At 35.3% G+C, this 57,671-nt stretch carries 47 protein-coding genes (1 of these 47 running past the window's edge); 25 read left to right on the plus strand and 22 right to left on the minus strand.

Features of this window, described 5'->3' with window-relative positions:
* Positions 1-82: 82 nt before the first annotated feature.
* The 5 genes from CQ046_RS19820 (at position 83) to CQ046_RS19845 (ending at position 7,845) form a co-directional block, all read left to right on the plus strand.
* Positions 83-1,510, plus strand: a complete 1,428-nt coding sequence (locus CQ046_RS19820; protein WP_228407000.1) for a peptidoglycan DD-metalloendopeptidase family protein — start codon at positions 83-85, stop codon at positions 1,508-1,510.
* Entirely contained in the window at positions 1,491-2,585 is a 1,095-nt protein-coding gene (locus tag CQ046_RS19825; protein WP_105703926.1) for a hypothetical protein, read from the plus strand. Before CQ046_RS19820 ends, CQ046_RS19825 begins: the two co-directional genes overlap by 20 nt.
* 8 nt (positions 2,586-2,593) lie before the next feature.
* Positions 2,594-2,950, plus strand: coding sequence for a hypothetical protein (locus CQ046_RS19830; RefSeq protein ID WP_123906656.1), 357 nt, complete (start codon positions 2,594-2,596; stop codon positions 2,948-2,950).
* 638 nt (positions 2,951-3,588) lie between these two features.
* Entirely contained in the window at positions 3,589-4,968 is a 1,380-nt protein-coding gene (gene pyrF / locus CQ046_RS19840) for an orotidine-5'-phosphate decarboxylase (RefSeq protein WP_105703929.1), read from the plus strand.
* 54 nt (positions 4,969-5,022) lie between these two features.
* Entirely contained in the window at positions 5,023-7,845 is a 2,823-nt protein-coding gene (locus CQ046_RS19845; RefSeq protein WP_228407001.1) for an aminopeptidase, read from the plus strand.
* Positions 7,846-7,908: 63 nt separating this feature from the next.
* Here the strand turns inward: CQ046_RS19845 and CQ046_RS19850 are convergent, their stop codons facing one another.
* Together CQ046_RS19850 and CQ046_RS19855 are read right to left on the minus strand one after the other, a co-directional pair.
* Complete coding sequence (locus tag CQ046_RS19850; protein ID WP_105703931.1) at positions 7,909-8,718, minus strand: T9SS type A sorting domain-containing protein; 810 nt, start codon at positions 8,716-8,718, stop codon at positions 7,909-7,911.
* Positions 8,719-8,878: 160 nt separating this feature from the next.
* Complete coding sequence (locus CQ046_RS19855; protein ID WP_228407002.1) at positions 8,879-9,748, minus strand: T9SS type A sorting domain-containing protein; 870 nt, start codon at positions 9,746-9,748, stop codon at positions 8,879-8,881.
* A gap of 151 nt (positions 9,749-9,899) precedes the next feature.
* Between CQ046_RS19855 and CQ046_RS19860 the strand changes: the two genes are divergently transcribed.
* On the plus strand, positions 9,900-13,127 hold the full coding sequence (locus CQ046_RS19860; RefSeq protein ID WP_105703932.1) for a hypothetical protein: 3,228 nt from the start codon (positions 9,900-9,902) through the stop codon (positions 13,125-13,127).
* A 75-nt stretch (positions 13,128-13,202) separates the two neighbouring features.
* On the opposite strand, the gene CQ046_RS19865 is transcribed toward CQ046_RS19860, so the two are convergent.
* Positions 13,203-15,170, minus strand: coding sequence for a T9SS type A sorting domain-containing protein (locus tag CQ046_RS19865; protein WP_105703933.1), 1,968 nt, complete (start codon positions 15,168-15,170; stop codon positions 13,203-13,205).
* Between the two features lie 198 nt (positions 15,171-15,368).
* Here CQ046_RS19865 and dusB point away from each other — a divergent pair, with 198 nt between their 5' ends.
* Entirely contained in the window at positions 15,369-16,364 is a 996-nt protein-coding gene (gene dusB / locus CQ046_RS19870) for a tRNA dihydrouridine synthase DusB (protein ID WP_105703934.1), read from the plus strand.
* 51 nt (positions 16,365-16,415) lie between these two features.
* Here dusB and deoC read toward each other — a convergent pair whose 3' ends face one another.
* From deoC to CQ046_RS19895, 5 genes are all read right to left on the minus strand, one after another.
* On the minus strand, positions 16,416-17,159 hold the full coding sequence (deoC, locus tag CQ046_RS19875) for a deoxyribose-phosphate aldolase (RefSeq protein WP_105703935.1): 744 nt from the start codon (positions 17,157-17,159) through the stop codon (positions 16,416-16,418).
* A 4-nt stretch (positions 17,160-17,163) separates the two neighbouring features.
* On the minus strand, positions 17,164-17,634 hold the full coding sequence (locus CQ046_RS19880) for an Lrp/AsnC ligand binding domain-containing protein (RefSeq protein WP_047379047.1): 471 nt from the start codon (positions 17,632-17,634) through the stop codon (positions 17,164-17,166).
* A gap of 28 nt (positions 17,635-17,662) precedes the next feature.
* On the minus strand, positions 17,663-18,598 hold the full coding sequence (locus CQ046_RS19885) for an endonuclease/exonuclease/phosphatase family protein (protein ID WP_105703936.1): 936 nt from the start codon (positions 18,596-18,598) through the stop codon (positions 17,663-17,665).
* Positions 18,599-18,958: 360 nt separating this feature from the next.
* Positions 18,959-19,630 carry a tRNA (guanosine(37)-N1)-methyltransferase TrmD gene (gene trmD, locus CQ046_RS19890; RefSeq protein ID WP_105703937.1) on the minus strand — a complete coding sequence of 224 codons (672 nt, stop codon included), beginning with the start codon at positions 19,628-19,630 and terminating at the stop codon, positions 18,959-18,961.
* Positions 19,627-20,889 (minus strand): NAD(P)/FAD-dependent oxidoreductase, encoded by a 1,263-nt coding sequence (locus CQ046_RS19895; RefSeq protein ID WP_105703938.1) that lies wholly within the window; start codon positions 20,887-20,889, stop codon positions 19,627-19,629. Before CQ046_RS19895 ends, trmD begins: the two co-directional genes overlap by 4 nt.
* Positions 20,890-20,955: 66 nt before the next feature.
* Here CQ046_RS19895 and CQ046_RS19900 point away from each other — a divergent pair, with 66 nt between their 5' ends.
* Positions 20,956-21,819 (plus strand): glycoside hydrolase family 25 protein, encoded by an 864-nt coding sequence (locus tag CQ046_RS19900; protein ID WP_105703939.1) that lies wholly within the window; start codon positions 20,956-20,958, stop codon positions 21,817-21,819.
* Positions 21,820-21,893: 74 nt separating this feature from the next.
* Here the strand turns inward: CQ046_RS19900 and CQ046_RS19905 are convergent, their stop codons facing one another.
* Positions 21,894-22,406 (minus strand): 5' nucleotidase, NT5C type, encoded by a 513-nt coding sequence (locus tag CQ046_RS19905; RefSeq protein WP_105703940.1) that lies wholly within the window; start codon positions 22,404-22,406, stop codon positions 21,894-21,896.
* A 207-nt stretch (positions 22,407-22,613) separates the two neighbouring features.
* On the opposite strand from CQ046_RS19905, the gene CQ046_RS19910 reads away from it, so the two are divergent.
* Positions 22,614-24,506 (plus strand): ABC-F family ATP-binding cassette domain-containing protein, encoded by a 1,893-nt coding sequence (locus CQ046_RS19910; RefSeq protein ID WP_105703941.1) that lies wholly within the window; start codon positions 22,614-22,616, stop codon positions 24,504-24,506.
* A 157-nt stretch (positions 24,507-24,663) separates the two neighbouring features.
* Here the strand turns inward: CQ046_RS19910 and CQ046_RS19915 are convergent, their stop codons facing one another.
* Entirely contained in the window at positions 24,664-25,719 is a 1,056-nt protein-coding gene (locus tag CQ046_RS19915; RefSeq protein ID WP_105703973.1) for a Gfo/Idh/MocA family oxidoreductase, read from the minus strand.
* Positions 25,720-25,898: 179 nt separating this feature from the next.
* Here CQ046_RS19915 and CQ046_RS19920 point away from each other — a divergent pair, with 179 nt between their 5' ends.
* The 3 genes from CQ046_RS19920 to CQ046_RS19930 all read left to right on the plus strand — a co-directional run bounded on the left by CQ046_RS19920 (position 25,899) and on the right by CQ046_RS19930 (position 29,562).
* Positions 25,899-28,091 carry a TonB-dependent siderophore receptor gene (locus CQ046_RS19920; RefSeq protein ID WP_105703942.1) on the plus strand — a complete coding sequence of 731 codons (2,193 nt, stop codon included), beginning with the start codon at positions 25,899-25,901 and terminating at the stop codon, positions 28,089-28,091.
* Between the two features lie 95 nt (positions 28,092-28,186).
* Entirely contained in the window at positions 28,187-28,702 is a 516-nt protein-coding gene (locus CQ046_RS19925; RefSeq protein ID WP_105703943.1) for a hypothetical protein, read from the plus strand.
* Between the two features lie 269 nt (positions 28,703-28,971).
* Complete coding sequence (locus CQ046_RS19930) at positions 28,972-29,562, plus strand: hypothetical protein (RefSeq protein ID WP_105703944.1); 591 nt, start codon at positions 28,972-28,974, stop codon at positions 29,560-29,562.
* 96 nt (positions 29,563-29,658) lie between these two features.
* On the opposite strand, the gene CQ046_RS19935 is transcribed toward CQ046_RS19930, so the two are convergent.
* Complete coding sequence (locus tag CQ046_RS19935) at positions 29,659-30,294, minus strand: peroxiredoxin (protein ID WP_105703945.1); 636 nt, start codon at positions 30,292-30,294, stop codon at positions 29,659-29,661.
* 95 nt (positions 30,295-30,389) lie between these two features.
* Between CQ046_RS19935 and CQ046_RS19940 the strand changes: the two genes are divergently transcribed.
* Entirely contained in the window at positions 30,390-31,277 is an 888-nt protein-coding gene (locus CQ046_RS19940; RefSeq protein ID WP_105703946.1) for a mechanosensitive ion channel family protein, read from the plus strand.
* A gap of 269 nt (positions 31,278-31,546) precedes the next feature.
* Here CQ046_RS19940 and sucC read toward each other — a convergent pair whose 3' ends face one another.
* From sucC to CQ046_RS19965, 5 genes are all read right to left on the minus strand, one after another.
* Entirely contained in the window at positions 31,547-32,737 is a 1,191-nt protein-coding gene (sucC, locus tag CQ046_RS19945) for an ADP-forming succinate--CoA ligase subunit beta (RefSeq protein ID WP_034694875.1), read from the minus strand.
* 131 nt (positions 32,738-32,868) lie between these two features.
* Positions 32,869-34,146 (minus strand): chloride channel protein, encoded by a 1,278-nt coding sequence (locus CQ046_RS19950; protein WP_105703947.1) that lies wholly within the window; start codon positions 34,144-34,146, stop codon positions 32,869-32,871.
* Between the two features lie 2 nt (positions 34,147-34,148).
* Complete coding sequence (locus CQ046_RS19955) at positions 34,149-34,535, minus strand: DUF423 domain-containing protein (RefSeq protein WP_047096689.1); 387 nt, start codon at positions 34,533-34,535, stop codon at positions 34,149-34,151.
* 1 nt (position 34,536) lies between these two features.
* Positions 34,537-35,607, minus strand: coding sequence for a hypothetical protein (locus CQ046_RS19960; RefSeq protein ID WP_105703948.1), 1,071 nt, complete (start codon positions 35,605-35,607; stop codon positions 34,537-34,539).
* A gap of 166 nt (positions 35,608-35,773) precedes the next feature.
* Positions 35,774-37,102 carry a hydroxymethylglutaryl-CoA reductase, degradative gene (locus CQ046_RS19965; protein WP_105703949.1) on the minus strand — a complete coding sequence of 443 codons (1,329 nt, stop codon included), beginning with the start codon at positions 37,100-37,102 and terminating at the stop codon, positions 35,774-35,776.
* A 156-nt stretch (positions 37,103-37,258) separates the two neighbouring features.
* Between CQ046_RS19965 and CQ046_RS19970 the strand changes: the two genes are divergently transcribed.
* Both CQ046_RS19970 and CQ046_RS19975 read left to right on the plus strand, forming a co-directional pair.
* Positions 37,259-38,518, plus strand: coding sequence for a putative DNA modification/repair radical SAM protein (locus tag CQ046_RS19970; protein WP_105703950.1), 1,260 nt, complete (start codon positions 37,259-37,261; stop codon positions 38,516-38,518).
* 148 nt (positions 38,519-38,666) lie between these two features.
* Positions 38,667-39,425, plus strand: a complete 759-nt coding sequence (locus tag CQ046_RS19975) for a TIGR03915 family putative DNA repair protein (RefSeq protein ID WP_105703951.1) — start codon at positions 38,667-38,669, stop codon at positions 39,423-39,425.
* 311 nt (positions 39,426-39,736) lie between these two features.
* Here CQ046_RS19975 and CQ046_RS19980 read toward each other — a convergent pair whose 3' ends face one another.
* On the minus strand, positions 39,737-40,537 hold the full coding sequence (locus CQ046_RS19980; protein WP_105703952.1) for a DNA alkylation repair protein: 801 nt from the start codon (positions 40,535-40,537) through the stop codon (positions 39,737-39,739).
* A gap of 94 nt (positions 40,538-40,631) precedes the next feature.
* On the opposite strand from CQ046_RS19980, the gene CQ046_RS19985 reads away from it, so the two are divergent.
* From CQ046_RS19985 to gap, 4 genes are all read left to right on the plus strand, one after another.
* Positions 40,632-40,979: a winged helix-turn-helix transcriptional regulator gene (locus tag CQ046_RS19985; RefSeq protein ID WP_105703953.1), complete on the plus strand. Its 348-nt coding sequence runs from the start codon at positions 40,632-40,634 to the stop codon at positions 40,977-40,979.
* Positions 40,980-41,046: 67 nt separating this feature from the next.
* Positions 41,047-41,925, plus strand: coding sequence for a DUF4846 domain-containing protein (locus CQ046_RS19990; protein WP_105703954.1), 879 nt, complete (start codon positions 41,047-41,049; stop codon positions 41,923-41,925).
* 83 nt (positions 41,926-42,008) lie between these two features.
* Positions 42,009-42,995 carry a 6-phosphofructokinase gene (pfkA, locus tag CQ046_RS19995; RefSeq protein ID WP_105703955.1) on the plus strand — a complete coding sequence of 329 codons (987 nt, stop codon included), beginning with the start codon at positions 42,009-42,011 and terminating at the stop codon, positions 42,993-42,995.
* A gap of 32 nt (positions 42,996-43,027) precedes the next feature.
* Positions 43,028-44,032, plus strand: a complete 1,005-nt coding sequence (gene gap, locus CQ046_RS20000) for a type I glyceraldehyde-3-phosphate dehydrogenase (RefSeq protein WP_047096698.1) — start codon at positions 43,028-43,030, stop codon at positions 44,030-44,032.
* Positions 44,033-44,128: 96 nt separating this feature from the next.
* Here the strand turns inward: gap and CQ046_RS20005 are convergent, their stop codons facing one another.
* Positions 44,129-44,893 carry a hypothetical protein gene (locus CQ046_RS20005; protein WP_123906657.1) on the minus strand — a complete coding sequence of 255 codons (765 nt, stop codon included), beginning with the start codon at positions 44,891-44,893 and terminating at the stop codon, positions 44,129-44,131.
* A 145-nt stretch (positions 44,894-45,038) separates the two neighbouring features.
* Here CQ046_RS20005 and CQ046_RS20010 point away from each other — a divergent pair, with 145 nt between their 5' ends.
* The 3 genes from CQ046_RS20010 to recA all read left to right on the plus strand — a co-directional run bounded on the left by CQ046_RS20010 (position 45,039) and on the right by recA (position 48,407).
* Positions 45,039-45,839, plus strand: a complete 801-nt coding sequence (locus CQ046_RS20010) for a response regulator transcription factor (protein WP_105703957.1) — start codon at positions 45,039-45,041, stop codon at positions 45,837-45,839.
* Positions 45,840-45,912: 73 nt separating this feature from the next.
* Complete coding sequence (locus tag CQ046_RS20015; RefSeq protein ID WP_228407003.1) at positions 45,913-47,103, plus strand: oxygenase MpaB family protein; 1,191 nt, start codon at positions 45,913-45,915, stop codon at positions 47,101-47,103.
* Positions 47,104-47,405: 302 nt separating this feature from the next.
* Positions 47,406-48,407, plus strand: coding sequence for a recombinase RecA (gene recA, locus CQ046_RS20020; RefSeq protein WP_105703959.1), 1,002 nt, complete (start codon positions 47,406-47,408; stop codon positions 48,405-48,407).
* Positions 48,408-48,731: 324 nt separating this feature from the next.
* Here recA and CQ046_RS20025 read toward each other — a convergent pair whose 3' ends face one another.
* Positions 48,732-50,165, minus strand: a complete 1,434-nt coding sequence (locus CQ046_RS20025) for a hypothetical protein (protein ID WP_105703960.1) — start codon at positions 50,163-50,165, stop codon at positions 48,732-48,734.
* A gap of 141 nt (positions 50,166-50,306) precedes the next feature.
* Positions 50,307-53,204, minus strand: coding sequence for a prolyl oligopeptidase family serine peptidase (locus CQ046_RS20030; RefSeq protein ID WP_105703961.1), 2,898 nt, complete (start codon positions 53,202-53,204; stop codon positions 50,307-50,309).
* 154 nt (positions 53,205-53,358) lie between these two features.
* Here CQ046_RS20030 and htpG point away from each other — a divergent pair, with 154 nt between their 5' ends.
* Both htpG and CQ046_RS20045 read left to right on the plus strand, forming a co-directional pair.
* The gene (htpG, locus tag CQ046_RS20035) at positions 53,359-55,254 is read left to right on the plus strand and encodes a molecular chaperone HtpG (protein WP_105703962.1); all 1,896 of its coding nucleotides are present in this window, start codon (positions 53,359-53,361) and stop codon (positions 55,252-55,254) included.
* Between the two features lie 375 nt (positions 55,255-55,629).
* A complete protein-coding gene (locus CQ046_RS20045) occupies positions 55,630-56,022 on the plus strand; it encodes a helix-turn-helix transcriptional regulator (protein ID WP_105703964.1) in 393 nt (130 codons plus the stop codon).
* Between the two features lie 283 nt (positions 56,023-56,305).
* On the opposite strand, the gene CQ046_RS20050 is transcribed toward CQ046_RS20045, so the two are convergent.
* On the minus strand, positions 56,306-56,602 hold the full coding sequence (locus CQ046_RS20050; RefSeq protein WP_034697384.1) for an MGMT family protein: 297 nt from the start codon (positions 56,600-56,602) through the stop codon (positions 56,306-56,308).
* Between the two features lie 74 nt (positions 56,603-56,676).
* On the opposite strand from CQ046_RS20050, the gene CQ046_RS23720 reads away from it, so the two are divergent.
* Complete coding sequence (locus CQ046_RS23720; RefSeq protein ID WP_165790561.1) at positions 56,677-56,823, plus strand: hypothetical protein; 147 nt, start codon at positions 56,677-56,679, stop codon at positions 56,821-56,823.
* Positions 56,824-57,102: 279 nt separating this feature from the next.
* Here the strand turns inward: CQ046_RS23720 and CQ046_RS20060 are convergent, their stop codons facing one another.
* Positions 57,103-57,671: the 3' portion of a deoxyhypusine synthase family protein gene (locus CQ046_RS20060; RefSeq protein WP_034673009.1), read on the minus strand. Its footprint extends 403 nt past the window's final position; only the last 569 of its 972 coding nucleotides appear in the window; its start codon lies beyond the right edge, outside the window; it ends in the stop codon at positions 57,103-57,105.

Below are 57,671 nucleotides of genomic sequence, written 5' to 3' on the forward strand. Positions count from 1 at the left end.
AGAACTATCCGCAGAATCTCAGAAATTCGGGGTAAATTCGGAGGGCTTGATGGAAGTGGAGAAGGTGAAGAGTGCGGCGGGGGTGCAGAAGCAGCCGGAGCCAGAGAAGCCAGCAGATGGGAAATGTCCAAATTGTGAAAAAGATATAACTGTTGAACAATTACAAAAAATATATTCAGAGGTTAAAGATAAAATGCTTTTAGAAGATTTGGCAAAATCATTAAATAAATACAAGAAAGTATTTAAACTCGATACATGTGCTAGAAAAGCACATTTCTTTGCACAATCAATACAAGAGGCAGGCACAAACTTGAAAGGAGCATTACATGGTGAAAGCCTAGATTATGCTGCTATAGATTTACCTATACAATTTAAGGCTTTTAGAAAAAGAAATGCTAATGGAGAAGCTGTTGATAAATATGGTAATCCTACAAAAGATGAAAAAAAAACAGTTCCAAATGATTTAGCATATAAGTATGGACGAAGCGCAGAAAATAGATATATTGCAAATGAAAAGAAAATTGCCGAAATTGCCTATGGTAGTAGACTAGGGAATAAATCAGTAGAAGATACATGGAATTATAGAGGAAGAGGTCTATTGCAAATTACAGGAAGAGGAACATATGCAAAGATTCAGCAAAAGATAAATGATTTAGCATCTGACTCTAAAGTTCAAATTGCAGAAGGACAAGACAAAGATTATACTCCAAATGAAGCAGCAGTTACCGGAATGGTTGATTGGTATAAAGATAATATGTATTTGGAAGCAGATAAAACAGGGACTTTAGAAGATAATGATGTAGTTGATCTTATAATTAATATTATAAATCAAGACACCAACTCGAGAAAACAAAGAAAGGATAACTATAAAAAAACGAAAATAATTTTTGAAATTGATAAATGTTCAAAAGTTAAGCCACAACAAGATAAAGAAAAAAAATGCTCAGCCGATTGTTCACAATGCTTTGACTATGCAGATGTATGGCAAAATCCGGAAATTAGCTCAGATAATCATGGTAAAAATAATAATAGATTTGGTTATAATTCTGCAAGAGGTCATAAGGGTATTGATATAGTTTCTGGCCCTGAATATAAAGATGTACATTCATTAATGTGTGGAAAAGTAGTAGCTATAGTAGATTCTTTTAAAACTAATCAATACAAATTTCAAAGTCTAGGAAATACTTTAATGATAAAATCCAAAGATAAAGAAGGAAAAACAGTATTTATTTTATACTGCCATTTAAATAAGATATTCGTTAAAAATGGTGAAAAAGTAAAACACGGGCAAAAGGTAGCCCAATCAGGGTCAACAGGAAATGCATCAAGCAGTGAATTTCCAAATGGAGTAAAAGGACATGGAATAAATAAAAAATATTGGCATTGCCACATTGAGGCTGCAACAAAAGGGGATGGATACAACAACTTCCGTAATTTAGGAGCTTATAGAATAAAAGCAGAAGATTATATGAAAACAAAATTTGATAAAGATGGTAACCCGATTAAGTAAATTCATATCCTTACTGAGTATTATTTTAATATTAATATCTTGCAAAAATGATGCACAAAAAAGGACCGTAGAAATACAAAATATTGAGAAAAAAAAACAAAAAACCGATTTTTTTAATAAAAAATATTTCCATGGTTTTCTAATGTCAGTTGATGAATCTACACCAGCAGAACACCCTTTTTATAGTTATTTAAATTGTAAAGAAGAAGGATACTTTACTATACATTTCATACCCAAAAATAAAAATCTCATTTCTTTTTGGAAAAATAAATATTTTGAAGAAAATAAATACGAATATGATGATTTAATAACTGAAAATAGAATTATTAATCAACTATTAGATGGAAAATATAATCTCTACAATATCTTTTGTTTCCAAATAACAAATAAGTATTTAGATTATTCAAATGGATGCACAGAAGAAAGCATAAATTTAAAAATTAATGCTATCGCTGATATATATCTTTACAATCCTAATACAAAACAATGGGATTTTCAAAAAAAAATAAAGGTCGACAGACTTCCACCACAAGCTGATAACAAATTCTTTTTGGATAATTTTCCATCAATCATAACTTATGTTAATGAAGACAAACCAAAATCCAATTCTACAAAAAGTGAGATTGCTATTAATGGAGAAAATATTTTTCACATCGACAATAATAAATTAATAATAAGGGAAGATTTATTAAATAAAATCAATAATAATTCAAATATAGACCATGGTAAGGATGCTTCGTTATTAAATAGTTATGTCTTAGGTCTTCTTTCAAAAAGAAAAGCAAAAGAACAACTTTCGTTTAACGATGAAAATCTTTATAAGATAATTGCCTATACAATAAATATCGTTGACCCTATATACTATAAATATTTTGATGAAAAAGATATCTTTTGGGGAAAATATAGTTTCGGAGATTCCAGAGGAGGAGCTAGTTTAAGCGAAGCACTTGTATTGTCTAAACTCTTATCAACACAGGATCTAGATAATATGATATTACAATTCAGAAAAAACAATTATTACAATTTAGAAAACCTGAAAGTTATGCTAGAAAAAACATCTTGGTTTGAACCATAAATATAAAAATGATGAAAAACTTTATGGCTTTACTACTTCTTATATTCTTCTTTTTCAGCTGCAAAGGCCAGGATAAAGATGAAAAAAAGAAAATAGATACAAAAGTTTATGTTGCCAACTGTAAAGGCAAATATTCTACAAAAGAAAAATTAACTGAAAGAGGCAAAACATGGTCTCTCAATAATAATGATATTGAAAAAATCATGAATTTATCAGTTCCTCTTACTGAAGAAGAATGGCATTTTTCATATCCGATTACACCATGTAATATTAATATAAAAGGTTATTTATATAAAGGAAAAAAATATGACTTACAAATTAATGGGGGTTCATATATTTCTTTTTTTGATGGAAAAAAAACATAAATCTTAGGATGTGAACTACCGGAATGTAAAAAGTATTTTCTCAAATCTAAAGAAAATATGGAAGAAGAAGATCTACCCTCTTCTTCTAATTCAGAATCTACACAAACTAAAAATTAAAGAGTTAACTTTAATAAAAGTGATAAGAATGATATCGTTTTTATAGAAAAAAATATAAATGACTATACTTTAAAAGCACAAACTGATAATAAAGTATTTTTTACCAAAAACATTAGCTGTGATTTTATAGAAATAAATACTAATACAAAAAACAAACAAGCTTTCAATTTAATCTTGGGTTACACTGATCAATATCAAAATACGTCTCGGAAAATAGTTATACCAGTATTTTTCAAAAATAATGATTTATTTATTGAAAAATTATTCATTGCAACTTTGGGAACGAGTGCTAAAACAGGCGAGGAAGAGTGGATACAAAAAGAGATTTCTGAAAAAACATCGCTCAAACAGCTTAATTTGGATAAAATCCTATCAGAATAAATGAAAAATATTCTCCCTAATATAACTGAGTAATTTCACACCATTCTGGTCAATCCGGGATGGTTTTTTATTTACAAATGAGCGATAAATTTTTGAGCCTTATTTCAATTGCTTAAATTTGCAATATCTAATAAAAAATAATGGAAAGTAAAAAAGAATTCTTCTTAGAGTGCTACAAGCTAGGGATCATCAAATTCGGAAGGTTTACCCTGAAAAGTGGTATTGAAAGCCCATTTTATGTAGACCTGAGACCTTTGGCTTCAGATCCTAAAATTTTAAAAAATCTTGCTAATTATTTATTGGAAATGCTTCCATTAGATAATTTTGATTTAATCTGTGGAGTTCCTTACGCTGCTCTTCCAATGGCAACTGCAATGTCTCTGGAAAGCTATATTCCATTAATTATTAAAAGAAAAGAAGCCAAAAGCTATGGTACCAAAAAATTGATCGAAGGAATTTACCAGAAAGGGCAAAACTGTCTTTTGGTAGAAGATGTTATCACTTCAGGAAAGTCTTTATTAGAAACCATTCCTGAAATAGAGCAGGAAGATCTTAAAGTTTCTGATATTGTAGTGGTACTGGATAGAGAACAAGGAGGAAAGCAGCTATTAGAAGGCAAAGGCTACAGAGTACACACTCTTTTCAATATTTCGGAGGTATGTGATATTCTTCAGGAAACCGGAGAATTATCTGATGAAGAGGTTAAAAGAATTCAGGATTTCCTACAGGGTAACCACATTCAGTTTGAAGAAGAAACAAGATCTTCTTATGAAGAGAAACTTGAAGCTACACAACATTCTGTATCAAAAAAATTACTGGAAACAGCTTTAGCGAAAAAATCAAACCTTATTGCTTCTGCTGATGTTACAACGACTCAGGAGCTATTGGAACTTGCTGAAAAGGTAGGCCCGCACGTTATTGCTTTAAAAACACATATCGATATCATTTCCGATTTTGAGTACGAAAAAACAATTACTCCTTTAAAAGCTATTGCTGCAAAACATCAGTTTTTATTGATGGAAGACAGAAAATTTGCTGACATCGGAAATACACAAGAACTTCAGTTTACAAGTGGGGTTTTCAAAATTACAGACTGGGCAGATTTCGTAACTTCGCAAGTAATCGGAGGTTTTGAATCATTAGACTGCTTCAAAAATGTAGGAGTGGTAGCCATTGTTGGAATGTCCTCAAAAGGAGCGCTTACAACAGCCAGCTACCGTGAAGAAGCTTTAAAAGTAGCTTTATCCCATCCAAATGTAATTGGTGGAGTATCTCAAAACAAAATTCCGGAAGACCTTTTATTATTCACTCCGGGAGTAAATCTTGCAGATTCAGGAGATGGTAAAGGACAGCAGTACAATACACCGGAGCATGTATTTAAAACACTACACACGGATTTTATTATTGTAGGAAGAGGAATCTACAAATCCAATGATCCTGAAGCATCTGCCATCACTTATAAGACAGAAGGATGGAATGCTTATATTAATTCTTTGGATAAAAAAGCAATTCAAGGTTAAAATCCTACTCAAGTATATACAAAATAAGTTATATTTGGGCTTTATCACGAATATTTGAAAAAGCTCAGCATTTGCCTTATTTTGTTCTGGGGAGTCGCACAGGTCTCTGCACAGAAAGACAGTATTTATATTGAAGCAAAACTGTCTCCTGACAAGAAGAACCTTGAGATCAATCAGGAAATTGTTTATTACAATCATTCCGGAAAAGATCTTCAGACTGTAAAACTCCTGAATTGGGTTTCCGCTTACAACAGACGTGGAACCTCTTTAGTCTACAGAAAACTGGAAGACCGGAATACGGATTTGCACTTTGCAAAAAGTGATCAATTGGGTAAACTTCTTGAATTGAATATTAAAAATTCAGAAAATGAAGTTATACCTGTCAGTAACCTCTCAGATGAAAATCTTTTTATTCCTCTGAAAAACATACTGAAACCTGGCGAAAGTGTCACGTTACAGCTGCAATACAGAATGCAGCTTCCCGATAAAACTTTTACGGGATATGGAACATCCGCTCAGAATACGGTATTAAAATATTTCTTTATTGTTCCGGATCATTTTGATCCGGACAATATTTCCAAAAGAAAGTATCACGATATTGAAGAACCTGTAAGTTTCAATACTTTCTGGACTGTCAACTTTGATATTCCTGTCAATACTTTTGTAGAAGGTAATCTTCCACAGATTCAGATGAATTCTTTTAAAGGAGGTCTGGATTCTGATCCTGAGTTTTTAATTTCTTCTATTGGATATCCTTCCATAAAAACCGATATTGATGGAGACGAAACCGAAGTCAAATTTGGATATAACCTGAATCCTGAAGAAAAGCAGAACCTGGAATTTTATCTTCCTCTACATTTAAAATTCCTTAAAGAGAGACTGGGTATTCTTCCTAAAAGTCTTTTTATTTCAGATAAATTCAGAGCTAAAGAAGACTTTTTTGGAAATAATGATATTACTTTCTGGAAATTCAGATTCCAGTTATTTACCAATACCGAAAAAACGGATCTGGATTACTTTGGAATGATTACCAAGAAAATTCTTGATGAAACCGTTATTGCAGATAAAGAGAAAGATCATTGGTTTAAAAATGGTTTAAAATCTTATCTGGAAATTCAGTATCTGAAAAAATTCTATGCTGACACAAAACTTTTAGGTACCCTTCCAGAAACTAAAATTTTCGGATTTAAGCCTTTAAAATTATTCCATGCCTCCAAAGTAAAACTTCTGGATCGCTACGGCCTTTCCTATCAATATATCATGCTGCAAAATCTTGATCAGAAAATTACTGAACATTTTCCTGTTTTAAGTAATTTCAATGATATGGCTGTAAGCAGTTTTGAAACCGGAAGTCTGTTCAATTATTCAGCAGATAAAATGGGATATGATCATTTCAATGATATTGTAAAAAATTATATTTCTCAGAATTCAGGAAAAAGAATACATCCTGAAGATTTTCTGACATCTCTTTCCGAAAAAAATAAATCAACGGCTTATCTTTCAAACTTTTTCAAACAGAAGAACAGAGTTGATTTCAAATTAAAAAACATTCGAAAAGAGAACGATTCACTTCAAATAAATATTGTAAAAAATACCGATATTTCTATTCCTGTAAAACTGGAAACAGAAACTAAAGATGGCGAAAAGAAATCTTACTGGATAGATACTGAAGAAAATGAACGTATGACCAGCCTGACGCTTCCTGCTTCAGATAATATTTACAAAGTCACTTTAAACAGTGGCTACATCTTTCCGGAATCCAATTACAGAGATAATTTTCTATATGCAAAAGGAATTTTTTCCAATGCAAAAAAGATTAAACTTAAATTAATAAAAGATATCCCCAATCCGGAATACAACGAAATTTACATCAGTCCCAGAGTACGTTTCAACAATACTTATGATAAATTCCTTTTGGGAGTCAATTTAAAAAACCAGTCTTTCTTTGATCAAAAATTCCTGTACTCAGTTACACCAACCTATAGTACAGGAACAGGAAAACTGACTGGCTCCGCAGCGGTTTCCTACTCTATTCTGCCTGCAGAAAGTATTATCCGAAGCTTAACCTTTGGACTATCCGGTTCTTATTTTCATTATGATTATAATCTGGCTTACAGAAAGACTTCCATATCCTCCTCTATCAATTTCAGAAAGAATCCCAGAAGTACGGTAAGCAGAGGAATCGGGGCTTCTTATAACTATTTCGAGAGAGATCTTAGTCCTTTAATGATTGCTAACGACGATTACAGGAAGTATAATCTCTGGAGTATCGGATATGGCTATAGCGACAGCCAGATGATTCATGAAAAAAGTTTTAGTCTGAGCGCCCAGGGAATGGAAGATTTCAATAAAATAACTGCTGAAGGTTTCTACAGATGGGAATTTGCTCCTAAACAAAAGCTTAGCTTACGTTTATTTGCCGGATATTTTCTAAGAAATAATACCAGAAATAATCTTTTCGATTATGGTATTTCAAGGGTTTCCAATTATTCATTCTCTTATACTCTTTTGGGAGAAAGTGCCAGCAGTGGTCTTCTTTCACAACAGTTTATATTAGCTGACGGTGGTTTTAAATCATTTCTACCAGGAACCGTGAACCAATGGATCACATCTGCAAACGTAGATTCAAGCATCTGGAAAATATTCCATGTATATGCAGATGCCGGAGTATATAAAAACAAAGATCTTCCTGCCAAATTCATATGGGATACCGGAGTTAAAGTAAGAATTATCCCTGATTTCCTGGAAGTTTATTTCCCGATACAGTCTTCTTTAGGATTTGAACCTTCATTCAAAGATTACGGAAAACGCATCAGATATACATTGATCCTTAATCTTGGATCGATTATCAATGCAGCAAGAAGAGGATGGTATTAAGATTCTTGAAAACAAAAAAATAAAAGGACAGCTGATGAATATGCTGTCCCTTTTTATTAAAAACTAATCTTTTATAATTTTCTGTGAAATCGGAATATTATTGATAGTTCCTGTTACAATATAAGTTCCTTTTGGTAACTCAGCAATATCAAGACTTGAGGCTAATTTTGTGGGTGATTTTTTAACAACCTGTCTGAATGTATCGTATACTTTCACATCTTTCACCTCTGTTCCGAATACTACTTTACTGTCTTTTATAAAAGGATTCTGTACAAAACCTGATTTCACACTTCCTTCGAGTGAAAAATCTGCCATATTATCATTATTACTCACTAATGTTCTTTTAATGGCAGTGGTGGTAGTGGGAGAAGGAGCCGGCCCATCACCTTTAAATTGATCCGCATTTGATCCATATCCTACAAAGTCAAGGACATTGGATGCAGAAGGCCCTGTAACCTGCACTATATTTCCAGCTAAAGCTATTTTCCCTGAAACACTGGAAATCTTCAACCCGGAAGATTTGTTGGGCGTGCCATCAAAATTAGTTATTGTAGTGGCAATAAAATTGGGTATTGGTAACTCTTCAGTACCATCTTGAATGACTGATTCCTGAATTAAGTAGGTTTCTTCGGGACCTAAAGTCAAATCAGGCAGCGTATGATATTCAGTAAAAGCACCAATAGCAGGCCCATACTGTATACTGGCTCCCGTCAAAGAAACCAGATTGGTTCCGATATTCTTAAGCACAATATAGTTATTTTTCAATACAGCACCTGAGTTGGCATTACCGCCATAAATCTCATTGATCACAATCTGGGCGTTCGAAAAGGTTGTTAATAATAAAAGCCCTGCAATAGTAAAGATTTTTTTCATCGTATTAATTTTAGAAATGGATTTGAAATAAAAATATCAAAAACAATACCACCAAATTAAGAAATAAACACGATAGAAAGATTTAAAAATCAACAAATAAGCCCATAAAAGAAACAGCCACTTCAATGAAGCGGCTGTTTTTATTTTTATTGTAAAGAGATTAGTCTTTAAGAACTTTTTGAGAAACAGGCTGGTTGTTTACTGTACCTGTTACAATATAGTTTCCTTTTGCCAATTCAGCAACGCTTACAGTTCCATTTTGTTTTACAGATGTTTCTTTTACAAGCTGTCCGAACATATTGAAAACTTTTACGTCTTTTACATCAGATCCGAAAACAATCTCGTTGTTTTTAACGAAAGAATTCTTTACTAAGTTTCCTGATTTTGCGTTTTTAGTATCAATAACAGCTAGAGATGCAGTAGACGAAGTAATTACTAAAGAAACATCATCGATTCTCCAGTTAGCCGTACCAGCAGAAGGAGTACCTGTACCAGCACTATCACTACCATAGATTCTTAATGTAACTGGAGCTGATTCTGCACCTACTAGATTAGCACCTGCAAAAGTAATACTGCTCAATGCCCATGTACTGTTATTATTAACATTTGCAGTACCAATCGCAGTAGCATAATTATCAATGCTAGAATATACTGTGATCTTTCCTGGCCCAGTAGATGTTCCTCTAGAACCTAAACTTAAAGAATTCAAAGTTACTTTATTACCTGAAACAGGAGTAACAGTTACACTGAAATAAGTACTTGTAGCAGTAGAAAGAGCTTCTTTATAAGCAGCAGCACCAAAATTACTAGATCCACTAGCTCCTGTATAGCCGCTAGATGCGGAAGAAGTAGCAATTAGAGCTGTAGTACCATTATTATTTCCCTGAGCTGTCGCGAATGCTACATTTGAAATATTAGCATTTGTACCAGAAATAGGATTTACAGAAGTACAATCCCAAACATAAGTTGTCTGTGCAAAAGCAACTGCACTCATCACTACTGTCGCGAAAAGAGAATAAAGTTTTTTCATGATTTAATTTTTCTTGTTAATAATTTTCTTACACCACAAAACTACATTTATTTTTTTAGCTGATACAATAAACAGGTTAAGTTTTTGTTAATTATAGTTAAACCCTTAATGTTAACATTTTTTAATTATTTTTACGAATTATTTTTAAAAGTTGCGGAATTTTACTCTTGTATTCATTTTTTTCTTCTTAGGCATATTTTCAGGAAATGCTCAGGTATTCTCGTGGAAAAATCCCAACATTCCTGAAGACAGCATAAAAAGAGACAGTATCCTAGCCGCAAGACTTGAACAGGATATCTTTGCAAAAGATACCCTTGACTTCATAAGAACACACAATAAAATCGTTATTGATGAAGCTGTACTGGCAAAAAATGATAAAAAAAGATTTTTAGGCGAGCTTAATTCGAAAGGTTCCATTATCCGTGGAATTACTTTTGGAAATAATCAGGGACAATCCGTACAAAGTTCTATGGATCTCCAGATCTCAGGGAGATTATCCAAAGATGTCACCATTTTAGCCAGTATTTCAGACCACAATCTCCCTATTCAGGCGGATGGTTATACCCAGACTTTGGAGGAGTTTGATAAAATCTATATGCAGCTTAACATCAAGGAAAAGTCTATCCTCAGAGCCGGGCATCTTGATCTTGTAGAAGCTAAAAATTATTTTGCGAAATACCAGAGAAGGAGTATGGGACTTCAGTTCCAGACAGAATTCGGGAAAGAAAATAAGACTTTTGTAGATATTTCTGCCGGTGTTGCACGAAGTGAATTCCACAGAATCCGTTTTCAGGGGATTGAAGGTAACCAGGGACCTTATCGTCTGACAGGTAAGAATGGTGAACAATTTATCACGTTGATCTCCGGTTCCGAGCAGGTTTTCATTGATGGTATTTTGATGAAACGAGGAGAAAATCAGGATTATATCATTAATTATAATACGGGTGAAGTTACCTTTACCAGTTTCCGTCCTATTTTCCAACAGAATTTCATTACGATTTCTTATAACTACGCCAACAGAAATTATTCAAGATATTTATTTACCGGAAAAGTTGAACATCAGAGAGAAAAATTCAAAGTAGGGCTTAACTGGTTCATGGAAAATGACAATAAGAATGCCCCTCTTTCTCTAAGTCTTTCTAAGGAGGATGAACAAATTCTTGCAGAAGCCGGAAATGATCCTAATCTAATGTATGCACCATCAGGAGTAGTAACACAGTATGATGTCAATAAAATTTTATACAAATTAAATACTGCCGGAAACTTCTATGAATTTTCTACAGATTCCAGCTTAACGTTATATCAGGTTTCTTTTACTTATTTCGGAGCCAATCTGGGAGATTATAAAATAGCTCAAACTACAAACAACGGACGTGTTTTCCAATATGTAGGACCAAATGCCGGAGATTACAGAGCGGTAAGAAAACTTCCTTCCCCACAAAAATCTCAGGTATACTCTCTAAACTCAGAATATCTATTGAATGAGGGAAAAATAGGAGCAGATATTTCCCTGAGTAATTATGATGTCAATTTATTTTCATCCAAAGATTCTAATCAGAATATGGGATATGCATGGCGTATTTTTGGAAATAAAAGTTTCACAAAGAGCACATGGAAAGGAACACCTAGTTTCGAATATCAATATATAGACAGACAGTTTCATATCCTTGACCGTATCAATGATGTGGAATTCTCCAGAGATTTCAACCTTGCGCAGGAATTTAATAAGAAGACTCAAAACAGATTTATTTTCAGCTTCCTGAATAAATGGAACAACAAATCTACTTTGAATTACCGTGTCAATTATCTGAATGAACAAAATTCTTACAAAGGACTCAAAAACGATCTGGATTTTGGCTGGATCACTGGAAAATTCTTTACGAAAGGGAATTTATCTTTCCTGAATACCAATGCTACTCTTCAGGATACCAAATTCATCCGTGGAGGAGTTTCAACTGAATTTACCGGTAAAAAAGGAAGCTGGGCAATTGGTGGAAGCATGGAGCACAATGAGAAAAAGTACAATGATACTCAGCTTATGGATGTCACAAGTTTCAGCTGGAAAGAAATCTTTTTACAAAAGAAAATAGGTGACAGTACAAGGACAAAGTTATTGGCCAAGGTATACATGAGGGATAATGACTCTGTGCGTGATAACAGGCTTCAGAATATGAATAATATTTTGGGATTCATGGCAGAAAGTCAGATCATCAAAACGGAAAGAACCACTTTAAATGCTTTAATTCATTATAGAAAGTTTTTCTACTCCGGAGCAGAAGGTGATGTAACCCGAAATAATGACTTTGTAGTTGGAAATATTTTATACAATCAGCAGCTTTTCAGAAACGGTATGCGTCTTCAGGCTTTCTATGAACTTGGAAACGGACAGGAAGCACAGAGAGAGTTCCAATACATTAAAGTAACGGATGGCCAAGGTGTTTACAAATGGACGGATTATAACGGAGACGGAATCCAGCAGCTGGACGAATTTGAAATTGCTGAATATTCCGATCTTGCACAATATATTCGTGTGTATACAAATTCTGTAAGATACATCCCTTCCAACAAAAATAAATTACAGTTGGCTTTATTTGTCAATCCGGCTATTGTTTTCAACTCGGAGAACGGATTTTTAAAACGTTGGAATTTCAATATTTCATTGAATTCTCAAAACTCATTCTATAAAAAAGATAAAGTACTTGTTTTAAATCCTTTTGAAAAGAACAGCGATCAGATCCTTAAAAATCAAAATATCCTTGCTTCTGTACAGTTCAATCCTACTGACAAATCAGGCTGGAACGGAAACTACAGATTTATCACCAACGATAACCTTATCAATGCCAATTTCAGTAATGAAGAACGTGAGCAGACCTCTCATTTCCTGAATGTAGGATATTGGTTCAATAAGGAGTTCAGGGTTGACTGGGAAAATTCTGTTCATGATATTAAAAACTCTTCACAATTGTTTGGAACAAGAGATTACCGTCTTAATAACTTTGAAACAAAACCTAAAGCCACTTATAAGTTTACAGATGCTATCCAGGCTGAACTGTCTTCGGCTTTCCGTCAGAAACAAAGACTGGACGGTGAGGAGCTTCTTAAAGCATTTGATGTTACGGGAACCATTCAGTGGGAGCGTAGAAAAACGTCTATCCGTGGAAATTTCTCATTCATCAGCAACAATTTCACAGGAAACAATTTCAGTATTGTAGGAAACCAGATGCTGGATGGTCTGAAGCCAGGAAAAAACCAGGTATGGAGCGTATTCATCCAACAGGCGATCAACTCATTTATTCAGCTGAATCTTAATTACGAAGGAAGAAATTCGGGTGACCGAACCATTCATATCGGAAGTATGCAGGTGAAAGCAAGCTTCTAAGAACAACAGTTATTATTTAAATAAAAAAATCCCCAATATCGCTATTGGGGATTCTTATTGATTATCAGTTGAATTTTATTTTTTAATAATTTTCAGTGATTGTGATCCTTTTTCACTATTCACTTTTAAGATATAAACTCCTGCAGGAGCACGTCTCATATCTACATAACCTTTTTCAGCATTGATTGTCTCGTTAAGAATTCTCTGTCCTGAAACATTGTATACTTCTACATCTTTGATTCTACTGTCATTATTGATATAAACATAGTCTACAACCGGGTTCGGATAAACATTTATTGTATTCTTTTTCGCAGATTCATTAACAGCCAGTATAGAAGCTGTAAACTCAAAGCTTCCAAGATCCGGTGTTAAAACATTTCTGATATTTCCAGCAGCGTCCAATATCACTTCAGCCACCGGAGTTCCTTTATTATCAAGCGCTGCATTTCCCGTCGCAGACAAATGGAAATCAGTAGCTGAAACAAATACCGGCAGAATATTCAGTGAGTTTACATTCCCTCCAAATCCAGCCTGAATATCTGCAAGCGTAGCTTTTGCCAGTCCTCCGATATATCCCAGATTCGTCCCTGAAGAATAAAAATTGTTAAAATTTATAGTTGAAAAAACCGTACTGGCTGCTCCGGCATAAATAGCATATCTATCCCCTGCCTGTGTCTGTGTATTGACAAAAAGATTATTTCTTACATCAATACCTCCCAAACCGGTTACTCCATTGGTGATATTTAAAGCAGCAGGTCTTCCTGCAATAGTTTGGCTTACGTCCATCACCACGGTATTATAATATATTTTATATCCTCCTCCGGCAACAATGACAAGACCATTTCCGTTGTCATTCACTCCTCCGGTTGTAGCATATCCATAACCCGCTACACCACTCACGATATTATTAGCAACTAGTGTATTGGAGGTAAGGCTCGTTGATGCCAAATGAATCCCCTGTGCTCCATATCCGAGTGTGTTGGTATTTTTTATACCATTAATTTTATTATTATCTATAATTAATCCAGAGGTTGCTGCGCCTGCGTAAATCCCTGCAAAAATACCTCCTGTACCACTGGAAGTAAAATTGGAAATTGTATTCGCTCTTACAATAATATTGGCTGTAGGTGATGCTCCTGTATTTCCTGAGGTAACAGTTATTCCTGATGCTCCTCCTGAAGAAGTACCTGTATATCCGAGATTAGTAATAGTATTGGAAACAACAGAGCAGTTAATCGTTGAAGTTGCCAGCCAGATTCCTCTTTTGATCTCAGCATTGGCTGTTTCAAAGTTTCCAATTGTATTATTGCTTACTGTTACTCCATCAGCACCTTGTACATAGATCCCACCAAGGCGTATAGCATCTGCACCAGAAGCTGATAAATCATTTCCGGTCACCAATGTATTCGCTCCATTACCCGCACCAGTGGCAGCAAATAAATACATTCCCATATAAGCTTTCTTCACAGAATTATTCTGAATAGTAACATTATTAAAGAAACCACCTGTAGGAGTGGTATTTCCATCATACATTACAAATGCTGAAGAAGTATTGATACCATTTACAATATTCAGATTTTTAACCATAATATTCGTGTTTGCAGCAGCTGCAGAAGTCGCAATAAATGTAAGTACCTGCGGTGCTGTAACAGAAATATTGGTAAGGGTAAGGTCTTTTGTTGTTCCTGAAGCAGCATTGCTTCCATCCAGGGTAATGTTACTTCCTAGTATTCTCACCAAAGGTGCACTGGCAATATCACCTGAAATAGCAGCCGTAACTCCTACTGCCGGCTTAATCACAACAGAAGTATAACTTGTTGCTCCGCCGCTTGCATTAAGGCTAGCCGTTGCTGTTTCTGTAGTATTAGCTGTGATACTGATTGAAATTGCTCCCTGATGCGTTCCTGCATTAATAGCGTCGAATGCCCCTTTTAATGTAGTATAAGTTCCTGTAGCTGTTCCTGCCGTAGCAGAGATATTTACTTGTGAATAAAAATTTGATGAAACCAAAATTACCATCAAACAAAATAGAATTTTTCTCATGACATTAATTTTTATTATACTAAATATAGAAAATAATTCTCAATAAAATTTAAAAAACATTGAAAACAAATCAATTATATTGAATAATAATTAAACAAAATATCATAAAATCCCTTAAACAAATCAACACAAATAAAACACGATACCACATTTAAATTAAAAAAATATTGTTTTTTCAGAATTTCGTAAATTTGCACCATGATAAAAATAGGCAACATAGAACTGCCGGAATTTCCACTTTTGTTGGCTCCGATGGAAGATGTAAGTGATCCTCCGTTCAGACGTTTGTGTAAAATGCATGGTGCAGATTTAATGTATTCGGAATTTATTTCTTCCGAAGGGTTGATTCGTGACGCTATCAAAAGCCGTAAAAAGCTTGATATTTTCGATTATGAAAGACCAGTTGGGATACAGATTTTCGGTGGAGACGAAGAAGCAATGGCTATGTCCGCAAGAATTGTTGAAACAGTAAATCCGGATCTCGTAGATATCAATTTTGGATGTCCTGTAAAAAAAGTTGTCTGCAAAGGAGCTGGAGCAGGTGTTTTGAAAGATATTGACCTCATGGTTCGTCTCACAAAAGCCGTTGTAAGCTCTACTCACCTGCCTGTAACTGTTAAAACCCGCTTAGGATGGGACAGCCATACCATCAATATTGATGAAGTAGCAGAACGCCTGCAGGAAACAGGAATCAAAGCGCTTACCATACATGCCAGAACCCGAGCTCAAATGTACAAGGGTGAAGCAGACTGGGAACATATTTCCAGAATCAAACAAAATCCTAATATTGAGATTCCAATTTTCGGAAATGGCGATATAGATTCTGCCGAAAAGGCATTAGCATACAAACAAAAATATGCCTGCGACGGGATTATGATAGGACGTGCCGCTATTGGTTATCCATGGATATTTAATGAAATCAAGCATTTCTTTAAAACAGGAGAACATTTGCCTGAGCCTACCATATCAGACCGATTATTAGCTGTTCGCCAACATGCAGAATGGAGTGTAGAATGGAAGGGTGAAAGATTAGGATTGGTAGAAATGAGACAGCATTACAGCAATTATTTCAGAGGAATCCCTCACTTCAAGGAGTTCAGAAAAAAATTCCTGGAAGTTTTCACACTGGAAGAAATGAACAGCTTAATCCAGGAAACTCAACAATTCTACGAAGAGTATCAGGCACAGATATAAAAACAAAAACCATCAGTTTTTCTGATGGTTTTTTATTATTTAAAATTTTGATTAATATCCTTCGGATGAAGATTTGTTTTCAATCAGAGCTAATGCTGAAGAGGTTCCGATTCTCTTTACTCCCATGCTGATCATTTTCTCAGCATCTTCAGGAGTCTTTACACCACCTGCTGCTTTTACAGGAAGCTTCCCTGCGTTATTGAGCATGATGGTAATCCCTTCAAAGGTTGCCCCGTTAGGCTTTCCATCAGTAGTTTCGTAAAACCCTGTTGAAGATTTAACAAAAATTTTCGAGAGGTCATTTTCGGAGAAATTCTCTTCTGCCCAGGTAGAAATATTTTTAGTAAGATCCGCAATTTGTTCATTTGTCAAAGCAGCAATTTCAATAATCCATTTTGCTACTTTGTGATGTTCAAGAGATAATCTCGTACATTTTACAAACTCTTCTTTTACCAATGCTATATTTCCTTGTAAATAAGCGGTATAATTAATAACAAAATCCAACTCATCTGCACCGTCTTCTATTGCTTTTGATGCTTCTGCAAGCTTCTCTTCAATAGAATAAGTACCTTCATGAAAGCCTATTACAGTTCCTACTGCAACATTTGAATTTTTCTCCTGAATATATTTCTTGACCTCAGATACATAATCGGGACGAATCATCACTGCAAAAATACCTTTATCTATTGCCTCCTGCGCTAGTTCTTTATCTTTTTGAAGTGTTTCTTCGTGGGAAATACCTGATTGTTCTGGTGTCTTCAGGTAGGTTGAATCCAAATATTGGGCTATGTTCATATCGTTATACTTTCAATTGTCTGTAAATACCTTGTTCCAAAGATATAAAAGTTTCTGTTCTTGTTACTCCTTTCAGCTTCTGAAGCTTATTCAGAATCTGCATTAAATGATCATTATCTTTACAAAGAACTTTCAGGAATATCGTATAATTTCCTGTAGTATAGTGGGCTTCCACTACTTCGTTAATATCATGTAAAGATTTTACTACTTCTGGATAATGGCTTGGCTGATCCAGAAATACACCGATGTAGGAAATCACCTTATATCCAATTTTTTTAGGATTAAGAAATGATATTGAATTTTCAATAACTCCTGCATGTTCGAGTTTTTTGATTCTTTGATGCACTGCAGTGGTAGAAATACCAACATTTTTGGAAATGTGGGCTAAAGAAGTTTTAGCATTATCCATCAACATGTAGATGATTTCTTTGTCAATAGAATCTAAATGGTAGCTTGTGTTGCTCGAATTTTTCATTTTCTACTTTTTTTATTATTTATGTTTTTTACTGTAAATTTTTAAATTTTACAAAAACCGGAAAGTGATCACTATATCCTCCTAAATACCGGGTACCAGCATATGTTCGGAAAGGTCTTCCTTCAAAATTTCTGGTTCTGCTGCGGATTTTTTCAGAATTAAATACATGCGCATCCTGAAAAGCCAGCGTCTTATTATCAAGCAAAGATCTTGACATAATGATCTGATCATACAACAATCCAGATTTATAATGAAAAGTAGAATAATTTCTTGTAGAAAACAATTTCTGAAAAGGGTTCATTAAAACCTTCTCATGATCATTGTCATAGAGAATCTGTACTAAATTTTCATCATCCGGGTTTTCGTTAAAATCACCACACAATATGACATGCTCTTTATCAGCATTTACAATTTTCATAATCCGTTCCCGGACTTCATTCAATATAAAGGTTCTCTTAGGTTTATTAATATCTTTTTCTCGCTTAGAGGGAAGATGGGCGATAAAGACATTAATAATTTCCCCTTTATATTTTATTTTTGAAAAAAGTACGTCTCTTGTTGTGTCGTAATTTCCTTTGTTTTTATTTTCTATTTCAAAAAAGAAAGTAATGGTTTCAGAATCTATTATCTCTACTTTATTTTTATCATATAACATTGCTACATCCACTTTTCTTTCGTCCATAGAATTGTAATGTACAATTCCATACTGCGAATTAAAGGGCTCCATCTCCACGAGATCTTCCAAAACTTTCCTTCCGGAAACTTCAGACAATCCAATGATAAATGGCAATACACCATTATCTTCTTTCATCAACTGAAATACGTGTGAGATTTTAAAAAGCTTGTTTTTATATCTCTTTTCATCCCAATTCCTCAATCCTGACCGGGTAGGATCTAATTTGTGGACAGGTTTCGGATCGGGTAAAAATAAATTTTCAACATTATAAAAAGAGAACAGTTCCATCTACCTAATTTCTATACTTTAATTTATTATGTTCTTTTCTTTAGGGTGTCAAATTTATATTTTTTTTCATACATGTTAGATTCACTCCAATAGAAGCGAATCAATTTCCAACAAAAAACAGTTCAAATATAGTAAAAAATACTAATGAAATCTGTTGTATCGAATTAATTTTTCAATTATTAGGGAGTTTTATCATATTAGTCAAAATCGAGATAATAAGCAAAATCGAAAATAATCGAGATAAAACGTCAATTTAAAATCAAAAACATTAATATCTTCCACATATGTTAACCCTACAACAAATATTATTCCATTTACCCTAATAATAAATGGAATCCAATAAAGTTCTATATTTTGGGTTTACAATAAATCCGGACGCTTCTCTTTGGTGATTCTTACTGCTTCATCGTGACGCCATTCTTCAATCTTACCGGAATTACCACTCAATAAAATTTTAGGAACATCTAATCCTTTATAACTTTCCGGCCTGGTGTAAATTGGGGGTGAAAGAAGATCATCTTGAAAACTATCTGTCAAAGCACTCTGCTCATCATTCAAAACTCCGGGAAGAAGTCTTATCACTGAATCTGCAAGAACACAGGCAGCCAGTTCTCCTCCTGTAAGAACGTAATCTCCAATGGATATTTCTTTTGTAATATGAAGATCTCTTACTCTTTGGTCAATTCCTTTATAATGTCCGCAAAGAAAGATCAAATTTTTCTTTATAGAAAGCGTATTGGCTATTTTCTGATTTAAGGTAACGCCATCTGGTGTCAGATAGATTACTTCATCATAATTTCTTTGGGACTTAAGCTCTGAGATGCATTTATCCAGTGGCTCTATCATCATTACCATTCCTGCTCCGCCTCCGTATGGCTCATCATCAATCTGCCTGTGCTTATTGATTGCCCAGTCTCTCAGCTGATGAAAATGTACTTCTGCCAGTCCTTTATCCATTGCTCTTTTTAAAATAGAAGCCTGGAACGGACTCTCCATCAATTCCGGAAGTACGCTTATTATGTCAATTCTCATTGTAATGTTCCGTTTTTCTTAGTAGGTATAATAATTAATCTTAAAGAAGAATCTTTGTTGATATAGCTCCACATCCAGTTGAAGAATATGGCCAGCTTGTTTCTAACGCTCAAAATTAGCATTAAATGGAGAAACATCCAGAAATACCACGCCAAAAATCCCTGGAATTTTATAAATGGTAGATCAACAACAGCTCTGTGCTTTCCAATAGTAGCCAATGAACCTTTATCATCATACTCATATTCAGTCCACTCGCTCTGGCTTTTCTTTAATAAATTTCTACCTAAATTTTTTGCCTGATTAATGGCTACGTTGGCTACCTGAGGATGTCCCTGTAGATATTTGGGTGTTTCCATGTAGGCAATATCCCCGATGGCATAAATATTATCGTAGCCTTGTATTTTATTATATCGATCTACAATATATCTGTTTCGTACTAATTTGTCTTCCGGAAAACCTCCCACAACATTTCCTGTAACTCCAGCTGCCCAGATAACATTATTGGATGGGATTTCTTTTCCGCTTTTCAAATGAACTTTATCTCCGTCATAATCCGTAACTACTTCTCCGCTCATAAAAGTTACCCCAAGGTCTTTAAGGTATTTTTCAGATTTCTCCTGAGCCTCACTGCTCATTACGGCTAGTGGTTTCTCTGTAGAGCTTACCAAAATAATCTTCAGATGATCAAAATTCATGTAAGGATAATCTCTTGGAAGGATATCTTTTTTCATTTCGGCAAAAGCACCCGCCAGTTCTACTCCGGTAGGTCCGCTTCCCACGATAACGATATTCCAGTTTCCGTCATCACTTCGGCTTTTTTCAATGATCAGCTTTTCAAAGGTCATCAGGACATGATTTCTGATACTGATGGCTTCCTGAGTATTTTTCATCCCGAAAGCTTTTCCTTCCAGATCTTTATTTCCAAAAAAATTAGTTTTGCAGCCCGTAGCAATAATGAGTTTATCATACGTAAATTCTGCTTCGTCAGTAATGACTTTATTGTTGGCAGGGTCTATTTCTTTAACCTCTGTCATACGGAACTGTGTATTTCTGGACTGTTGAAAAATCTTTCTGAAAGGGAAAGAAATGTTGGAAGGTTCTATCCTTCCTGAGGCTACCTGATAAAAAAGCGGCTGAAACATATGGTGATTCATCCGATCCAGAACAATGACCTTTTTGTTCTTGTTATTCAATGTTTTTGCAAGCTGCAGCCCCGCAAATCCTCCTCCTATAATGATGATTTTTTCGCGTGTTTCCATAATACACAAATTTACTGATTTTATTTTAGCATTTCATAGTGAAAAAAGTTAGTTTTGCAAAACTTTATGACACCAAAAAAGTACACCAAAAAAACTGCCAAACAAGTCCATAAAACAAGACGGAAAAACTATTTTTTCCGAAGATGGGTAATATTGGCAATATTAATCATAGCATTGGTAGGGACAGGCCTTTATTTGAAGCAATCTGTAAGCTACTATTACGCATTGTACTTTAATAAATTCAGACACAAAAAACTTCACAACACCGAAAAGGAATCTTTAAGAATTCAGAGAATACTGAGCAGTAATCTTGATAAGACTTATGGCTTTGATGTTTCTCATTATCAGAACAGAGAAGATATCAAATGGGACAGCCTAAGTATTGGCAATAAAACCATCCCTCTGGAGTTTGTAGTGATGCGTGCTACCATGGGAAACAGAAGTGCCGACAAGCATTTTGATGAATTTTGGGAAAGTGCAAAAAAACATGATCTTATCCGGGGTGCCTACCATTTCTACAGAGCTGATGAAGACCCTGTCATCCAGGCAAATAATTTTCTGGAGAATGTGAAACTGGAAAGCGGTGACCTTCCTCCTATTCTTGATATCGAAAAAATTCCCAAGCGTAAAACCAATAAAAAATTAATTGAAGACCTGAAAGTATGGTGTAAAATTGTGGAGGAAGCTTATGGTGAGAAACCTATCATTTATACCTATTATCATTATTATAAAGATTTTCTGAAAGGTGAGTTTGAAGGCTACCCGCTATGGCTGGCCAATTACAATGATGTACCCACTCCTTCTCCCGATGATCAGTGGGATTTCTGGCAGTTTACGGAAAACGGAATTGTTCATGGTATCAATGCAAAAGTAGACCTTGATATTTACAATGGTAATTCCTGGTCATTGAAGAGACTTACGCTGGATTAAAGGAGAGAAAGGACGATGGAAGATGGAAGTTGATGAAATTACATTAATAGCCTCCAGCTTCCTCCTTCCAGTTTTTAAAGAATATTCATCACTTCTTCCCAGGAATGAACTCTGTCGTAGGTTTCATTTTCAATCAATTCATTGTGAGGTTGAGTGAATATAAGCCTCTGACCGTCAAAATGGTCTAAATTTTTAGGATAATCATCAATCATTACGTCCCCAGAAACCACCTTTTTACTTCCGCAAAGAACAATCTGTTCCCAGGTAATGAATGGAAAATGTTCTGCCAGCCAGTCATATTTTTCTCTTAAGCTGTTCGGAAATTCCATTCCGGCAGATACAATATACAGGTCATATTTATTATTCAGATATTCCATAGCCTCACGGCTTCCTTTCATCACAGGTAAGGTTCTGAAAAATCCTACCTCATTCACGTGTTTTTTTCCGTTGGGGAAAGATTCTATTTCAGACTTTCCAGCCAAATCACTGATTTCAATTTCTCTTCCCGTATCTCTTTTTTCAAATTGTGCCAGCTGATGATACACATCGGCCATTACCCCATCCATGTCGACAATAACTTTTTTCATTACTTCAATCAGATTTTTTGTATTAATATTTATACTATGTAAATTTTAGCATCTCAAATTTACTGATTAGTTTTTTCAGACAATGGACACAGTCTATTAAAAAATCATAAATCTTCATTTTTATAAAAGCTGTTACGAAAAATTTTAGGCTACATTTTCGTACTTTTGCGGTTCTATTCAAAATTAAAATCAAACCATTACTTTCCAATGAATTACGTTTCTGCAGAAAACCTTACCAAATCTTACGGCATCAAAGTTTTGTTTGAAAACATTTCTTTTCACATCAATGAAGGGGATAAAATTGCTATTGTTGCCAAAAACGGAAGTGGAAAATCTACTCTTCTGAAAATATTAATGGGTAAAGAAATTGCAGACAGCGGAACTGCGATCATCAATAAAGATATCCAGGTGGTATTATTTGACCAGGAAATTGACTATGATCCTAACCTCAACATTGAGGAATTTATGATGACTTTGGATTCCAAGCCTATTCTCGCTCTTAAAAATTATCATAAATCACTACATTCTACTGATCATGATTTTATTGAGAAAGCATTGGCTGATATGGAAGTTCATAAAGCCTGGGATCTGGAAAATGAAATGAAACAAATTCTTTCCCAGCTTAAAATTACTGATCTGGAAGCCAAAATGGGAACCCTTTCCGGAGGACAGATCAAGCGTGTAGCACTGGCTAAACTTTTAACGGAAACAAGAGCTGAGCACAGACATACCCTTCTTATCATGGACGAACCTACCAACCACCTGGATGTGGATATGGTAGAATGGCTTGAAAATTATCTGAACAAAGCAAAAATAACTTTACTGCTTGTAACTCACGACCGATATTTTCTTGACAGTGTTTGTGATATCATCTGGGAAATGGAAGATAGAAATCTGTATGTTCACAATGGTTCATATGCCACTTATCTTGAAAACAAAATGATCCGTGAAGACAATCTTAATGCTACGATTGACAAGGCTAATAATCTCTACAGAAAGGAACTGGAATGGATGCGAAGACAGCCAAAAGCCAGAACCACAAAATCAAAAAGCAGAATCGATTCTTTCTACGAAACGGAAAAAGTAGCAAAAACCGATACCAGAAAAGAAGGACTTGAACTGGATTTTGAGATGAAACGTCTGGGAAATAAGATTCTTGAACTTAAAAACATTGATAAAAGCTTTGGACCAAAAGTACTTTTAAAAGATTTCAGCTACCAGTTCCAACGTGGTGAAAAGGTAGGAATCATTGGAAAAAACGGGGCAGGAAAATCTACCCTGCTTAATATTATCCAAGGTTTTGAAAAGGCTGACAAGGGTGAAATTGAAACAGGAGAAACGATATCTTTCGGTTATTTCGCTCAGAAAGGTCTTACTTATAAGGAGGATGAACGTGTAATTGATTTCATTAAAGAGATTGCAGAATTTTATCCTTTAGCTAATGGAAGAAGCCTGTCTGCATCGCAGTTCTTAAGATTATTCTTATTTGATGATCAGACTCAGTACTCTCCTATTTCCAAACTTTCGGGTGGTGAAAAGAGAAGACTTCACCTGATGTATATTTTATATCAGAATCCTAATTTCCTGATTTTTGATGAGCCTACGAATGATCTTGACCTTCCTACATTAACGGTTCTTGAAAATTTCCTTCAGCAATTCCAGGGATCTTTGATTATTGTTTCCCACGACAGATATTTCATGGACAGAATTGTAGATCATGTTCTGGCTTTTGAAGGAGAAGGGAAAATCAGAGATTTTGTTGGAAATTTCTCAGAATACAGAGAAGCAAGAAGCCGTGAGGAAGCATTAGAAAAAAATGCAGCAGCAAAACCTGAACCGGTTAAAGAAACAGCTCCCGTAATAGAAAACAGCTCATCTTCAAGTCCTAAGCGAAAATTAACGTTTAAAGAGCAGAGAGAATTGGAAACCATAGAAAAAGAAATGCCTGAACTGGAAGATCAGCGTTCCAAGATTCTTGATCAGCTCAACAATGAATCTGATTATGAAAAAATAGCCAAGCTTTCTGCAAATCTGGAATCTGTTTCAGAAAAACTGGAAAACCATGAGATGAGATGGCTGGAGCTTCAGGAAATCCTTTAATAAGGATGAATTATAAATGATAAATTATGAATGAATTCAAAGTTTAAAGTTGATAGTAATCAGGATTAGAAATTTCCAACTCCTTTACACTCAAACTCTCTAACCCATTGAATTCATTCATAATTCATAACTCATCATTTATAATTGAACAGCCCTTTTATAATTGAATGATTCTTTCTTCTTTTGCACTTTCCAGCGAAGCATCAATGATTTTCATATTTTGGATAATTTCTTCCCCGGAAGATGGCAAAGCATATCCGAAAACAATATGTTCATAGATCTGCTGATAATAATCCATATAATTTCCAGCTTCACTGGAGGTCAGCATTCTTTCTGTTTCAGAATTGCCATTCAGGAAATTTAAAATTCCATCCGGTTCCTTCAATGGCTGTGTCCATTCTTTACCATATTCAGGAATAGCACCTGCTACCAATTCATTTTCCTGATTATCTGTTCTTTCCTGTAAAAAGCTTCCTCTGTCACCGTGAATAGTATATGCGTAATGACCTTCTTTACTGAAAACGGAAGTCTTCAGTCTTACTCTCAGGTCATTTTTATAGAATAACAACATCTCGAAATAATCATTCGCAAACTCTTTCCCTTTCATTGAAAAGACATCGGCAAACAATTTTTCAGGATACCCAAAATATTGTACTGCCTGATCTACAAGATGCGATCCCAAATCATGAAGAGATCCTGAACCTACCTGATCCGGACTTTCCTTATGCTGTTTTCCACTTGGAGTAGTACGGAATCTGTCGAAACGAATCTCAGCCTCTTTGACGTTTCCTATTTTTTTATCATTTAAAATCTTCTGAACCTGTAAAAAATCCCGGTCAAATCTTCGGTTTTGATACACACTCAGGAACAATCCTTTTTCTTTGGCCAGTTGCACCAGCTCTTCTGCTTCAGAAACATTTACGGTGAAAGGTTTTTCTACCACAATATTTTTTCCTGCTTCCAATGCTTTTTTTGCATATTCATAATGCGTCTGAACCGGAGTATTGATAATGACCAGCTCTACATCTGCATGCTGAAGCATTTCTTCCACAGAACGGTAAATGGTTGCTTCTGGATACTTTTCTTTTGACTCTTCTTTACTTCTTTCCACTATGGCAGAAATGAAAAATCCGGGATGCTCCTTTAAAAAGGGCGCATGGAATACTTTTCCGCTCATTCCAAAGGCACACAGCCCTGCTTTTACCAATTGCATATTAAAATTTTTAACAAATATATTCATAAAAACACTTCATTCCCAGCTCCAAAAGAGGTATAGAAATAATCCATGCCATTATTGATAGAATATGATTTAAATCATAAAATTATTTTTATCTATTCTAAACAAATACTTACATTTGCGCCTTATTTAAAACTGTTCTACATAAAAATAAAATGAAAAGACAACTACTTTCTTTAGGTCTGCTATGTATCGCTGTTTCAGTGAGTTCTCAGATGAAAAATGCTGAAGCGGATACGATCAGAACCCAGACTATTGAAGACATTAATCTTCATAAAACAGGAAACCCAAACCAGGCAAGGCCATTATCGACAAAGTCAAACCTAACGGTAATGGAAAATCCACAGCCTATTGCGATTGTTACTCATGAAATTATTGAGCAACAGCAGGCAAAACAGCTGAGTGATGTCATCAAAAATGTAAATGGTATTTACTTAACCTCTGCTAGAGGAGGTTCTCAGGATAGCTTTGGGGGAAGAGGTTTTATCTTTGGAAATGATAATATCTTTAAAAACGGAGCAAGAGTAAACAGTGGAGTTTTTCCTGAAGTAAGTGGTCTGGAAAGAGTTGAAGTTTTAAAAGGGGCAAATGCCATGCTATATGGTAACGTAGGTCCTGGTGGAATTGTCAATCTTATTACAAAAAAGCCAAAGTTTGAATTTGGTGGTTCAGTGGGACTAAGTGCCGGCAGCTGGAATTCTTACAAACCTATGTTTGATATCTATGGACCTTTAAGCAAGAAAGTAGCTTTCAGAGTGAATGGTACTTATGAATATGCTGAAAGTTTCAGAGATATGGTAGAATCTAAAAAGCACTATTTCAATCCATCTTTTGTTTTTAATTTAAGTGAAAATACACAGCTAATTGTAGAAGGAGATTATTTATATCAAAATTTTACTCCTGATTTTGGAATCGGAAGTGTTACTGATAAAACGACCGGAGTATCCAGATTAGCTACTGAAGTTGACCGTAGAAGCTTTTTAGGTGCTAACTGGCAATATCAAACCAACCAACAAGCTACTACAGATGTTGTTTTGAATCATCAATTAAATAGCAAATGGAGCTTAAATGCAGTTGCTTCCTACCAGAATTATACAAAAGATTATTTTTCAACAGAAAGAATTCAGTGGCAGTATGAATCTGCTAAAGGTAATTTTAACCCTTCCTGGGCAAGAACTTTAGGTAGAAATTATACTGAACAGAACTATACATCATTACAAGTTAATCTAAACGGTGAATTCAAAACCGGAAATATCATTCATAAAGTGCTATTCGGGGCTGATGGAGATTATGGTTTAGCAGATACTTACGCTTATAATTTTACTAATCCTGCTAACGTTAATTATGGTACTTTATATTTAAATAATCCTTCTACCTGGTCAACTGATGGTGCTATGCCAGATACATACAGATCATCCAGAAACAGAATCGCTACAAAAAGATTTGGTCTTTATGCACAGGATTTAATTAATGTTACCAAAGAGTTCAAAGTATTGGCAGGAGTAAGATGGTCTTATTTAAAAAATGACGATACAGAAGTAAAAGATTTCTTAAAGGGAACAGAAGCTCCTACAGCAGCAAGTGGTTCACAGGCTCATGCTGTATCTCCAAAGGTAGGACTTATCTACAACCCTAATGATAATCTATCTGTTTTTGCAACATATACTAATTCATTCTCACCTAATTCAGGATTTGATCAGTACAATCAATCTTTAAAAGCATCTACAATTGATCAGTATGAAATCGGGGTGAAGAAAAATTTATGGAATAATGCTATCGCTGTTAACTTAACTGCCTATCAGATCAATAACAGAGATGCTTATACATCTCCATATCTTGCAGACAACAAAGTGGCGCTCTATAAAGTATATGCAGGTAATATAAGAAGTAGAGGTGTTGAATTGGATATCACAGGAAATCCTACAAAATATCTTTCTTTAATTGGAGGTATTTCTTATAACAACACAGTATATACAAAAACTCCGGATAACGGATTTGTTGAAGATCAAAAATTGGTAAGAACTCCTGCACTTACAGCAAACGCTTCCGTATTTTATACTTTTACAGATTTTGCAAAAGGTCTGAAAGTAGGAGCTACTGCATTCTATACAGGAAAGAGACAAGCAGGCTGGAATGATGTAAAAGGACAAACCCAACAAACAAGAATGATTGATATCAACGGATTCACAACTGTTGATATAAGTGTAGGTTATGGTTGGAACAAATTCTCAATCCAAGGAAGAGTTGGGAACCTGTTTGATGTCGTAAACTACAATGTTCACGAAAACTATTCAGTGAATCCAATCACTCCTAGAAACTACTATTTCACACTGACATACAGACTGTAAAAGTCTTTATATAGTAATTCTTTCATTAAAAGTGGAAATTGCATTTTTGCAGTTTCCACTTTTGAAATTTTAAAACAAAAACAAAACAATAAGATATGGATAAGATTAAAGACACAAGAAGTTTCATGAGAATCACACACCGTTATCTGGGATATTTCCTTGCAGGTATTATGGCTGTATATTCTTTAAGTGGAATTCTTCTGGTGTACAGAGACACCGATTTTCTAAAGAACGAAAAGAAATACGAAAAAAATATCGCTGCTAATCTTACAGAGAAAGAGCTGAAGAAAGAGCTTAAAATGAAAGGTCTTGAAGTGGAAAAAACGGAAGGAAGCGTGCTTTACTTTAAACAGGGAACTTATGACAGTGCAACCGGAAAAGCAAAATACACCAAAAAGGAATTGCCTTTTGTACTGGACAAAATGGTCTCTCTTCACAAATCACAGTCTAAAGATGCCATATCGCCTCTAAGCGTATTCTTTGGAGTTTCTCTTTTCTTTTTTGTAATCTCCAGTTTCTGGATGTTTAATCCTAAAACAAAAGCCTTCAAACGTGGTATCAAGTTTACCATTGCAGGACTTATTATTTCTTTGATTCTTCTATTTATATAATTAATCCAAAAGCGGAATAAGAGAAAAAAACAGCATTTTGGAGTATTAATGATATAACAGCTGTTTTTATTATATTCATTTTTAAAATACCCTTTTATTTTCTTTATCATTACGAAATCTTCAGTTAATATGTTAAAAAAATAAAATATATCTTCCTGATAATGTTAACGTTTATTTAGAAAAATTACCTAAAATTAAGAGTCTGGCACATTTATTGTTTTTTCTATAATTCGTGAATAATAAACATTTAATTATTAAAATAATAAATTATGAAAAAACTTATTTTAACAGGGATATTAGCCGTAGCAGGCTTAACAGCAACTGCAAACGCTCAGATTCAGAAAGGTAATTGGATGGTAGGAAGTAGCATCGTTGCAAGTAACTTTGGCTTAAATACTGGTGGTGGATATAATATTTCACTACAGCCAAAAGCGGCTTATTTTATTCAAGACAATGTAGCAGTTGGAGGATATGTAGATTTAGGATTTAATAAAGTTACAAACGGATCACCTACCAATTTTGTTTATAAAGTTGGAGCTTTAGGAAGATACTATGTTTCTCCGGGAGAAAAAGGAGTAGACAACCTATTACACCACGGAAGATGGTTCTTCGAAGGTAATGTAGGAGTTGGAGGTACTTCTACTGAAGGATCTAACTCTACTACTGGTTTAGATTTTGGAGCAGGTCCTGGTTACTCATACTTCATTACACCAAACATCGGTGTTGAAGGTTTAGTAAAATATAATGGTGTTGCAGGGTTTGGTAGTGAGGGATTAACTTCTAATTTGACTTTCAACGTAGGATTTAGTATTTATTTGCCGACTTCAAAAGGTAAACAAATCATCAACGACGTTAAGTAATCACTGAAATACTTATAAAAAAATGAAATCGCCTCGAAATATTTTTCGAGGCGATTTTCGTACAAATTAAAACTAAACTATAAAAAATCAAATAAATCATGTATTGGGTTGAGGCGTATACCGTAAATACGGTTTTATTTCCGTCACACCTTTCGGGAATATTTTTCGGGCTTCCTCTGTAGAAATGGTAGGAGGAACAATAACCTCTTCTCCATATTCCCAGTTAACAGGAGTTGCCACGCGATAGTTATCCACCAGCTGTAAAGAATCCAGCACTCTAAGGATCTCATCAAAATTTCTTCCTGTAGAGGCCGGATAGGTAATAATCAGTCTTACTTTTTTGGAAGGATCAATAATCAAAAGAGAACGTACAGTTGCCGTTACAGAAGCATTGGGATGAATAAAATCATACAACTCTGAAACTTTTCTGTCTTTATCCGCAATAATAGGAAACTGAACATTGGTTTTTTGAGTTTCATTAATATCTTTCACCCAGTTTTGGTGATCTTCTACTCCATCTACACTCAAAGCAATTACTTTGGTTCCTCTCGCATCAAATTCAGACTGCAATTTTGCCGTATAGCCAAGCTCTGTAGTGCATACCGGTGTATAATCTGCAGGATGCGAAAACAGAATACCCCAGGAATCTCCCAGATAATTATAAAAATTGATGTCACCTACAGATGACTCTGCCTGAAAGTTGGGTGCTGTATCTCCTAAACTAATTGACATAATGTTCTCTCTTTATAGTCTACAAATTTAGTAGACTTTTTGGAACTGGCAAATTTTTTGATGAAAATTTATATATTTAATTAAAATTTTTATTCATGGAGAAAACGGGCCTCAGGTATGTAGATGTGGTTTATAAAGTATTGGAAAGTTGGTATGTAACATTTGCTGCGCTTACACCCAAACTCGTTGTCGGAATTTTAGTCTTTACATTTTTCCTGATTACGAGCAAATATTTAAGTAAAGGAGCTGTAAAATTGTTCCACAAATTTTTCCCGAAAAGCCAAAAAGAGAGTTCATTAGTTACTTTAATCAGTATTTTCAGATTCCTGATTATGCTGATGGGAACCTTTATTGCTCTTGAAATAATGGGTTTCAGTGGTTTTCTCTGGAAGTTTATCGGAAGTTTAGGAGTTGCCGGGGTTATTGCCGGGGTTGCTTTGAAAGATCTTGTTTCAAGTATTTTCTCGGGAATGCTGATTGGAATTGACAAAGCCTATAAAGTAGGAGATTATATTACCATTGGAGCACATTCCGGAACAGTACAGGAAATTGGTTTTTTAACGACAAAACTTCTTACTGATGATGGCAAGAAGGCATATATTCCGAATCAGGTTGTTTTCAATGCACCGTTCTACAATATTACGGCTTCCCCACAGCGCAGGATTATTTTAAATTTTGAAATTCCGGCTGATGAAGATATCAGTAAAGCACAAAAAGGAATTCTTGATGTAATTAAAAACCTTGATAATGTGGATAAGTTAGACACTATTGAAGTTATCTTCACAGACCTTAAACAAGGAGCATTTAACCTTCAGGTAAAGTTCTGGATAAAAGTAGGCGCCAATCTTGCACAGGTAAGAAGTAAAGCTTATTTAGGCATTAAAGAACGCTTTGATGTGGATAAAGTACAGTTGGTAACGCCTACGAGTATCAGTATTACGAGTGGAGAGAATATTTTACCTGAAAGCCATCAGGATAAGTAAAATTATTTATAAAAAAATGAAGACCATTTCAATTGTTGAAGTGGTCTTTTTTATGTTATTAAAGATTGGACTTCGAAAAGCGTAATTCTTCCAATCACATTTTAAGACGTCAAGATCTTATCTCTGATAAAATTGTATACTCTATACCTCACGATGATTTTGCAGATAAAGCAGATATATAAAAAAATTCACGCTTAGATAGATTTAGAAACAAAAAAAACCGTTCCAAAAAATGAAACGGTTTTTCTTATTTATTTAAAAATTTTAGATTACGCTAAAACTTCTTTTACTTTGTTTGCAGCTTCTTCTAAAGTAATTGCAGAGTGTACCGGAAGACCAGACTCGTCAATTAATTTTTTAGCTTCTACAGCGTTAGTTCCCTGTAATCTTACGATCAATGGAACCGGAAGGCTACCCATCGCTTTGTAAGCATCTACAACTCCCTGAGCAACTCTGTCACATCTTACGATACCTCCGAAGATGTTGATCAAAATAGCTTTTACGTTTGGATCTCTTAAGATGATTCCGAAAGCAGTTTGTACTCTCTGAGCATCTGCAGTACCTCCTACGTCAAGGAAGTTAGCAGGGTTACCACCTGATAATTTGATGATATCCATAGTTGCCATTGCAAGACCAGCTCCGTTTACCATACAAGCAACGTTACCATCTAGTTTTACGAAGTTAAGACCAGCTTCACCAGCTTCTACATCCATTGGATCTTCTTCTCTTGTATCTCTAAGCTCAGCTAAGTCTTTGTGACGGAACAATGAGTTGTCATCTAAAGTTACTTTAGCATCTACAGCGATAATCTTGTTATCAGAAGTTTTTAATACCGGGTTGATTTCGAAAAGAGAAGCATCAATTCCTGTGTAAGCATTGTAAAGAGAAGAAATAAATTTCACAAATTCTTTGAATGCATTTCCTTCAAGACCTAGGTTGAAAGCAATTTTTCTAGCCTGGAACCCTTGAAGACCAATAGCAGGATCAATCAATTCATTGTGGATCAAATGAGGAGTTACTTCAGCAACGTGCTCAATATCCATACCACCTTCAGTAGAATATACGATTGTATTTTTCCCTTCAGCTCTATCTAAAAGAATAGAAACATAAAATTCTTTAGTTTCAGATTCTCCAGGATAATAAACATCTTCTGCAACCAAAACAGAGTGTACTTTTTTACCTTCAGCAGAAGTTTGTGGAGTTACCAACTGCATTCCGATGATATTCTGAGCGTTTTCTTTAAGTTTATCCATGTTTGGAGAAAACTTAACACCCCCACCTTTACCACGACCACCTGCGTGAATCTGTGCTTTTACAACCCAAGCCTGTGCTCCGGTTTCAGCAGTCAATTTTTCAGCAGCTGCTACAGCTTCATCTACGTTGTTTGCAACGAAACCACGTTGGATAGCTACTCCATACTTTGATAAAATCTCTTTTGATTGATACTCGTGAAGATTCATATTATTTTTATTATTTTATTTTAATATTTAAAGGTTGACAAATTTACTAAAAAGACACGGAAGTTCAAGTTTATTGACTTAAAAATTAAAGTCTGATGGACTTGATTTTTAACATATCTTTCTGTTTTCCCCTATTCTTCCGCTAATTTCTCAGACTGAGATCCGATAAACGGAATTTTCGGAGCCAGGAAATATCCGGTAAGGCTGGCAAATAATATCGGAACAAAATAGGTAAATCCGGTAAGTGTTCCTAAAATAATCGTTGTACTCATCGGGGTTCTTGTCACACATGCATTGATAGCTGCCATACAGCTTACAATGGCTAAAGTGGTATCAACGTTTGGAAACAAATTGTGAATAATCAGCCCCAACGTTGTTCCTACAAAAAACAGGGGAATAATAAATCCTCCTCTCCACCCGGAAGTCACCGTAATAGCAATGGCCAGTATTTTAAAAACAAGAATCAGAATTAAAAAATTCAGTCCGAAATTACCTCCGATCAACTGATTGATCTCGTTGTGCCCGAAGTATCTTGTAATAGGAAAATTATAGGCAATAACACCTAAAATAATTCCTCCTGCCAATGTTTTAATATAAATCGGGAATTTTCTGTATTCAAAAATCTTTTTGAAAAATTTGACTACAAAAATAAAAATCCACCCGAATAAAGTTCCCACAATTCCAAAAGCCGTTGCATAAGCAAAATCATAGACTCCTGTATAATGGTAAGCCTTCAAATCCCATGTCGCACCAATTCCTAAATGAATAATCAAAGCAAACATCAGATAACTGAAACAACTTGCTACCAATGCAGGAATAATAGCTTTATAATATTCTACCGCATGTTTGTGATGCAGAATTTCCAGAGAAAAAAGACTTCCTCCAAGCGGAGCACCAAATAATGCCGTAAAACCTGAAGCCATACCTGCAATACTCAAAGACCTCAGCTCTTCCCCTTTCAGCCTGAAAATTTTCCCCAGCCACGTACCCGTAGATCCTGTGACCTGTACCAATGGTGCTTCTGGTCCTAAACTTCCTCCTGATGCTACACAAAAAAGAGAAGAAAGGATCATGGAAGGATTATTCTTTGGGTCCAGTTTTCCTTTGTTGAATCTGATATTATTAACAATCAAATGAATTTCTCCCGGATCACCAATAAAATGGATCACAAGCCCGGCAAGCAAACCACAGATCGCCATGGTTGGAATTACCTGCCACTCTTGGAATTGGGCTAAAAACTCTGTAAAATGTTCCAATACAATCCAATATCCTCCAGCGATAATTCCGCCCACAAGACCTGTAACCGCCCACATAAAAAAAGTACGGCTGAACACAAACGGGTTGAATCTGATAGGTTGATCTAAGAGATTGAATGTTCGTATTAACCGTCTTCTTCTGTTAATTTTCATTCTTAAATTCTGTTTTTAGCAAAATAAAAGATAAGCATTCCCCAGCTTAAGATCATCATCAAACCTCCAAGCGGCGTGATAGGGCCTAAGAATTTAAGATTCATTCCCAGATAATCCTGCATACTCAGGAAATAGATACTTACTGAGAATAATAGTGTTCCTGCAATCATTAAAATGGAAGTCCATTTTTCAGCAGAAGTTTCAAATTTTAAGATATATCCTATAATCAGCAGGAAAAAAGCTGCGTACATCTGGTATCTTACTCCTGTTTCAAAACTCTCCAGTCTTTCCACAGCTAATATTTTCTTTAAAGCGTGCGCTCCGAATGCACCCAGGATTACGGAAACCATTCCGTAAACCGCTCCAAAAACTAAAGTAATTGTTTTCATTTTATAACTCTTCTAATTCTAGGGTTAAATATTTTTTTGTTTTATGATCCTGCCACGTTCCGATAATTTTTTCTCCTTTCAAATCAGCTTCTATTAAGGCTTTTGGTACCCATTCCTTCAGTTCCTCACTATGGTAATCATCTTCTGTGATAGAAAAATGGTCATGGACAAATTCTCCTCTCCAGTTGATCGGCTTTTTATTCTTATCATACCAGTAAGTAGCTGAAAAGGAATCATCCTCATTGATTTCATTAAATAAAACCGTAATAGAATATTTTCCGTCAATTTTTCCTTTGTATAATTTATTTCCAGGACCCGTTTGACCCATCTTTTCAGAACCTGATATCAGATTCTTTCCATAAACGCTCAGGTATTTTTCAATTTCTTTATAAGTGAATTCAAGTTCGTGGCTTCCCAGATCATCTAAAGCCCGCATCGCATGATTGGAACATCTGCCTGCTACAAAAGTGAGTTTATCCTTTCCAAAAAAATATCGGATGCCATTCAAAGTATAATCCATGAAACATCCTTCATATAAGCCAATCTGCTCCTGAACTTCTTCTGACGGATTCTTTTCGGATTTTAATTTTACGAGAAAGTCATCGACTCTTTTTTTGATTTTTTTCTGAATCAAACCTGCAACCGTTTTGGAAGCACTTGTTTGAAATAAAGCCTCGGCATTGATATAGTTTCCTGTTCTCAGGTCAAAATTTTTCCAGTCTGAAAATTCTTCCGGATACGCTCCCGAAGCTTCTCCATTGATATTTATACTTAAAATATTTTTAGGAGTTTCCAATTTCTTCCAATCATAAAAATAAACATAGTTGGAATAGGAATTCGTAGAGGTAGAAGCCAGTTTAAAAGGATTCCCCCCGGAATTTGGGATATATTCCAGTTCATTTACCTGAAGAAATGTATTGATCTTATTGGCAACCGCGGGATTTCCAGCGTAAGAAACAACCGGAAACACAAAGTTTTCAGATTTGGGCTGCAAATTATTTATTTTTAAATCTTTCTGCTGCGAAAAACTTAAACCGGAAATCAGTAAGAAAAATACAATACTCTTTTTCACTATTTTGATTTTAAGTACATTAAAATGAACTTGGCAACCAGCGTAGAAATTCCAAGTATGATAAACATATTGGCGAATCTCTTGGAACTTTTGAAACCTTCATGGCTTGTTTTCTTCAGAAAAAATCCAAAAAGAAGAAATACAATGGGCAAAATGATCTGTAACATTAGTTTTCTCTCATTCTGTTAAATTCATTGATCACCTCGTGGTGGCTCACTGTCTTGTCTTTGAAATACGTCACAAAGTGCTGCTTTTCTTCTTCGGTTGCTCCCAATTGGTTCAGAATATTCAATAAGTGCATTTTCATATGTCCTTTCTGAATTCCTGTGGTCACCAGAGAACGTAAAGCACCAAAGTTTTGTGCAAGACCAGAAACGGCAAGAATACTCATCAATTCCTGTGCAGAAGGTTTTCCAAGAAGTGCCAGAGAGAATTTTACCAAAGGGTGAAGATTGGTAAGTCCTCCTACTACTCCTACAGAAATCGGAAGATCAATCCAGAATCTGAATACACCGTTATCAGTTGTACAGTGGGTCAAAGATCTGTATTGTCCGTCTCTTGCAGCATAAGCATGTGCACAGGCTTCTGTAGCTCGGAAATCATTTCCGGTAGCAATTACCACAGCATCTACCCCATTCATTATTCCTTTATTGTGAGTGGTTGCGCGGTAAGGTTCAATTTCTGCAATGGTAACGGCCTGTTTGAATTTAGCAGCAAACTCTTCAGGAGAAATTCCGCTGTCATCTTTTAGATCTTCCATTTTACATGAAACCTCAGCTCTTACGATACAATCAGGGGTAAAATTGGAAAGAATATTCATTACAATCTGCAGTGAATTCTTTTCTTCCTGGGTAAAATCTTCGCTGGCAGCCACTTCCTGTCTCAGCGTTTTTCCAAACTGCTCAAGGCATGAGTTGATAAAGTTTGCCCCCATTGAATCTACGGTATCAAAGCTTGCTTTCAACTGGTAATAATTTGGCATTTCTGCTGTTTTATCCACCAAGCTGATATTAAGAATACCTCCACCACGTTTTCTCATGTTGGACGTAATATCTTCCGTTGTTTCAAATAATTTTTTCTTTAAACTGAAATTAAAGAAATGTAATAATTTGTGAGGTTCTACATTAAAAATAAAGTGGGTATGTCCCAGCTTTTCGGTATTAATAATAGTCGTTTTAAAACCTCCTTTGTCGATCCAGAATTTAGCGGCTTTGGAAGCTGCTGCTACTACAGAACTTTCTTCAACGGCCATTGGAAGTGCCAATAGTTTTCCGTCAATTAAAAAGTTCGGAGCAATTCCGTAAGGCATATAAAAATTGGAGATGGTGTTCTCAGAAAATTCTTCGTGAAGCTTCTGAAGATCTGCATCATCATTCCAGTATTGTTTTAATATATTTTGATATTCCTGGTTTCCTTCAAGATATTCGTTTACGAGCCATTCGATTTTCCCCTGCTTTGGAAGCTTGGAAAAACCTTCGATTGGTTTATGATTCATGATATAAACTTTAATGAGCCGTAAATATAATGATTTTGAGACTCTTTTTTGTTGATAACTTCTATGAAAAAAGATTGACATTTATCAATTTTGGAACTAAATTTGAACAATATTAAATTATTATTTTGATACAAAATAGATCAATGACTTAAAAATATGAATTTTGACCGCCTTAAAGAAAAGCTCGAAATCCTTGCAGATGCAGCGAAATATGATGTTTCCTGTTCATCAAGCGGAGGTACGAGAAAGAATAAAAAAGGAGCTTTGGGAGACAGTTCTGCAAGCGGGATTTGCCATACCTATACGGAAGACGGCAGATGTGTTTCTTTGCTTAAAATTCTATTGACCAATCATTGTATTTATGATTGTGCTTATTGTGTTTCCAGAAGTTCTAATGATATTAAAAGAGCTGCTTTTACGGTAGAAGAAGTGGTAGATCTTACCATCAATTTTTATCGTAGAAATTATATTGAAGGTTTATTTCTGAGCTCAGGAATATTCAAAAATGCTGATACTACAATGGAAAGGCTGGTAAGAGTGGCCAAAAAACTTCGTCTGGAAGAAAACTTTAACGGCTATATTCACCTTAAATCTATTCCGGGAGCGAGTGATGATCTGATGCAGGAAGCAGCTTTATATGCAGACCGTTTATCCGTAAATATTGAAATTCCGACCGAAAGCGGATTAAAATTGTTGGCTCCTGAAAAAAACAGACAGGATATGATCAGCCCGATGAGGTATATTCAAAAAGGGATCATTCAATATAAGGATGAAAAGAAGATTCTGAAAAAAGTTCCCAAGTTTGCTCCAGCGGGACAATCCACACAAATGATTGTGGGTGCAACCAACGAAAATGACCTCCAAATCATCAAAGTTGCTGACCATTTTTATAAAAATTTTAATCTGAAAAGGGTGTATTATTCCGGATATGTTCCGGTTTTGGAAGATCAGAGACTGCCTTCTTTAACGACGGAAGTCCCTATGCTTAGGGAAAACCGATTGTATCAGTCGGATTGGCTGATGAGATTTTATGGCTTTAAAGCGGAAGAGATTTTAGATCCTACTATGCCCTTCCTCGATCTGGAAGTAGATCCGAAATTAAGCTGGGCACTGCGAAACCTTCATCAATTTCCTATTAATCTACAGACCGCAGAATATCAGTTGATTTTAAGAATTCCCGGAATCGGAGTAAAAACGGCTCAGAAAATTGTCAGTGCCAGGCGTTTTCAGATTTTAACGATAGATCATTTGAAAAAACTGGGAGCGGCTGTGAACCGGGCAAAATATTTCATTGATTTTAATGCCGGAAATGCTTATCTGAAATATTTAACGGACAAAAACTTCAGAAAGCTGCTGATAGGTGGAAGTTCATCCAAATTCCACAATCAGTTTTCGCAGCAGCTGACTTTATTTTGATCTTCAACACAAATGGCCACTAATTTATGATAGAACATTATTGTCATTCTGACAAAGGAAGAATCTCTTCAATTAACCAGATTCTTCACCTCATTTATCTCATTCAGAATGACAACCCAACTAAATTTTAAATTTTTAAACTTAATACATGACAACCCTACTCTATGATGGAAGTTTTGATGGTCTTTTCACTGCGGTATTTGAAGTTTTCGAATACCGTTATAAAGATGTGGAGATCATAAGCAGAGAAAGGTTTTGTCAGGAAAATATTTTCGCAGAGATTCATGAAGTCATTACCCAAACGGACAAATCTGAAAGGGTTTTGAATAAACTGGAACAGAATATAGGAAAACGAGGTATTTATCAACTGTTAAAAGTTTTTTTATCTGAAGATCCGGATCTGGAAAACCTCATCTTATCTGCGGTAAAACAGTCTATAAAACATCCGAAAGACAATATTCTTGAAAATTTCGCTGATTCTGATGTTTTAAAAATTTCAAAAATCTACAAATCTGTAGACAGAGAAAGGCACAGGATGACCGCATTTGTCCGTTTTGAAAAAATGCAGGATGGTGTTTTTTTCTCTAAAATAGATCCCGACTTCAATGTTCTCCCTTTAATCAGAAAACATTTTAAAGACCGGTATCAAGATCAGAAATGGATGATCTATGATCTTCGAAGAAACTATGGACTTTTCTATGATCTGGATGATTGTGAATTTTTCTACCCCGATGAAAAAATTGATCTCCATCATTATCAGCAAAAGTTCCATGATGAAGAGAAGAACTATCAGGTACTTTGGCAGCGTTATTTCACGAAAACCAATATCGTGGAAAGAAAAAATATAAAACTTCATATTCAGCATGTCCCAAAAAGATACTGGAAATATCTGACCGAAAAATGGTAGTGAAATTCCATATTGTGGATAACTTTTTATTTCGACTAAAAAATAGATCATTTTCAGTTCTTTTGTGAAGCCAATTATTTAATCAACTCATTTCATGGAATATATAATCCCCACTCATCGAAAACTCATATTGTGGATAACTTTTTTCAGTTAACATTCCGTTAATATTAATTTTTTTTAAATCTTATTTTTATCAGAAAAAAGAGCAGAATATTACCTACCCAACGAAGAAAAATAGTTTTTAAAAGTCTGAAAATATGTAATGTATGCGATAACGAATTATATCTGCATTCATGTTTTGTGGATAACTCTTACTTTTTAAGGGTTCGTAAGGCTTTTTTAATGATATATTGGGTTTCTTTTGTCGGACTTTCCCGAAGCCATTCATCACAAATTTCCACTACAAATTCTGGTTGTGATTTGCTGGCATCATTGAGCCAATTGCCAACACTATCTTGCACGTATCTGGAAGAATCAGATCGTAAAGGTTCCAGAATTTCCAATCCAAGTCCTGGGTTTTGTTTTAAAGCATCGATATGCTCACACCAAACTCCTCTCGGCCTTGTAGATTCGCTGGCAAAACGTCTCACATTTTCATTCTCATGCCTTGTCCATTCTGATAAAATAGATAAACTTTCATCAAGATTTTTAGAAATATCCGGACGCACCGCCATCCAGCAAATTTCTCTCACTCCAAAATGAGTATCTACAGCAAACGATTTAATTTTGTCTAACTTTTCTTTCAATTTTAAATCATGGTTTCGCCCAATTGTATAAGCAGCCCAGCAACGTACAAGATCCGCGGGATGAGTTTCCAATTTGTGAAGAAATTCATCATCTTTATTTTTTATAGCCAGATGAAGTAAACCAATTCCAATGGTTTCATTAATGGTATTAACCGTTTGCTTTTTCAGCTGGTCTAGATTCTCTAAAATAGGATTCAAATATTCTCTGCGATTATTCTGCAGAAACAAATTTTCAAGAAGCAGCCTTTGATCTACAGCCAGCCATTCTGTAAGATTGGCGGTTTCAATTTCTCCTCTATTCAGCTGTTCCAAAATATCCGGTGGAATATCTTTGATAGAGCGGGCTCCTTTTCGTTTTTCTGTCATACTATTTAATGATTATCTTTACAAAAGTCTGAAACTAAGCAGACAAAAACAATAGCGCATATTTTTCGCCCATAGGGATAAAAAAGTCAATTTTATGAAAACAAAGGGAAGAGCTGAAGAAAATAAAATTTGTCCGTTGGAAGTGGCCGTGGATACCATTAGCGGCAAATGGAAAATTCCTATCGTATGGCAGATTAATGAAGGGAAAAAACGTCCTAGTGAATTTCTGCGGGGTATTGCTAAAGTAGACCGAAGAGTTCTCAATCAGCAACTGAATGAAATGGTAGAAGACGGTATTTTAACCAAACAATCTTTCAACGAACTTCCTCCAAGGGTTGAATATACTTTGACAGAACTTGGTGAACAGCTTGTGAAAATTCTCTGGCAACTGAATGACTGGGGAAAATTATTGATTCCTGAGAACAAAGAGTCATTAAACTAGCAGATTTTCAGATTATATATTGGCAGATAAGCTAAAAAAATGATATTTGTGTAAACTAAAAAAACACATGAAAAAAGTTATCACCGGAATCACAGCGTTTTTAATTCTTACAGGCTGTATAAAAGAAAAATCATCAGACCGTCTCTTGGCTGAGCCGGATAAAAATGAGCATTTAATCACAGAAAACGCTTTAAAAATCAATAAAGATAAAAATACCATCCGGGAAAGATTTTCTCCTCCGGAAGGTTATGAATGGATTGAGGAAAATCCGGAATCTTTCGGGTATTTTATTGAAAATTTCAAACTAAAACCTTATGGCACCCAGATTGTGAAATATGATGGAACGCCTATTTCTACCCAGCATCTTCATGAAGCTGTTTTTGATATCGATACCGGAAATAAAGATTTGCAGCAATGTGCTGATGCCGCTATTCGGATAAGGGCAGAATATCTTTATAAGGCAAAAAAATTTGACGAAATTAAATTTCATTTTACAAGCGGTGATCTTCTCAGCTGGAACGATTATAAAAACGGAACGAGAGCTTTTGTTAATGGAAATTCAGTCAACTTCAGAAAAATTGCAGCTTTTGATGATTCTTACCAGAGTTTCAGAAATTATCTGGATCTGATTTTTAATTATGCCGGAACGATTTCATTAAACAAAGAAACAAAGCCGGTAATGAGGAATTCTGATCTGAAAACGGGAGATATTCTGATTACACCAGGCAGTCCGGGACATATCGTTTTTATTTCCGGTGTCTGCCAAAATAAGAAAGGGGAAAGATTATTTTTATTGAGCGAAGGATTCACCCCGGCTCAGTTGATTCATGTGCTCTCCAATCCATTTAATCCATATTTTACGCCTTGGTACGACCTTGACGTGAATGCTTCGGAAACGAAAACTGCACGATATTTTTTTAAACCTACAAACTTCAGAAGCTTTTAATAATTTATATTCAAAACTATTGGAAAGTTACTACGATAATCTGAACTTGTTTTTGTAAATTTGTGTTCGAAATTTTTTACTTGATGAAAGAGAGTGCTGTAAAAAAGATTGCAGTTCTTACTTCAGGAGGTGACTCTCCGGGTATGAATGCGGCATTAAGAGCGGTAGTAAGAACCGCCAATTACTATAATATCGAATGTTACGGAGTAAGAGAAGGTTACAATGGCCTTATCAACGATGATTTCCTGAGAATGGGAGCCCGTTCCGTAAAAAATATAATCAACCAGGGTGGAACGATTCTAAAATCTGCCAGATCCGCTGAGTTCAGAACGAAAGAAGGCCGTCAGAAAGCTTACGACAACTGCGTAAAACTTGGAATAGACGGATTGGTATGTATTGGAGGAGACGGAACATTTACCGGTGCAAAAATCTTTAATGAAGAGTTCGGAATCAGAGTAATCGGTATTCCGGGAACGATCGACAACGATATTTTCGGAACGGATAATACCATCGGTTACGATACTGCTTTGAATACTGCAATGGATGCCATTGATAAAATCCGTGACACGGCAACTTCCCATAACAGAGTTTTCTTTGTGGAAGTAATGGGTCGTGATGCTGGTTTTATTGCTTTAAACAGCGGATTGGCAACAGGTGCTCTGGATATTTTAATTCCTGAGAAAAAAGATAGTATTGATGAGCTTTTCGTGAAATTCAGAAATGCTGAAAAAACAGGAAAATCATCCAGTATTGTAGTGGTAGCGGAAGGCGAAAAACTAGCTAACGTTTACGAACTTGCAGAAAAAACAAAACAGACATTCCCTGATTATGACATTCGTGTCGCTATTTTGGGGCATATGCAGAGAGGAGGTTCTCCAAGCTGTGCAGACAGGGTTTTAGCAAGCAGATTAGGATATGGTGCTGTAACAGGATTAATGGAAGGACAAAACAATGTAATGGCAGGAATGCGTTCCAATGATTTGACGTATACGCCAATAGAAGAAGCCATTAAAAAACATAACGAAATCAACAGCGATCTTTTGCTGATTTCAGAAATTTTAGCAATCTAATTATTTTTATAATCTAATAAAAACAAACTATTATGTCAACAATTAAAGTAGGTATCAACGGTTTTGGTAGAATTGGACGTCTTGTTTTCAGAGCAATGACTGAAAGAGACAACATTGAAGTTGTAGGAATCAATGACCTAATCAATGCAGAATACATGGCTTACATGTTAAAATATGACTCTGTACACGGTATTTTCCCAGGTGAAGTTTCTGTAGAAGGAAATGATCTTGTAGTAAACGGAAAAAAAATCAGAGTAACTGCTGAAAAAGACCCAAGTAACCTAAAGTGGAATGAAATCGGTGCAGATTATGTAGTAGAATCTACAGGTTTATTCTTAGATAAAGAAAGCGCTGCAAAACACATTACTGCAGGTGCTAAGAAAGTAATCCTTTCTGCTCCTTCTAAAGATGATACTCCAATGTTCGTAATGGGGGTAAACCACAAGGAACTTACTGATGATATCAAAATCTTATCAAACGCTTCTTGTACTACCAACTGTTTAGCTCCTTTAGCTAAAGTAATCCACGATAACTTTGGAATCGTAGAAGGTTTAATGACAACAGTACACGCTACAACAGCTACTCAGAAAACTGTTGACGGTCCTTCAATGAAAGACTGGAGAGGTGGTAGAGCTGCTCTAAACAACATCATCCCTTCTTCTACAGGTGCTGCTAAAGCAGTAGGAAAAGTAATCCCTTCATTAAACGGAAAATTAACAGGTATGTCTTTCAGAGTACCAACGGTTGACGTTTCTGTAGTAGATTTAACTGTGAGAATTGAAAAGGCTGCTTCTTATGAAGAAATCTGTTCAGTAATCAAAGCTGCTTCTGAAGGTGAATTGAAAGGGATCCTAGGTTATACTGAAGAGGCTGTAGTATCTCAGGACTTCGTAGGAGATAAGAGAACTTCTATCTTCGACAAAGATGCTGGTATCATGCTTTCTCCTAACTTCGTAAAACTTGTTTCTTGGTATGACAATGAAATGGGTTACTCTAACAAATTAGTAGATATGCTTGTACACGCTGCTTCTTTATAATAAGTAATGAGCGATAAGCAATAATATAAAACCTTCCTGATGGGAAGGTTTTTGTTTTTAAATATTATTTTTTACCACAGAATCATTTATCTTTTTTTAAAGTTCTTTCAAATATTCTTCAGCTTTTTCTTTACTCAAGTTGCCATCCATCTTTTGAATAACAGTAAGAGTTGCTTCATATTTCTTAATTTCAGCTTTTGATTTTTCAACACTAGCATCACTTTCTGCCTTACTAATCTTGCTCTCTGCCTCTGCTTCTGCTATTGAAATATCTCTTGTTCTATCTATAATGGTTTCAAAAAGTTTTCTAATACCATCTTTACTCAATAACTCTTCTTTATCATTAAAATTATTGCTAAGTGCATTAAATTTTTCAATTCCTATTTCGTTTTTAATCAATAATTTATTAATATCTTCTTTCTGATCTATAGATGCATAATAAAACTCATTCAGTCGATATAAAGCATCTCTAAGCATGTTTACAGCAGCTGTTCTTTTACCTAGCTGAGCAATAGTTCGTTGTGTATTCAAAGCAAATTCAGCATCTACCTGACCTTTAACATTTGCTTTTCCCGTAATGGCAGTAATAGATTGTATTGCGGCATCAGGAGAATTTTCTGCAAGTACTCTGATTTTCCCGTCTTTTACATACATGACAGAGCCTCTTCTTGTAGGATCATAATAAGACCATAAAAAAGTTCCATTATTATTTCCTACAGAAGAGTCTTTAGCATTTGATTTTCCTGATGGCTCATATTGCCCAACTCTAACAATACCCGCACTTCCGCGAGCCTTATTATTTTTAAAACTCCCACAACTTAACATAAAGAATGTAAGTATTATAAAAAAAATTGTTTTCATGGCTATTTATTTTTTCAGATTAAAGTTTTTTTGAAATGGTTATTAGTTTTTATTTAAAACTACAATACTTTCCTACCAAACGAAATACCACAAAAGGGTGATTTTATTTAACATAATTTTATTATTTTTAAGAAAACATTAACCAATGAAGAAAAAACACCTGACTCACGCAAAAAGACCTCATCCCCTCATTAAGGTCTGGAATGATTATCCTGAAATTTTACAGAATAACAACAGAATACTACCCGTTCCCACCATTGAAAACATAATCGGACAAATTTTTGCTCCCGGAAAATTCTACTATTATGTCATCAATTTTGCAGACAGCACTATCACTTGTAATCACGATGAGGATATTTTAGCAATTCATGGTCTCCATAAATATCCTGTACATCTGAAAGAAATTATAGACCTCATCCATCCCGATGATATAGAATTTGTGATGGAAGCAGAAAGAATGTCTATAGAAAAAATAAAAGAAATTAACGGTTTTGATTATCAGCAGGAACTGAAAACCAGTTATTGTTTCAGGATGAGAACCTCAAAAGGTAATTATGAACTGTTTCATCATCAGGCCTTACATACTTATAAAGATGAAGATGGCAGGCTTTTGCAGGCAGTAAACATCCATACCAATATTGAACACATCACGCACCAAAATTCTTATGTTGTATTGGTTTCCGGAATCAACGGCCAGGAAGATTTTCACCAGATGCAATGGATGGATCATGGCAAATTCCCGGAATCTATCCCTGTCATTTTCACCAAAAGAGAAGTTGAAGTCATCAATTGCATTGCAAAAGGATACTCAACATGTGAAATTTCTGATCTTCTGAATATTTCGGAAGAAACGGTTCGTACCCACAGGAAAAATATTTTAAGAAAATCCGATTGCAAAAACAGCTCTGAGCTGATTAAAAAAACTTTTGAATGGGGATATCTATAGAAAAGAAATCATTATCCTGACAAATCTCACCAGTATATTTCGGTGCAAAACTTGTACTTTTATAGATAAAGGAATGAACATGATACAACCCCGTTTTAAAGATGCTGCCCATTTCAGGAATTTTTGGGAAAATGGCAACGGAAAACAGCTTATTGAATTTTCAGGAGCCGAAGTGAGCTTTGAAAAATTTGAAAAGTTTGCCCCTTATTTTCATCATGTGGATGAAACCGGTGACGAGGTGGTAAAAGACGTTTATTTCACGAAAAAATTCCATGAAGCTTCAAGAGAAATTGAGAATTACATCAGAAATGGGGTTTCGGAAACAGATTCCGTACCTGAAAGTGTAAAAAAACTTTTCAGTCAAACCCAGAAAATCCCCGAATGGTTAGATTATAATTTACTTGAAAGCGGTGCTGAACTTTGTATGAGAAGCAACCTGGATTCTTTGATTTCCCTGAGAGATTATTGTCTGATTGGTGGTTATGATTATGCTTACCTCAACAAACCGCTTATTGTAACAGAAGCATTGAAAAAAGGTGCCGTAAAGCGTCTTTCGGAAACATTGGATTTTTGGGTGAATGCTACCCGATACAATGCACTGGAAATTCATGCAAAGGGCTATGAATTTGCCATCAAAACCCGTTTGATTCATTCTTACGCCAGACTTTCTATTAAAAAGCATTATAAAGATTGGGAAACTGACAACTGGGGAGAGCCTATCAATTCGTGGGATATGATGGCGACGTACATCGGATTCAGTTTGGTCTTTCTTCATAGTCTTCAGAAACTGGGAAATAGTTTTTCTATCGAAGAAGAGCAGGGAATTTTTCACCTTTGGAAATATGTAGGGTATCTTTTGGGAATTCCGGAGCAGCTTCTTCCTGATGATAAAAAACAAGCAACAGAATATTTTTATTTATGGACTTCCGTTCAGCCGCCATCGGATAAGGGCTCTGTTCTTCTGGCTCACTCTCTTTTAGATGAATCACTGGAAAATCCTATTTTAAAATATGAATTTCAGAGAAAAAATTTAAAATATCTGCACATCTCCTGTACCTGGTTTCTGCTGGATGACGAAGTTTGTAAAAGATTACAAATTCCGGAGGTTCCTTGCAGAAATCTATTCCCGAAATCGAAAATACTTTTCAACAAAATTTATGATCAACTCGTAAGTCGTGAAGCACGAATACAAAGAGGAAACAAAGACCAAATGAAAGTATTGGAAGATTATCTTGCAATCACTAAAAATTCAAATTTTCATTAGGATAAGTCAGGAAGCTCGAAGATGGAAGCTGGGAGTAATATTGTATAGCTAATTTCGCCAGCAAAGCTTAAAATTAAATCCATAGTATTTTGGGGCTTTAATTACTTCCTTCTACCAGCCTCCAGCTTCCTTTCCTGTTAATATTTTTTCAGACTCACACCACATTCTGCATGTGCTTCGTTATGAATAAGATCAGCAGAAAAATTTTATCATTTTTTAACTCTAAAAACAGCTTTCAGGGATAAATAATATTAGCTTTTGATGTTTAAATTATGTATTTTTGAGAAATTATTTTAATAGAGATGAGTAACATTGATGATAAGAAAAAAGCACTCGCTTTAGTGCTTGACAAACTAGATAAAACATATGGAAAGGGTACTGTAATGACTTTAGGTGATCAATCTATAGACAATACAATAGAAGTAATTCCTTCCGGTTCTTTAGGATTAGATATTGCATTAGGAATAGGCGGATATCCAAAAGGAAGAATCATTGAAATATATGGTCCTGAATCTTCAGGTAAAACAACTTTGACCCTTCATGCTATTGCTGAGGCTCAAAAAGCAGGGGGTATTGCTGCATTCATTGATGCAGAGCACGCTTTCGACAGGGGTTATGCAGGAAAACTAGGAATCGATCTTGAAAACTTAATCATTTCTCAACCGGATAATGGTGAGCAGGCTCTGGAAATTGCTGATAACCTGATCCGTTCAGGAGCTATTGACATTGTTGTCATTGACTCCGTAGCTGCTCTTACGCCAAAAGCAGAGATCGAAGGAGAAATGGGAGATTCTAAAATGGGTCTTCACGCAAGATTAATGTCTCAGGCATTAAGAAAATTAACTGCTACTATTTCAAGAACGAAATGTACCGTAATCTTCATTAACCAGTTGAGAGAAAAAATCGGTGTAATGTTTGGAAACCCTGAAACTACTACCGGAGGTAACGCTCTTAAGTTCTATGCTTCTGTGAGAATTGACATCAGAAAAGCAAGTGCCCCTATCAAACAAGGTGATGAGGCTATTGGTAGCCGTGTGAAAGTGAAGATTGTGAAAAATAAAGTAGCACCTCCTTTCAAGCAGGCAGAATTTGATATCATGTATGGAGAAGGAGTTTCTAAAGTAGGTGAAATTCTGGATACTGCAGTAGACATGGGAATTGTAAAGAAAAGCGGATCTTGGTTCAGCTACGAAGAGACTAAATTAGGTCAGGGACGTGATGCTGTAAAAGATGTTTTAAAAGACAATCCAGATCTTTCTGAGGAATTGGAAAACAAGATCAAGGAAGAAATGAAAAATAAATAATTTTTCAGAAAAAATATAGAAAAGGCAGTCTTCGGATTGCCTTTTTTGTTTTTTTATAATGCAGATATATTTTAACGCAAAGGTTTCATTTGTATACTGTAATATTTTTAAGAGAGCAAAGGACGGAATCAATTTTATTGATTCTTACTAAGCAAACGCATTACTCAGAGCTTCATCAGCGACAAAGTCGCAAATCTTTGCTTCCTTAGGATCAACTTTCGAATCTCTTATCCCTTTGCGTTAAAATAATCTTTCCGTTTTTTCTATAATAAAAAAGAGGTCATTCCGTAGAACAACCTCTTTGAGTTTTTATATTTTTAAAAATTATTCAGAAATTTTACCTTGAAGCTGAAGCGCTCCTGTTACTTTCATTCCTTTTGTAAGAGTTTCTATTCTCATATTCTCTTTATTCACAAAAGCATCAATAGTGAAGAAGTCTTCATTTTCTTCATTCGTGATCAGCTTCAATTTCAGGATATAGCCTTTAACGCTTCCATCATCAAGCAATACTGTTTCCTTAAAGTCTACAATTTGGCCAATGAAGTCAAAACATGCATAATTAGGAAGATCCTGACTTGGTGCATATGTTGTGAAATCTTCACTCATTTTGGTACCATCCGGCAGATCAGTATTGGTATGGGCATCAAGGATCAGAACAATTCCACTTACGTTCACCTTAAGATGAGGCTGTGTCATGTATGTATTTCTATTTTCTGCATAGTCCGTTGCAAAGAACCAAACGCCAAAAGTATCTCTGGCAGGACCTGCTACGATAGCCTGTAAGTTCAGCGCATTTTCCCACTCTCTGATTGACCTCGTTTCAAAATCTAACGTATAATCAGTTTTTACTTCCGGAATAATCGTGCTAAGCTCTTCTGTAAAAATGGTTTTGAACCTAACATCCTCAAATTCTGTCTTACTTTTGCTTTCCCCAAGCGGATCAGAAACTGTAGACTGCATTAAAACATTGGTTAAATATTGACCGTAATCTTTAGTTTGAAAATTTTCATGTCCAAAAATTCCGCTCCATGTATTGACAAGATTATGAACATTTGATTTTCTTATGATAATTCCGGCATCGTTAGTCATTTCAGGAGCTGCAATTCCCTCTGTATTAGGAAAATAATTTTTACCTTCAATCAACTGATGATTCATGATTTCATTATTTTCTTCGTGAGAAAACTCTGCAAAACCTTTATAAGTGACATTCTGATTTTCAAAAACATAAGGAAGACCTGTTTTCGCCTTGTCATCTCCGGCAAAATGATATGCAAGAGAAATTCCTTTAAATTCTCCATCCTGAGTTGCAGGAGTGTGATTTCCGTTATGATCAAACTGAGAATGATAAAGAATCATATAAGATTTGATCTTTCCCGCCTGAAGTTCAGTTTCAAACTTTTCTTCCATCTGCGCAATTGCCTGTTGTGGAGGAAGTGCATAGGCATCTTCAGTTACCATATAAGCAAAGCCTTCTATCTCACCATTTTCTTTTTCAAAAGCGGAAAGCGGTGTATACTCTCCTCTTAACTGAAGCGCGATAGAATACACGATATAATCGTTATAAATCCTGATTTTTTCAAATTCTTCATTTACTTTTGACTCTTCTACCTGCTGTGAGGGAGTTTCTGGTATTGTTTCCACAACTTCTTCCACCACTTCCTCTACTACTTTTTCCTCTGGCTTTTCTATTTCCTGAACCGGAGTACTCACATTTTCCTGATTATTATTCTTTTTCTTAAAAAAATCAAAGATTCCCATACTGTTATTTATAATTGGCGGTAAATATAATAAAAGCGATCAACAGACCCAACATAAAAAAAATGTCATTGTGTCAGTTTATTCTTCATTTTTTTGGTAATAAAAAATTCCGGCGGAGTCTTTGACTCCGCCGGAATTTTATTAGTTTGGTTTATCATCTGTCAGCTCAAATCCCCAATCTTTTCCTTTTTGGGTGGCTGGGATACCTTTTGTCATCCAGACCGGAGCTTTAGCCCCTTTTAGATAGTAATCAAAAAACTGCTGTTCACGTATTTGAATATCTTTTCTGTTCTGGCGTTTTACAAGGTTATGATCATCCCCATTATAGTTCAGAAGCCATGAAGGTTTTCCTAGGCGACGTAATGCAGTAAACATTTCTATTCCCTGATACCATGGAACTGCCCCATCTTTATCATTACTCATAATGACTACCGGAGTTTTTACCTGATTAATGGTGAAAAGCGGTGAGTTTTTAATATAAAGATCCGGAGCTTCCCATAGATTCTTTCCAAGCCTGCTCTGGGATTTTTCGTACTGAAACTGTCTGTTCATCCCTGAAGTCCAACGGATTCCTCCATATGCGGAAGTCATGTTGACAACGGGAGCACCACTCCATGCTGCTGCATACATATTGGTGTGGGCAATAAGATAGGCTACCTGATAACCTCCCCAGCTTTGTCCCTGAATTCCAATTTTAGCACCATCTACCCATGCATTCTGCTTTAGCTTTTCAACTCCGGAATTGATGTATTCCATTGCTGATTCTCCCGGGAAACCATCGGTATAAGAGATATCAGGGGTAAAAACCAGATATCCGTTGCTCACAAAATAAGAGATATTCAATCTTGAAGGTGTAGGAGCCGGTGCTACATAACGGTTTAAATTATCCGATAGTTTTTCATAGAAATAGACAATCATAGGATACTTTTTATTCGGATTGAAATCTTCCGGCTTGTATAAAATTCCCGTGGATGTATTTCCTTTTGGTGTTGTCCAGTTTACCAGTTCACCAGATCCCCAGTTGTATTGTTTTTGCTGTGGATTCGTATCGCTTAGTTTCTGCTGTTCTGAAAAGTCTGATGTTGCAAAAATATTGGGAGAATCTGTGTACGATTCTTTTACTAAAATATATTCCTCAGCATTTTTTGCTTTTTGAAGACTTCGATATCCCCATACATTTTCCATCTGAATTTTTACAGGATCAGCGTTCGATTGAATGGATGTTTTGAAAATTCCGTTCGCTTTGGTAGTATTATCAAATGCAGATAAATAAATAGCTGATTTTCTGTTTAAACTTTTAATATCTTTATCTAAATCGTACGTATCAAATGTTATTTTATTTTTACGGCCAAATCCATTGGTGATGTTTCTCGGTTTTTTTGAACCATTCAGGAAAAATTCCCAAAGATCATAGCGGTCTCTGATTATCACAGATTCATCCTTATCCGTCCATGATGCAATACCATAAGAATTCGGGAAATCCGGCATATCAAATTCCTCGTCAACGAAAGAAACAGGTAAACCGTTACTCAACGGAAGTGTTTGTTTTGTTTTCACATTATAGCTCAGCCATTTCCCTTTTTCTCTGTCAAAAATCACAATAAAATTTCCAAGCGGAGATACAGCAACTGCCCCATCCAGGTTTTTAATAACTTCCGTTCGCTCCCCTGTTTTATTATCAATCAGGAAATAAGTTTTCTTTGTTGAGCCTTCCCACTGTGAAGAAATACGGTTATTAAGACTTGTAATACCCATTGCGAATTCAGCATTTCCTTCATTCACCAATCGTAAAGTATCCAGATCCTCACCATCGATATTTCTAAAAAATTCCGGTTTTTCTGTCTGCATTACTGCAGCATACGATTTCTTCAGATCATTTTTCAATTCTTTTAACTGTACCGTTTGCAGATAGTCATCTCTGTAGCTCCAGACATCTACCACTGCATGGTCATTCGCAATCATTGCCGTATCTTTTGCAACAGGTTTTGGAGCAACACCAAAATACAGTTGTTTTCCGTTTTTACTGAAAATAGGTGAACGGTTCTCAGAAATCACCCAGTTCTTTTTCATCTGGGCATTTTCATTGGTAACAATTTCCTTTTTGTTTCCTTTAAAATTAAAATAATACAACTGATACAACTTCACCAGATCATTCTGAGCCGAAGAAGTTCCTACATAAGCCAATTGATTTCCTTCTTCGTCAAAAGACAACTGAGAAAAGTCTCCCTCCATTTCAGAAATTTTATTGACAGTTCCTTTTTGCAGATCCACTACCTGCACCGTTTGAAGTGCATATTTCTTTGGTTTAGATTTGTCGGTAACTTTTTTATCCTCAGATTTCTTGTCTAATGAATCTTTCTTTTCCTTTTTATCTTTACTGATCTTTTCCTCAGGTTTTTTGGTCACAAAAACAAGCTGCTTCCCGTTTTTACTGAACTCATAACGTACTACATTATCATATGTCGTGCTTTTTCCATCTAAAAGGTTTCGCACTACCAATTGTAATGGTTTTGCATTTTTTTCTTCATCCTTTTCATCTCCATCATCTTTATCAGAGTTGTCTTCTGAAGATTTATCTTTTGTATTTTCCAGAAGATAAGCAATGTAAGAACCTGCTTTCTCAGGAGTTTTAAATCCTTTTACATTAGGAATTTTCTCTGTTTTATCATTTAAAAAATCAACGATAGCAAGGCTGTCTTTTGTTAATTTATTTTGTTTGAGCTTTTTATCTTTTACCGCCTTTATATCTTTATACTCCGGGCGGATTTGAAAAACAGCAAACCTTGAATCATTTGTAAAATTCAATTTTGTAGCTCTTGCAAACTTCTTTGAGGTTTTATTTTTAACCGAATATAAAAAAAGGTTAGGATTTCCTTCCTGAGCATCCACAGAATAGGCAACCCATTTTCCATCATTTGAGATTTTTCTCGAGCCGATATTCTGCCAACTGTCATAAACAGAATGATCTAAAGGCTTTTTCTGTGCATACACGAAACAAGTCATGATGAGCAGAATAAAAACTGTACATTTCAACTTCATTTTTAAAGAATTTTAAGAATTAAAAGTAAGGTATTTCTTTGAAAAATCCACATGATATACCTGTTTCATAATAAATCGAGAAAATGTCAATCTGTCACATTCTTCTTCGTGGTATTTTTTTTGAGAAATATTTGAAAATTAAAAATTATAAAATATGACAACTAAAGGAAATATTAATGTATCTGTGGAAAACATTTTCCCGCTTATTAAAAAATTTCTTTACAGTGACCACGAAATATTCTTAAGAGAATTAATTTCCAATGCAACTGATGCTACTTTAAAATTAAAACATTTAACAAGCATCGGTGAAGCAAAAGTGGAATATGGAAATCCAAAACTTGAAGTTAAAATTGATAAAGAACAGAAAACGTTACGCATCATAGACCAAGGTATTGGTATGACGGGTGAAGAAGTGGAGAAATACATCAATCAGGTTGCTTTCTCAGGCGCTGAAGAGTTTTTGGAAAAATATAAAGATTCTGCGAAAAATTCAGGAATTATCGGACATTTTGGTCTTGGATTCTACTCTGCATTTATGGTAGCGGAAAAGGTGGAAATTCTTACAAAATCTTATAAAGATGAGCCAGCAGTACGTTGGATCTGTGATGGAAGCCCGGAATTCACTCTTGAAGAAACTACTGACAAAACGGATAGAGGAACGGAAATCATCCTTCATATTGCTGAAGATTCTGTAGAGTTTTTAGAAGAAGGAAAAATCCATGAGATGTTATTAAAATATAACAAATTCATGCCTGTTCCAATCAAATTTGGAACAAAAACCCATACACTTCCATTACCGGAAGATGCTCCCGAAGGTGCTGTAGCTGAAACAGAAGAAGTAGACAATATCATCAATAATCCAGTACCGGCATGGACGATTGCTCCAAGTGAGTTGACTAATGAGGATTATATGAAATTCTATCACGAGCTGTATCCAATGCAGTTTGAAGAGCCTTTATTCAACATCCACCTGAATGTTGATTATCCTTTCAACCTTACCGGAGTTCTGTTCTTCCCGAAACTGAGCAACAATTTGAATATCGACAAGGATAAAATTCAATTATACCAAAACCAGGTATTTGTAACAGATGAAGTAAAAGGAATCGTTCCAGACTTCCTGATGCTTCTGAGAGGGGTAATTGATTCTCCGGATATCCCATTGAACGTTTCCCGTTCTTATCTTCAGGCAGACGGTGCTGTAAAGAAAATTTCGTCTTACATCACGAAAAAAGTAGCCGACAAAATGGCTTCTCTGATTAACGAAAACCGTGAAGATTATGAACAAAAATGGAACGACATTAAGGTAGTTATTGAGTACGGAATTGTTACTGAAGAAAAATTTGCTGAAAAAGCTGATAAATTCACTCTATATCCTACAACAGACGGTAAATATTTCCTTTGGGATGAATTGGTAGAGAAAATCAAACCAATGCAGACTGATAAAGATAATAAGTTAGTTGTATTGTATGCTACCAATGCTGATGAACAGCACAGCTATATCCAGTCTGCGAAAGATAAAGGATACGAAGTTCTGTTATTGGATTCTCCTATTATTTCACACGTGATTCAGAAACTTGAAACTTCGAAAGAAAATATTTCGTTCGCAAGAGTAGATGCAGATCATGTGAATAATCTAATCAAAAAAGACGAGCCGGTAATTTCAAAACTGAATGAAATAGAAAAAGAGTCTTTGAAAAAGAATGTGGAAGAGGCTATTCAGGATTCTAAATTTACGGTTCAGCTTGAAGACCTTGACAGTAATGATGCTCCGTTCACGATTACCCAGCCAGAATTTATGAGAAGAATGAAGGAAATGCAGGCTACAGGCGGAGGTGGAATGTTCGGAATGGGAGGTTTCCCGGAGATGTATAATCTTGTGGTGAATTCGAACAGTGAGCTTTCCAATCAAATCTTAAAGACTGAGAATACTGAAAAGAAAGAGAGTTTAATCAAATATGCTCTGGATCTTGCCAAGCTTTCACAAAATTTACTGAAAGGAAAAGACCTGACAGATTTTATACAGAGAAGCTATAAGCAACTTGAAAAATAATTTACGAGAGACTGTTTCATTTTTGGAGCAGTCTTTTTTTTTGTTTGAAAAGGGTTGGAAAAACGCAAAGGCACAAGTTTTTTACATGGCTCATGCTTTAATGCGAAAGGATTTTATCTTCGATAAAATTGTGTACTGCTAATCCAAACCTTATAGGTTTAAATACCTACTTTTACCAATAATTTTTGATCAATCTGAAGTTATTGTGAAATAAATGGCAGTACGAAGAATATTTTCAACAATTACATCAGATAATATTTGTGTTTTTAAGCCTAGTATCATTTTATCTTCAATCTCATTCTTTATCGCATATTTTTTTCTACTTTTTATTGTACAGCTTCTGCTTTTTTGCCATTTTTGTATAAAATGTCGGTCATGCAAAAAGAAAAATTACGCGTCATCAGAAAACAAAAAGGCTACACACAACAGCAGGTAGCTGATTTTATCGCAACAGATGTATCTAATTACAGCAGAAAAGAAAGCGGTGATGTAAGGATCGTAAGAGATGAATGGGATAAGCTTGCCCGTTTTTTGAATGTACCGGTGGAAGATATTTATGAAGAGGAGGAAGCTACAGTAGTTGTTAATAATGACCATCCTGTATTTAATGATAGATCTTCTTCTGCGGGAATCATTACTACCCAGAACAACTATGATAATATCCCTGGAGCTATTATTGAAAACCTTCAAAACTATATTGCTCTATTAAAAGAAGAGAACGAAAAGCTGAAAGAAGAACTGAAAGGTCTCCCAAGAGGAAGAAAATAATACGGCTTGAAACTGTAAAAAATATAGATGTCACTCATATTAAATTATGGAGTGACATTTTTTTGTTGTGTGGTTTTGAGGTGAACGTTTTTTTGACACAAAGGATTGATGATTCTTATGCTTTATTTCAGGAGGCGAAGTGTTGCGACTTTGTCGCTGATGAAGCTTTGTGATGAATGATACATTCGCTTAGAAAGAATCAATGAAATGGATTCCGCGTTTGCTCCTTTAAAAATATACAGTATACAGATAAAAACTTTGCGTTAAAAAAATTCTTTGAAATTTACAATTCCTCCAAAGGATCCCAGAACAGTTTTTTGAAGTTTTTTATTCTAAGATTTTCCACAGTGATTCCTTCTGCTTCCAGTTTAGGTTGAAATTCCGGAACAGACAATACTCCCGAACTTGAAATGACACGGTGAGCAGGAACATCCTTCGGACATCCTCCCATCGCTTTTCCTACATGCCTGGAATGATTAGGATAGCCAACAGCCTTCGCTATAGCACCATAAGTAGACACTCTTCCTTTAGGAATAAGCCTTGCTACTTCGTACACCTGTTGTTTGAAAATTTCATCCATATCTGCTCACTATCTTTTTTGCATCATTTTTGAATTCTCTTAAACTCAATGATGTTTCATTAAAAGATAAAGATATGAAAAAATCATTTTTCAGACTGCTGAATGCGGTTAATAAAAAAGTACTCCCAAAATTGAGTGGTAAAGATCCCAATAGTCTGACTAAAATTGAAAAGGGAATCTTGGCATATCGTTATTTTGTGTTGGTGAATTCGTTGGACTGATTTTACAGATAAAAAATCTGTGCAACCTGTAAGAAAAGTGTCTACCATTTATTTGAACCGTTAAGATTATTTAAGTTTTAAAGAATATTAAGGGAAATAGCTGAAGCTATTTTATTTAGCGGCATACTTTACTTCTCATCAAAGATGAAACTTAATTATTCTTATCATCTTCATTTTTCTTAATGGTTTAAATAGTCTAATATTTTTTCCAAAGAAATAAAAAAGCGCTTCAAATGAATTGAAGCGCTGATATGGTAATCTCGTTTGAGAATTTTGTTCTTAGTTTTCTAAGATATAAGAGAACATCAATGGTGCACAGATGGTAGCATCACTTTCAACGATAAATTTCGGTGTAGTGATATCAAGTTTACCCCAAGTGATTTTTTCATTTGGAACTGCTCCTGAATATGAACCGTAAGACGTTGTAGAATCAGAAATCTGGCAGAAATAAGACCAGAAAGGAATGTCATGCATTTCCATATCCTGATACAACATTGGAACCACACAGATAGGGAAATCTCCTGCGATACCTCCACCAATCTGGAAGAATCCTACTCCTTTTCCTCCTGAATTCTTAGTATACCAGTCAGCAAGGTAAGTCATATATTCGATACCTGATTTCATTGTAGTAGCCTTAAGCTCTCCTTTGATACAGTAAGAAGCGAAGATGTTACCCATTGTAGAATCTTCCCATCCCGGTACTACAATTGGTAAATTAGCTTCTGCAGCAGCAATCATCCAAGAGTTTTCTCTAGGAATTTCATAGTACTGCTCCAATACTCCTGAAAGGATCATTTTGTACATGAATTCGTGCGGGAAATATCTTTCTCCTTTAGCTTCTGCATCTT

The sequence above is a fragment of the Chryseobacterium sp. MYb7 genome, from assembly GCF_002979455.1.
Classification (GTDB): Bacteria; Bacteroidota; Bacteroidia; order Flavobacteriales; family Weeksellaceae; genus Chryseobacterium.

Excerpts from the sequence above, each read along its gene's own strand:
- CQ046_RS19910 (WP_105703941.1), top strand. The coding sequence starts at position 22,614 with ATGAATTACGTTTCTGCAGAAAACCTTACCAAATCTTACGGCATCAAA.
- CQ046_RS19930 (WP_105703944.1), top strand. The coding sequence starts at position 28,972 with ATGAAAAAACTTATTTTAACAGGGATATTAGCCGTAGCAGGCTTAACA.
- CQ046_RS19970 (WP_105703950.1), top strand. The coding sequence starts at position 37,259 with ATGAATTTTGACCGCCTTAAAGAAAAGCTCGAAATCCTTGCAGATGCA.
- CQ046_RS19855 (WP_228407002.1), bottom strand. The coding sequence starts at position 9,748 with ATGAAAAAACTTTATTCTCTTTTCGCGACAGTAGTGATGAGTGCAGTT.
- CQ046_RS19980 (WP_105703952.1), bottom strand. The coding sequence starts at position 40,537 with ATGACAGAAAAACGAAAAGGAGCCCGCTCTATCAAAGATATTCCACCG.
- CQ046_RS19865 (WP_105703933.1), bottom strand. The coding sequence starts at position 15,170 with ATGAGAAAAATTCTATTTTGTTTGATGGTAATTTTGGTTTCATCAAAT.
- CQ046_RS20025 (WP_105703960.1), bottom strand. The coding sequence starts at position 50,165 with ATGGGAATCTTTGATTTTTTTAAGAAAAAGAATAATAATCAGGAAAAT.
- CQ046_RS19895 (WP_105703938.1), bottom strand. The coding sequence starts at position 20,889 with ATGGAAACACGCGAAAAAATCATCATTATAGGAGGAGGATTTGCGGGG.
- CQ046_RS20045 (WP_105703964.1), top strand. The coding sequence starts at position 55,630 with ATGCAAAAAGAAAAATTACGCGTCATCAGAAAACAAAAAGGCTACACA.
- CQ046_RS19915 (WP_105703973.1), bottom strand. The coding sequence starts at position 25,719 with ATGCAATTGGTAAAAGCAGGGCTGTGTGCCTTTGGAATGAGCGGAAAA.
- CQ046_RS19850 (WP_105703931.1), bottom strand. The coding sequence starts at position 8,718 with ATGAAAAAAATCTTTACTATTGCAGGGCTTTTATTATTAACAACCTTT.
- CQ046_RS19935 (WP_105703945.1), bottom strand. The coding sequence starts at position 30,294 with ATGTCAATTAGTTTAGGAGATACAGCACCCAACTTTCAGGCAGAGTCA.
- CQ046_RS19990 (WP_105703954.1), top strand. The coding sequence starts at position 41,047 with ATGAAAAAAGTTATCACCGGAATCACAGCGTTTTTAATTCTTACAGGC.
- CQ046_RS19965 (WP_105703949.1), bottom strand. The coding sequence starts at position 37,102 with ATGAATCATAAACCAATCGAAGGTTTTTCCAAGCTTCCAAAGCAGGGG.
- CQ046_RS19905 (WP_105703940.1), bottom strand. The coding sequence starts at position 22,406 with ATGAAAAAAGTTATTGTCGACATGGATGGGGTAATGGCCGATGTGTAT.
- CQ046_RS20050 (WP_034697384.1), bottom strand. The coding sequence starts at position 56,602 with ATGGATGAAATTTTCAAACAACAGGTGTACGAAGTAGCAAGGCTTATT.
- CQ046_RS19900 (WP_105703939.1), top strand. The coding sequence starts at position 20,956 with ATGACACCAAAAAAGTACACCAAAAAAACTGCCAAACAAGTCCATAAA.
- CQ046_RS19940 (WP_105703946.1), top strand. The coding sequence starts at position 30,390 with ATGGAGAAAACGGGCCTCAGGTATGTAGATGTGGTTTATAAAGTATTG.
- CQ046_RS19880 (WP_047379047.1), bottom strand. The coding sequence starts at position 17,634 with ATGAAAAATTCGAGCAACACAAGCTACCATTTAGATTCTATTGACAAA.
- CQ046_RS19985 (WP_105703953.1), top strand. The coding sequence starts at position 40,632 with ATGAAAACAAAGGGAAGAGCTGAAGAAAATAAAATTTGTCCGTTGGAA.
- CQ046_RS20005 (WP_123906657.1), bottom strand. The coding sequence starts at position 44,893 with ATGAAAACAATTTTTTTTATAATACTTACATTCTTTATGTTAAGTTGT.
- CQ046_RS19885 (WP_105703936.1), bottom strand. The coding sequence starts at position 18,598 with ATGGAACTGTTCTCTTTTTATAATGTTGAAAATTTATTTTTACCCGAT.
- CQ046_RS20030 (WP_105703961.1), bottom strand. The coding sequence starts at position 53,204 with ATGAAGTTGAAATGTACAGTTTTTATTCTGCTCATCATGACTTGTTTC.
- pyrF (WP_105703929.1), top strand. The coding sequence starts at position 3,589 with ATGGAAAGTAAAAAAGAATTCTTCTTAGAGTGCTACAAGCTAGGGATC.
- trmD (WP_105703937.1), bottom strand. The coding sequence starts at position 19,630 with ATGAGAATTGACATAATAAGCGTACTTCCGGAATTGATGGAGAGTCCG.
- pfkA (WP_105703955.1), top strand. The coding sequence starts at position 42,009 with ATGAAAGAGAGTGCTGTAAAAAAGATTGCAGTTCTTACTTCAGGAGGT.
- htpG (WP_105703962.1), top strand. The coding sequence starts at position 53,359 with ATGACAACTAAAGGAAATATTAATGTATCTGTGGAAAACATTTTCCCG.
- CQ046_RS20015 (WP_228407003.1), top strand. The coding sequence starts at position 45,913 with ATGAACATGATACAACCCCGTTTTAAAGATGCTGCCCATTTCAGGAAT.
- recA (WP_105703959.1), top strand. The coding sequence starts at position 47,406 with ATGAGTAACATTGATGATAAGAAAAAAGCACTCGCTTTAGTGCTTGAC.
- CQ046_RS19950 (WP_105703947.1), bottom strand. The coding sequence starts at position 34,146 with ATGAAAATTAACAGAAGAAGACGGTTAATACGAACATTCAATCTCTTA.
- CQ046_RS20010 (WP_105703957.1), top strand. The coding sequence starts at position 45,039 with ATGAAGAAAAAACACCTGACTCACGCAAAAAGACCTCATCCCCTCATT.
- CQ046_RS19955 (WP_047096689.1), bottom strand. The coding sequence starts at position 34,535 with ATGAAAACAATTACTTTAGTTTTTGGAGCGGTTTACGGAATGGTTTCC.
- CQ046_RS19925 (WP_105703943.1), top strand. The coding sequence starts at position 28,187 with ATGGATAAGATTAAAGACACAAGAAGTTTCATGAGAATCACACACCGT.
- dusB (WP_105703934.1), top strand. The coding sequence starts at position 15,369 with ATGATAAAAATAGGCAACATAGAACTGCCGGAATTTCCACTTTTGTTG.
- sucC (WP_034694875.1), bottom strand. The coding sequence starts at position 32,737 with ATGAATCTTCACGAGTATCAATCAAAAGAGATTTTATCAAAGTATGGA.
- gap (WP_047096698.1), top strand. The coding sequence starts at position 43,028 with ATGTCAACAATTAAAGTAGGTATCAACGGTTTTGGTAGAATTGGACGT.
- CQ046_RS23720 (WP_165790561.1), top strand. The coding sequence starts at position 56,677 with ATGAAAAAATCATTTTTCAGACTGCTGAATGCGGTTAATAAAAAAGTA.
- deoC (WP_105703935.1), bottom strand. The coding sequence starts at position 17,159 with ATGAACATAGCCCAATATTTGGATTCAACCTACCTGAAGACACCAGAA.
- CQ046_RS19975 (WP_105703951.1), top strand. The coding sequence starts at position 38,667 with ATGACAACCCTACTCTATGATGGAAGTTTTGATGGTCTTTTCACTGCG.
- CQ046_RS19825 (WP_105703926.1), top strand. The coding sequence starts at position 1,491 with ATGGTAACCCGATTAAGTAAATTCATATCCTTACTGAGTATTATTTTA.
- CQ046_RS19920 (WP_105703942.1), top strand. The coding sequence starts at position 25,899 with ATGAAAAGACAACTACTTTCTTTAGGTCTGCTATGTATCGCTGTTTCA.
- CQ046_RS19830 (WP_123906656.1), top strand. The coding sequence starts at position 2,594 with ATGATGAAAAACTTTATGGCTTTACTACTTCTTATATTCTTCTTTTTC.